This window comes from Ferruginibacter sp. SUN106 (assembly GCF_050611765.1).
Taxonomy (GTDB): Bacteria; Bacteroidota; Bacteroidia; order Chitinophagales; family Chitinophagaceae; genus Ferruginibacter.
In genome coordinates this window covers 461,027-518,697 of the sequence record NZ_JBODJC010000004.1, presented here as the reverse complement: position 1 = coordinate 518,697, position 57,671 = coordinate 461,027, and the positions used below count along the sequence as shown (strand labels likewise).

Genomic DNA, 57,671 nt, shown 5'->3' with positions numbered 1-57,671 from the left:
TATCAACATCGTTGTGTCACTCACTTGTACGGCATACCTTTATTGAACTTTTATTGAAGCGTAGATTATAGCAATTAAAATAGCTATTCCTATCTCTGTAATCCGGAGTTTGTATATTTATACTAATTAACTGCTTTTATGAAAGCTACTAAATTTACACTGTTTCTTATATCAATCGGATTTTTATCTTGCAAATTAAATTCAGCAAAGCATGAAATTGTAGCCGAGGCTGGTAAGTTGCATAACAAAATAATACCCCTGGTTCAATATATTGATAATGCTGACAGTTGCAAAAAAGCGCTTTTATTTCTTGATAGCGCCACTGATATTAACAGCAATTGCTTTACATGCTATTATGACAAACTGATGTTTCTTAACAGTTTGAAACAATACAACAAAGCTATTAATGCTATAAACAACACCATCAGAATAAGCCCAAAGGCACACGATCTTTATTTAACAGGCGGCGTATTTTATGAAAAAATAAAAGACACTATTTCATCAAAAAAATATTTCCAGAAATCATTACAAATTTGCGACGCCGTTCTGGATACTATGCATAGTATAAACAAGGATTATTTAATGCTGGCAAGTAATAAAGCAGTAACGCTGATTATGCTTGGACAACAAACAAAAGCAGATGAATTATTAAAGCAACTCGCCAACACTGAAAACGATGAAGAAATCAAAAAAAATATTTTGTTGATGGTTGGCAAAAAAAAGGAAGATTTAATAGAACAAATGACATCTGCGCCAAGCAATACCAAATAACAAATTGTTTTCTTTAGCAACTACTATAGAATATTTTTTTTCATTTACGCTTCAATAAAAGTTCCCCAATGCTTTACTGTTGAACGGAGTCCCGAAAAATCGGGATAGACTATCGACAATGCAGCCCGATCAATGAACAAATGTCCGTTGCAAAAAAAACATGAACTTTATTAACCATAGTTTGTTATTACATAAACAGCAACTATGACAAACGAAATTAAAAACAACTTTCTCTATCACAGGGCACTTACAGCCGAAGCGATACACAGTTTAGAAGAAAAGGGGTACAAATATTTACAGGTGCAGGGCTTTACACTCGATCATCATCCTGAATATGTAGAGCCGCATTACCTGATGCTGGTACCGGTAAAAGAATTACCAATGGATATTTATGAACCCATCAACAGTGAATTGGTAAATGAATGGATTGCCGATGCGGCTAATAAAGGCAGCATGGAAGTATTTTTAGCAGGTACTAAAGTAAAGAGCAATTAATAAACTACTATTGTAATGCACACCGGGTAAGCCACCCTTTTGGGGTGACTCACCCGAAGAAAATGTTGTAAGGAGTGGGTCACCCCAAAAGGGTGGCTCACTCCGGCTAAAAAATATACCGGCAAAATTATTGCTTCGTCGTAGTGTCCTTCACCTTCTTTTTCAACAAACCATTCATCAATCCTTTTAAAGATTCTTTGGCATTAGGTTTTGTTTTGGTGGAATCGGCAGCAGCATTTTTATCGCCGCCCAATTGTTTAGCCAATTCATCTTTGGCAGCATTCAGTGCCTGGTTCTTTAATGATTTTACGGTATCCTTTACGGCATTGGTAACCGCCAGTTTGGTACTGTCGATTTTTGCTTTGGCAAAATCCGTTACCTGTTGTTTCATCTGGTCGGCAAGATTGGCTGCCCCTTGTTTCAGATCCGTCTTTACAGTGGGTGATTTTATAAAGCCGCCCAGTTTTAAATTCAGGTTTACCGTTTCGCCAACCTGCACAGGAACACCTTTACTATTAATTTGTGTAACTAAATTATTCACCAGCTGATTGCCTTGCGTACCCATTAATGCACGGGGTAGTTTCATGTTCACAATAAAATCCAACGATTGATCAAAACCCTGCAAGCCGCCAATCTCCATATCAATTCCCGAAACTTTAAAAGCAAATGGTTTGATCAGCACTTTACCATTAGAGAATTCAAAATAATTTTTTACATCCTTTAAAGAAATTTGTTCCAGTGCTTTTACGTTTAATGTGCTGGCAATTTTATCCAATGGCGCAAACTTGCTGAGGAAACCTTGTATCAATAATAAATTACCATTGCCGGTAAGGCTATTCATATCGGGCATCATATTATCACCCAGTTTTCCTTTCACGGTCATTTGCGAAGTGAGTTTACCCGCAATAAATTTTCCGATGGGCATTAATTTTTGCACCGTATTAAAAGCGTAAAATGTTTTTTGCACATCCACACCGGTAACTGCATAATCCAAAGCAATATCAGGTTTTGTTTTGCTTTGCAGAGTGGAGTACTGTCCGTTTACACCCAGCGTTCCATCCAATGCATTACCCTTTACATCTTTAATAAAAACAGTTTCGTTGTTTATTAAAAGTGTACCAGCAAGATTATCGATATCAGTTTTATCGTAATGCACTTTATCAACTTTCGTCTGCAGTGTGATATTTAAATTTGCAGGCACAGCAAATGGTGCAGCTGCAGGGCCTGTTGTGGTGGTATCGGCAGATGTACCCATCCAATCGTTAAGATTTAATTTATCGGCATTTACATTTAAACTGGCTTGTAATGGCTTATTCTGAAATAAATAATTCAGCAGGTTATTAATTTGCCCGGTACCGTTAAAGTTGGTGGACATATACTGTCCGTTTAAATTACTGATGTCAATTTGCTTTGGTGTAAAAGAAGTTAACAGCGAATTTATTTTTACACCGGTAGGATAATCTTTAGCGACGTATAAAAAATCATTCAGTGCTACAGTACCAGCCGCACTGAATTTTTCATACTGCTGTTTTTCAATATCACTTACATTTCCTTTTACGCTTACATCAGCATTCAGCAAACCAGCCAGTTTAGTATCTTTTTCCAGTTTTACATACTGTGCTACTTTACTCAGATCAAGTTTTCCTTTTGCAGCAGCATCTACAAACATATTGCTGATTGGATTTTTTACCAGCAACCTGAAATCGAATGGCTCTTTATCCATTTCAATATGCCCATTTTCTATATTCACAACAGTGTTGTCCGTTTGGCCATCCTTATTATCTACCTGGGCTTTAAAATTTATATTTTGTACCGGCTTTGGCAGGTCGGCATATTGAAAGAAACCGTTCTTTACTTCCATATCCACATGATAAGCAGGCATGGTAACATCATTATAAACGCCTTTTACAAAACCGCTGAAGATGGCGTTACCACTGGTTTTAATTTTATCAAAATCGTTTTTATATACCGCAGGAATCAATGACAAAATATTTTTAAAATCAGTAGATGGCGCTTTGAATTTAATATCCATATCATAGCCCTTATCATTCAGGTTTTTGATAACGCCATTGCTGCTGACCTTTAAATCATTCACAGCAATATTATCGGTATTGTAGGTGTAGGTGTTTTGTTTATTGTCAATTTCCACATTTGCATCAACCGTAGTTTTTGCATTGGCTAAAAACGGGATACCACCATAAGTAAAGGTAACGGCATCAGCTTTTGTGACAGTCTTTAAAGTAAATTTATCTGAAGTAAAATCGCCACTGCCGCTGTGGTTCAGGTTCAATATCTCACTGCTCATGGCACCGGGTTCATCTTTATAACTGATGTAAGCATTGCTGATCTCGTAATTATTCAACTGCAATGAAAACGGTTTTTCTTCGCCTTCTTTTGTTGCTGTACTATCCGGCTTCATAATATCCCAATTGGCAGCACCTTCTTTATTTACGATAGCATGTATACGGGGGGACTCTGCAAAAACAGAATAGATGGTCATGTTCTTCCCTTTAATGATGCTCATGATATTTACGGCGGCATCAATTCGCTCTGCAGATAATAAAGTATCTTCTGCAAAACTGCCCGTGCCAATTACCTGTAACTTATCCAAACCCACAGCTACTTTTGGAAAATGGCGGAAGAAAGAAATATCTACATCTTTAAAATCAACTTTTGCAGTCAGGTTATTGTTGATCTCTTTTTTTACAAATGCCACTATCTGGCTTTTAAATAAATAAGGGGCTGCAAATGCAATGGCAATCAGCACTAATAAGCTGATGAAAAATATTTTAAATATCTTTTTTAGCCGTCTCATTGTTTTGTCATTTTACCTGAACAGGTGGTGGTGGTGGCAGAACCAGATGAAAAGATCATATTACAAAATGAAACCTGTATTTTCCCATTTACATGGGTTACATACAATTTCTGATCGGGCCTGCAATGATAAAAGATATTACTGTATAAAAAACTTACTGATACATCATTGTACTCCTGGGTGACATCGAATGTTAAAGTGCTGGTGGTATTATAGGTACCGTCAATAGGTTCTACGTTGCCATTATAAGAATTAAACAAAACCCTGAAAGAAGGATAGCCAAAGGAACCACTGCCATAAACTGCTGTACCATTAAATGTGGGGTCAAATCCTTCAGTAATGGAAGTTAAGGTTACGCTGGGAATATTTGAACAGGAGATATAATTATTGGTGAGCGTGCAGGGTGGTGTTTCCTGCTTTAATTTAACGTCGATAAAAACACTATCGTACACAGTAGTATTACAATTGCTGTTACTCTTGGCGCAATAATACCAACCCCTGTTGGAATATTTTGCAGAGGTAATTTCAATTTTGTTAGAGTAATTGCTGCCGTATTGGCCGGGGCCAGACCAATGGAAAACTGTATTATCAGATTCTTTTGGTGCAGTGATGGTGAAAGGTTCGCCTACTGTTGGTGTAGTATTGGTTACCTCGAGTTTCATAGAGTCGGGGCATTTATCAGCTTTGTTACAAGCACTTAGTAAAATAATACAGCATGCCGGAATAAACAGCCTAGTTTTCATGAGTTATTTTTTGGTTATCCAAATTTAGGAAATTATTGAATACGAATAAATGCTGTGCCGGTGCAGGAATTTTATTTAACAGCAGCCGAATGCCTTTGCTTCAGCACTTCAATTACATCCTGCAATGAAAAATCTTTAGCCTGCAATAAAATCAAATAATGAAATAAAAGATCGGCAGCTTCTCCTAAAAATAAATCCTTATTATCATCTTTAGCTTCAATCACAATTTCCACCGCCTCTTCTCCTACTTTCTGAGCAATTTTATTGATCCCTTTTGCAAATAAAGAACTGGTGTAGGATTTGTCTGATGGATTATTTTTTCTGTCAGCAATAATTTGTTCCAATTGCAGGAGAAAATTATCGCTGTCGTTTTTTTCATTCCAGCAGGTATCGGCACCGGTATGACAAGTAGGTCCTTGCGGCGTTGCTTTAATGAGCAAAGTATCATTATCACAATCAACCCTGATATCTTTCAATAATAAAAAATTACCACTCTCTTCCCCTTTTGTCCATAACCTGTTTTTACTTCTGCTGAAGAAAGTTACTTTTTGAGATTCTTGTGTTTTAGCAACTGCGGCTTCATTCATAAAGCCCAGCATCAGCACTTTACCGGTTGTATCATCTTGTATGATTGCAGGAACAAGACCATCGGTGTATTTTTCAAAATCAATTTTCATCTTCTGTTATATTTTTTTCTTTCAGCATTGCTATTAACTTTTCTCTTTTTTCATCAAGGCGGTTTTGTCTTTCAATCTTCCTGTTATCTTGTCTGTTTTTGAAATAAATAAAGAGCCCCATAGAGAGTAAAGCTAAAATAAATATCATTTCTTTTAATTTAAATCCTTATCTGAACAAATGGTTGTAAATATTTTTTCAGATCGGGTATTTCAATTTCTTTATAATGAAAAATACTTGCCGCCAGTGCTGCGTCTGCATTGGCATTTTCAAATACTTCTTTAAAATGCTCCATTGTTCCTGCGCCACCGCTTGCAATTACCGGTACAGGCAATACATTGGATAAAGTTGCCGTAATATCTAAGGCGAAACCATTTTTAGTGCCATCATTATTCATACTCGTCAATAAAATTTCTCCTGCACCCAAACTCACGGCCTGCTTTGCCCAATCAATAGTTTTGGTGTCAGTTTTTGTTCTGCCACCATTTAAATACACATACCATTCGCCATCTGCTTCTTTTTTTGTGTCGATTGCCAATACCACACATTGGCTACCAAAGGCATTGCTTAATTCTTTTATTAACTGCGGATTTTTATATGCTGCTGTATTCACAGAAATTTTATCTGCACCATTTTGCAATAACAACGCCACATCTTCCACAGTGCTGATGCCTCCACCCACGGTAAAGGGAATATTAATATTCGCTGCAATTCTCTTTACTAATTCCACCAGGGTTTTTCTTTTTTCAACAGTGGCAGTAATGTCTAAAAAAACCAATTCATCTGCTCCCTGTTCAGAATAAATAATAGCCAGTTCAACCGGGTCGCCTGCATCACGAATACTTTCAAAATTGATACCCTTAACGGTTCTGCCATCTTTAATATCCAGGCAGGGGATAATACGCTTAGTTAGCAATAATGAATAATTTAATAATTAATAATGGATAATTCCTCCAGTGTGATCAGTCCTTCGTAAATAGCTTTGCCTATTATTGCACCTTTACATCCGATGGCTTTTAATTCTTTTACGTCATCAATATTACTTACACCACCACTGGCAATTAAATTTATCTCAGGATGTTCTATCATGATTTTTTTATAAAGATCTATTGATGGCCCTTGCATCACACCATCTTTTGAAATATCGGTGCAAAAAATATTGGTGGTACCCAGGCTAATCATCTGCCCGATAAAATTAAAAATATTAATGCCGCCATCTTCCAGCCAGCCGCTGATCTTTATTTTTTCATCCAGCACATCTGCACCTACTAAAAAATGTTCGGCGCTAAATTCCATCAGCCACTCTTCTAATAATTCAGGATGCTTTACTGCAATGCTGCCTACCGTAACCATCGCCGCACCTGCATTAAAAATATTTCCAACGTCGGTAATATTTTTTACCCCTCCCCCAAAATCAATTACCAGGCTTGTTGCCGAAGCAATATTTTCCAATACTTTTAAATTGATGATCTTTCCTGCTTTTGCACCGTCCAGGTCCACGATGTGCAACCGCTGTATTCCTGCGGCTTCAAATTGTTTTGCTACTTCAACAGGATTTTCGTTGTATATTTTCTGCTGTGCATAATCGCCTTTAGTAAGGCGTACACATTTTCCGTCGATGAGGTCAATAGCAGGAATAATAATCATGGCAGATGTATGAAGTTTTGTAAAATAATTTCGCCAACCTTTCCTGATTTTTCAGGATGAAACTGCACTGCATAAAAATTATTTTTTTGCAGTGCTGCACTGTAAGGTAAACTATAATCTGTTTTTGCTACCGTTTCATTACACAATGCCGCATAATAGCTATGTACAGTGTAAGCAAAAGCTTCTTCTTGTAATCCTTTAAATAAAACAGATTGATAATCATAAATAGTATTCCACCCTATCTGTGGTATCTTTAACTCCTTTGATTCAAATAGTTTCACTTCTGTATCAAATATGCCCATACATTGGGTATCACCTTCCTGGGAATGATTGCATAACAGTTGCAAACCCAAACAAATTCCCAATACCGGTTGCTGTAAAGATGTGATCACTTTATCCAACTCCCTTGCTCTTAAATATTCCATTGCAGCATTGGCATGGCCCACACCAGGAAAAATTACTTTTGATGCATTGCGGATAACAGCTTCGTCATCTGTAACAACAGATCCGACTCCTATCCGATGCAAAGCATACTGCACACTTTGTACATTACCGGCGTTATACTTTATAATTGCGATGTCGCTCATTTCTTGTTTATTATGGGCTAAAGCCCGGAAACATTAAACTATTTTATTCCCTGGTATAAATGCCAGGCAAATTATAGCATTCCTTTTGTTGATGGCAGCGCATTGTTATTGATATCTCTTTTCGCTGCCATCTTTATGGCCTTTGCAAATGCTTTAAAAATAGATTCAATTTTATGGTGTTCATTTTCCCCTGCTGCTTTTATGTTCAAATTACTTTTTGATGCATCGCTGAATGATTTGAAAAAATGAAAGAACATTTCTGTGGGCATCTCTCCTATTTTTTCTCTTTTAAATTCAGCATCCCAAACAATCCAGTTCCTTCCACCAAAATCAATCGCTACCTGGGCTAAGCAATCATCCATGGGTAGTAAAAAACCATAACGTTCAATCCCTCTTTTATCACCTAAAGCCTTTGCAATGGCTTCGCCTAAAGCAATGCCCGTATCTTCAATACTATGATGTTCATCAATATGCAAATCCCCTTTGCACTGGATATCCAGGTCAATATTACCATGCCTCGCAATTTGTTCCAGCATGTGGTCAAAGAACGCTAAGCCGGTTTCAATTGTTGATTTACCAGTGCCATCTAAATTTACTGCTACTGTTATTTTAGTTTCGTTGGTATTACGCTGGTGAACAATTTTCCTCGGCGGTAATTTTAAATATTCATAAATGTCCGACCAATCGGGTGTTTCTAAAACGATCACGTCTCTCTTTAATTCAGCGATGGTATCTTTTATTTCCGATGCGCCAAGATTGGTATCTGTATTTAACCAGAATCCTTTGCAGCCCAGATTTTTTGCTAATTCCATGTCTGTAATTCTATCACCGATAACAAATGAATTCGCAATATCATACTCCGTGTTATTCAAATATTTTGTCAGCATACCTGTGGCGGGCTTACGTGTAGGGGCATGCTCTTCAGGAAAAGTTCTGTCTATACAAATCTCACTGAAATGAATAGCTTCATTTGCCAAACTGGTCATTACCAGGTTATGTACCGGCCAGAATGTATCTTCAGGAAAACCAGCAGTACCTAATCCATCCTGGTTGGTCACCATTACCAATTCGTAATTTAATTCTGTTGCAATTTTACGCATGTACAAAAACATATCCGGGTAAAATTCCAGTTTTAAAAATGAGTCCAATTGATAGGTTGGTGGTGCTTCTTTAATCAACGTGCCGTCCCTATCGATAAATAATATTTTTTTCACCCTTGGTATTTTTTTAAAGTAGATAATAGATTTTTATTTTCTTCCGGCGTTCCGACTGTTATTCTAAGACAATTTTCGCATAATACTTCTTTATTCCTGTTACGCACTACAATTTCATTATCGGCCAGGTATTGGTAAAGTGTGTCGGCATCATTTACTTTTACTAAAATAAAATTAGCATCTGTTGGATATACTTTTTTTACAAAAGGCAATCTAACCAATGCCGCAGCCAGTTCTTCTTTCTGATGCACCACCTCCCTGATCCATTTATTTACCATCACCGTTTCCTGCAAAGCATCCAAAGCGATCTGTTGCGATGCTTCATTAATATTATAAGGCGGCTTTACCTTGTTAAAAATATCAATGATATCCATGGATGCAAAACACAACCCTAGTCGTAATGCTGCAAGGCCCCAGGCTTTAGACAAAGTTTGCATAACAATTAAGTTAGGATACTCCGTTAACTCCTGTATAAATGTTTTTTGTTTAGAGAAATTGATATACGCTTCATCAATGATAATAATGCCGGGGAAATTATTCAGCAACACTTCCACATCAGTGCGGTTCATATTATTACCTGTTGGATTATTGGGCGAACAGATGAATAATAATTTAGTGTGATTGTCTGTCGCATTCATAATACCTTCCACATCCAGTTCAAAATCTCTCGTGAGGTTAACTTTTTTTATCGCCACATCATTAATGTTGGCGCTTACCTGGTACATGCCGTAGGTAGGCGGACAAATGATCACATTATCTTTTCGTGGCTCACAAAAAATACGATAGGCCAGGTCAATCACTTCATCGCTGCCATTACCAATAAAAATATTCTCGGCCGGCACGCCTTTTATTCTTGCCAATTGAAATTTTAATTGCCATTGCAGGGGATCGGGATAGCGGTTGTAATTTTCTGCCACCGGCGAGCCGTAGGCATTTTCATTCGCATCTAAAAATACTGATGCTTTACCTGTAAACTCATGCCTTGCCGAAGAGTAAGGTTTGAGCACTTTAATATTATCCCGTATCAGTTTATGTAATTCAAATTGCATTATGATTTGTTTATTTCTTTTAAACGAATGGTCACTGCATTTTTATGTGCATCCAATCCTTCTGCAGCAGCCATTACTTCTACTGCATTGCCAATGTTTTGTATGCCGGCTGCATTCAATTGTTGAAAAGTGATCTTCTTTACAAAACTGTCTAACGATACGCCACTATAAGCTTTTGCATAACCATTGGTAGGCAGCGTATGATTGGTACCTGAAGCATAATCCCCTGCACTTTCAGGAGAATAATGCCCGATGAAAACACTTCCTGCATTGATTACTTTTTCAGATAATTGCAAAGCATTATCCGATGCAATGATCAAATGCTCCGGAGCATATTCATTTAATAATTCAAATGCGGCATCCACATTTTCCATTACAATAAACCTGCTGTTGGCTAAAGCTTTTTCTGCAATAGTATTTCTTGACAGAACAGCTACCTGTTTTTTTAATTCGCTCTCAACAGCAGTAACTATTGAAGCGGTGCTGGCTACTAAAACCACCTGGCTGTCTGCACCATGTTCGGCCTGGCTTAATAAATCGGCTGCAACAAATGTGGCATTGCTGCTTGCATCTGCATATACAGCCACTTCACTCGGCCCCGCAGGCATATCAATGGCAATGCCGCTTGCATTTACCAATTGTTTGGCACAGGTTACATACTGATTACCCGGGCCAAATATCTTATACACTTTCGGAACAACAACTGTACCGTAAGCCATGGCACCAATTGCCTGCACACCACCAATTTTATAAATATTTTTTATGCCGATCAATTGTGCTACATATAAAACCACCGCATTCACTTTTCCGTTTTTATCGGAAGGTGTACACACTACAATTTCTTTACAGCCTGCTATTGTTGCAGGAATACCCAACATCAGTAAAGTAGAAAATAATGGCGCTGTTCCTCCCGGAATATACAACCCTACTTTTTCAATAGCCACCGCTTTTCTCCAGCAAACCACACCGTTTACCGTTTCAATTTTTGTAACCGTTTCTTTTTGTACTTCATGAAATTTGGTGATGTTATTTTTCGCAATCGCTATCGCAGCTTTTAAATTATCATCAACAGATGCAATGGCCTCCTCAATTTCCTTTGCACTAACTTTTAACTCATTCAATTCCACGCCATCAAATTGTGCGGCATATTTTTTTACGGCAGTATCGCCATTCAGTTTTACATCTTGTAAAATAATTTTTACTTTTTCTTCCAATGAAGAAGTATCAAAAACCGGGCGCTGCAACAATTGCTGCCATGTATTCTTTTCTGGATTTATATAAACTTCCATTTTAAAAATGTCGCTCCTACGGAGCTTTGATGAATATTACTTTTTTATTCTTCTACCAAACTTTCGCTCCTATGGAGCTAAAGCTATATCACATAATCTTCTTTTCAATCTTCTCCATTTCCCCCTTTAGAGGATAGGGGCATGTGATTACACAATCATCTTCTCTATCGGTATCACCAAAATTCCTTCCGCTTCAAATTGTTTTAATTTTTCTATCACTTCCCAAAAATCATTTTCATTCACCACACTCTGCACACTGCTCCAGCCCTCCGTAGCCAATGGAGTTACTGTAGGACTTTTCATACCCGGCAAAACATTTTCTATATTTTGTAATTGATGATTAGGCGCATTTAAAATAATGTACTTATTATTCTTGGCGGTTTTTACAGCATTGATACGCAGCAATAATTTTTCTAAAATATTTTTATTTTCTTCAGAAAGATTTTTGTTGGCTGTTAATACTGCTTCTGATTTTAAGATCACTTCTACTTCTTTCAATCCATTGGTAAATAAAGTACTGCCACTGCTCACCAGGTCACAAATAGCATCAGCCAATCCAATACCAGGCGCTATCTCTACCGATCCGCTGATCTCATGTATCTCTGCAGGAATTTTTTTCTCCGCTAAATATTTTTGCAGGATAGTAGAGTAAGTGGTAGCAATCTTTAATCCGTTCAGATCTGTTATGGATCTGTATTGCATGGTTTTAGGTACAGCAATGCTCAACCTGCATTTACCAAAACCTAAACGATAGACTAAATCAATATCCTTATTTTTTTCCAGCAATACATTCTCTCCTACAATGCCAATATCAGCCACGCCATCATACACATACTGCGGAATATCGTCATCCCTTAAAAAATAAACTTCCAGCGGAAAATTTTCGGCTATTGTTTTTAATTGCTTGTTGCCATTGTTTAATTGAATACCACACTCCTTTAAAAGTTTGATGGAATCTTCATACAAACGCCCCGATTTTTGAATTGCGATCTTTAACATTATTTGTTTTTTATTACACGAATTAAATACACTAATTACACGAATTTTTTTGCCCGAATTTACTTTTGTATTCATCCGTGTAAATTCGTGTAATCCGTGGCTAAATAAAAAAGGGCTCACTTTTCAGTAAGCCCTTGATTAAAATTATGTGTAGTTACATACAAATCAGCACGCTTACCCGTTGAGTAATGTATGATGATGGTGTATGTGAACGATTTGTTGCATTGTTAGCACAAAGTAAAGACGGAATGTTTATATCTCCAAATAAAATTTCTACAGGTAGCCCTTATACTGCAGCCATTGCAATATGGGCAGGGTAAATGCAATGATCCATACCAGCAGAAAGGCAATCCTGCTGCCACTGGTAAGGTCATCCTCGTAAGCCGGCACTAATACACTTTCGATATGCTTAATGATCATTTGCTCATCAGCCGATTGTTCTTCTGTTGAAAATTTGCTGCTCAGCACCCTGCTGTTACTGATCACCACGTTCCTGATCTGCCAGTATTCAGCATCAGTAAGGTCATCGTAGGAGCAGGCATAATCAACACCTTCTTCATCTAATTGTTTACGCACTTTGTGTACCTGGTTAACCTGGCCTATGCGGAGTAAAACAAGCACTGCAATCAGCAACAATCCCCAAGCATTATTTAATTTAAAGAAGAGGTACACCAAAGCGCCACAGGATAAATACAAAAAAAGCAATTGTATTATTCTGCTGCCATTGAAGAATAAAGTTTGAAAGAACTGGCCGCCGTCCAATGGAAAAACGGGTAACAGGTTAAATACGTTCAGCAATAAAAAAGGCATCGCCAGTTGAAAATAAAGGTGTTCGTAATTGCCCTGGTGCAGGTATAAAAGAATAATGCCGATCACAATACCGGGCAAAGGCCCAGCCAATAAAACGATCAGTTTATTTTTCCTGGAAAGATTAGAAGCTGTGCCCGAAACATAAGCGCCGACAAAAGGAACAAAAGTCATGTTCACGCCTTTATAGCCAAAAAATTTCATGGCAATAAAATGCCCCAGCTCATGAATAAAAATTACCGTCACCAATAACAATACCGAAAACCAGCTTTTAAAAATCCAGTAATCGATGGCAATAAATAATGCCAGGCTTACCAGTGTTCTGGATAAAGATGTTTTTTTAAATGCTGTTTCTCCGGGCTTTACTACTAATTCTGACGATTCGTTTTCTTCGGTCATGTAAAATTTTTTTAGTACAAACGTACTACATGGTCAGACGGGGGCGTCAGACCATGTAGTACGTTTACAAAATTGTTATACCTAAACCCGGCATTTCGTTATACATAATTTTTCCAAAATCAAATCCCACGCCTGTTGCAATATCTTCACTTAATAACAATGGTCCATCCATATCCACTTTATCTAACAATGGTGCCAGCTGTGCAATGGCAGCTGTACCAATACTGCTTTCATTCATACAGCCTATCATTACTTCCATATTCAGTTCACGGGCCTTTGCGATCATGCGCCTTGCAGGTGTGATGCCACTACACTTGGTAAGTTTGATATTGATACCATGAAAATGCCGGTGACATTTTTCCACATCGCTTTCAAATACACAAGCTTCATCTGCATATAATGGTAAAGAAGATTTTTCATACAGTACTTTCATACCTTCCCAATTATCTTTTGCCAAAGGTTGTTCCACCATCTCTACACCTAATGCTTTTAACAACGGAATTTTTTCCAATGCCTGTTCCAATGTCCAGCCTGCATTGGCATCTACTCTTAAAACAGCATCCGTATGTTTTCGCAATGCTGCCACCATTTCAATATCATTTTCTACCCCTACTTTTATTTTATAAATGGGCCAGGGTTTTTCTTTCATCTTGGCTACCATATTATCGATGCTGTCAATGCCAATGGTAAAATCAGTAACGGGACTTTTGGTAATATCTAAATTCCACAATGCATGTAATGGTTGGCGTTTTAATTTGCCATACAGATCCCAGCCTGCCATATCCAATGCACAAACTAAAAATGAATTAGCAGGAAAAAGATGGTGCAAATAATGCCAGTATCTTTCCGGTTCGTTAAAAGCATATTTCTCTACAAATATTCTCTTGCTCTCCAGGTCTTCCACCATTTTTTCCACCGGAATATTATAATAACTGATGGCGGGTGCTTCGCCATACCCCCTGATGCCCATAAACTCTAATTCCACAATTAATGTGGGTTGGTGTGTTTTGGTTCCTTTAGAAATTGTGAAGGGGTGAGTGAACGGGAGATTGTATGTTTTGTAATTTACTTTCATGAGTTTATTAATACACAGCACTTACAGAAAACTGCGTTATTTAAGAAACAATGAAGATAGAATAAAAAATGAATCTCACTATTGAAATGAATTGGTTACAACCGTGTTGATAACGGAAAGAAACGGCCTCCGGAAAATTTATAGATTGTACCCGCTATTTTAATGGTATCGTTATCGTGCAAATCAGTAAGATTAAAAATATCCTGTTCAATAGTATGTATGCTGCCGCCTGTTCTGTAGGCCAATTCAATATAATCGGTATTTACCCAGCCCATACCTGTACCACAAAGCACTACTCTTACCGGCACTTTAACATCGTATAGCAAGGCCATATCTTTTACCGGACTTAAATTATCGGCTATCAAAATAACAGTAGCATCTGGTGATTTTAATTCTATACTTTTCAATAAAGCCTCAATATCATTTTCGGGAGCATCGCCTCCGCTCCCTTTTTCCATTGCGGTGTACATTGTTTTTATTACAGAGTCAGGCAAGTTTTTTAAACAACTATAAATACCACCTGTTTTTCCAATTACTTTCAGGTTATCAGGTTTATTATCGCCATCATTAAAGAATACATAGTCTGAAGACGACTTATCCATCATTTCCAGCGTATGCCACAAAGCGATCTGCTGCATATATGGATACATACTTCCTGTAACATCTGTTACAATCATACGGGATGGCCATTTGTTCCGGTTTAAAACAGCACATACCACATTCTGTTCTTTTTCAAAAAACTTAGGATCTTTTTTTAATTCTTTTGCTGCAAGTTCCACATCGTAGGTAACTTTTGGTATTAAACTCTCCAATTTCAATTCTTTAATCTTCTCTACTGCTTTATAAATTGAATCTCTCCGGGCTATAAAAGCTGCTTCTTCTTTTTTCTGTTTTTCAAATTCTTTTACACTGGGGTAATTTAAAATAAGATCGTTGGCAAGAATAAGGTGGTTCTCTTTTTCGATATTGATATCATACACATTGGGAAAGTATTTTAATGATATGGTATATTGATCATCAGCAGGCAATATTACTATGGCGCTGCCATTGGCCGAAGTCCTGATCTTATGCTCAGCCATTTTTTTCCCCTTCACCACAATAGTATCCCCCACTACAGGTTTATCATACAGATTTTTATACACTACATTGATCACTGATTTAAAACTATCAATAGCAATCAGTTCTGCATGCGTATCATCACTGAAGTAAAGTATATAATTTAATACGGCGTCTTCGGCGTTCCTGATTTTTATAGTGTTATTTTTTATAGTAACTCCCGAAGATTGAACCAGGTATTGCTCATTTCCATTTACAGAAAAATGCACCGTATCGTTAGTTATCCTGAGTACCTGCGTTGAATTATTGTTTGTTTTGATACTGATATCTTTTAGATCTTTTTTATTAAATAATCTTATAACGCCGGATGGAATAATTTTTTCCTGCAGGTGATATTTAAAAGTAAAGTTCAATGCTTCTCCATCCGCATCAGGAATTGTATATTCATAGGAATCTTCGGAGTTATCAATAGTAATAGCAAAATTTTCGCCAATACGTAGCAAACATGCAGCCACCCCGTTTTGATCCGTTTTAAAATTGATGATTTTATGAGTAGCGGTATTTTCAAAATGCACTTTAGTTATGATCTTCTCACCTTCAAATGTGGTAAAATTCAATTTGAGTAGTGCAGAGTCTTTGCCGGCTGAACCTGTCTGTGCATTAGTAATAACTGAACAGCAAATAATAAGAAAGCTAACCAGGATCGTTTTGGTGATACTCATAACAATGGATAATGTTAGTAAATGATTTTGCAGGGAATGCAGCTACAACGTACCGATATGGTGAATAGTATGCAAATGGAGTGCAACAGGCAACATTAACATTTCTATAAGTATTGTTGGTCGGTGAGGACACCGGCCAGGGGAGATTTTTTTATTGACTGTTTATTACCTGCCACTCGACATCACATAACCCTTCACTTCCTCATTAAATTCATCTTCTTTCAACAGGTCTTCAAGATTAATGTGCATGCGGTATCTCCAGTAATGATTAGGATTAGCGGGAATGTTGATGCGTTCGTCATCCGGGTTTTGCCGCCTTAGTTTTTCGCTGATGCCCAGCCAGTCCTGCAGTTGAAAAATGCTCCACATAGCAGGACAATATAAATGTTCGGTTACAATTTCTTTATTCACCCATGGCTCGCAGAAATACGGTGCTTCGCCATAGCGCCCCATTATGGTATTGTAAAAACGTTGTGTTTTAATCCTGTCTTCCTGCCACCAGCCACGTATGGTACTCATGTCGTGCGTACTTGGCGTAACCACACTCATGTATGGCGCATCATTAGGATGGAAAAATTCACTGGTACTTTTCTTAGGCATCCGCTGAATTTCCAAACTTAAGATCCCAAGTTGTTTCATTACATCGGGTACACAATGCGGCACCATACCAAGGTCTTCGCCACAGATCAACATATTGGTGCTGCGTTTTAACCCAGGTAATTTATGCATAGCTTCCTTCTCCCAAAAATCATCCTGCCTGCGGAAAAAATAATTCACAAATAATTCTTTCAATTCATATTGCGAGTGGCCGTCTAAATCTCTAAAAGATGAAGTTTGCTCCATACCAATACGAAAATGGAATTTTTGCCCCTGCGTTCCTTCTTCTTCAAACAAGATGACATTACTGATCAGGTCGAAAAGGCCCTGCTTTATTTTATTATCACTGTCATTATTGGCAGCAAAATAATGCTCTACTTTTCGTTGTGTATTAAAGGTTTCTTTTAATTCGTAATGATCTAAAAAATGTTCCTTTACATAATTTACTTCTTCGCCAAACAATTCGTACAATACTCCTTCGGTAATATAAGGTTTGCAATAGCGGTGCCATTCGTAGGAAATATTTCTTTCAAACAATTCATTAATGTGAATGGGAATAGCAGGTTCAAATCTGCCCATAATACCTTCCACGGCAGTTAAAGGAATACTCCATATGCGGAAGAAGCCCAAAATATGATCGATACGGAAAGCATCAAAGTAATTACTCATCTGCTCAAAGCGCTGCCGCCACCAGGTAAAATCATCTTCCTGCATGGCCTTCCAGTTGTAGGTAGGAAATCCCCAGTTCTGTCCTTTAATAGCAAAATCGTCCGGAGGTGCACCTGCCTGCGCATCCATATTGTAAAGCTTCGGTGCCATCCATGCATCCACACTATTTCTGTAAATACCAATAGGAATATCGCCTTTTACTGCAATGCCGTTTTTATGTGCGTAAGCAGTAGCTTCTGTTAATTGTAAATGCAAATGATATTGTGTAAAATAATGCACCGCAATATCATCATAGTGTTTTTGTGAAGGGCTCACCAAACGCTGGATCGCATTCTCATCATACACACTATTGGTCTTCCAGCTGCTGAAATCAGAAGTGTTGTATTTATCTCTTAAAAAACAAAATGCAGCATACGGTACCAGCCAATGGCGATTGAGCTCAAAGAATTCAAAGTATGCCGTATCGTCTTTAAAAATATCTTTTTTAGCCGTGTAAATTTCTTTGATGGCAGACAGTTTGAATTTGATCACACTATCATAATCCATCTCCTCCAACGCATTTAATTGCTGTTGTTTTTTCTTCAGCGATTTAATGAATGTGGCTTGTGATGCACCTGCTGTTTTCTCTAAATTTAAAAACAGCGGATGCAACGCAAATGCAGAGATGGCTGCATAAGGATAAGAATCTTTCCAGGTATGCGTAGCTGTGGTGTCATTAAGCGGTAAAACCTGTATGAGTTTTAAGCCTGTTTTCTTTGCCCAATCCACCAATAATTTTATATCGGCAAATTCTCCGGTACCAAAACTGTTTTTGCTACGCAAACTAAAAACAGGAATAGCCACACCGGCACCTTTCCAGGGTGTATAAGCTGCGTTAATAAAACCATCGTGGTTGATAGTGATCTTTTTCTTTGCTGCATCGCCGGATACGGTTCTGTTATTACCATTTTCAAATGCCTTGAACTTTTTGTTTTTTACATTGTAGATGCCGTACTTATAAGCTACCGGAAAAGTTTCCTTACCCAGGTTCAACCTTACTTTCCACCAGGTTTTATTTTTGGTGAGCAGTACAGGTTTTTCGGTAGACCAATTATTTAAAACAGTGGCACCGCCAGTAATACAAATGGCTTCATCCTCACTTAAAATAGGCGCTTTAACCCTGAATTCATGGGTATAGGCTTTAGGAGATTTTGCGGTAATTTTTGCAACGGCAGCAGGCGTTTTTAATAAAACATCCTGGAATGCCTGGGTAAAGTACACATTTTCTATTTCGCCGGAATAGTTCCAGGTATCAAAAAATACCAGTTCCTCAGCCTGTACATTATCGAGTTCTGCAATCCTGTCATCTCCAAATTCTACTGTTTCTTCCTTGCCTTCTTCTCTTAAAATATATTTATACTGAATGGTGTTCAACTCCTTAACCGTATCGATATTGATACTGCCATGCCAGAGTTCGTTATTAAGGTATTGAATGGGAAAAGCTTTGGAAAAATCATTATTGCCCAGCACATCATTATTGCCACTAATGAAAATCGACTGGCCAAAGTGTGTGGAAAACCGTAAGTAAAAATGTATAGTCATTAGCAAACAAGGTCTTAATCAGGGGGCAATATAAAACCTTTATAGCAAAATGTAAAAAATACACATTAAAAAATGAACAAAACGTTACAATAAGTGTATAAACTACCAGTTTTTTTTGTGTAAATGTTACAGCATCTATTCTTCTGCCTTATATTTGCAAAAAATAATTAGAAATGGAAACAACCAAAAAGAATACCGGACTTTACTGGATACTATTTTTACTTTCTGTAGCAGGATTTTTTGCAGTATTGTATTCACCAATAGGTGCTTATTGTTCAATGGTGCTTCCTTTTAATGTTACCTTTTTTGCAAAGGCTTTAGACCTGATGTAATTTCTCCAACTTATTTATACAAAAAACATCTGCCTGGTGGCGGGTGTTTTTTTATGCCCGGTACTATTTTTAATTAACATTTACAAAACCCGGGCGCCTGATAAAAGTGCTGTTATACTTAAAACGGATATTGGTACTCAGCTCCACTTTCCACACCCTCATATCGGCATTAGTACGGGGGAAATAATAGCCTTTCAATTCGATGGTACCAAATACCAGGTTTTCGTTACGGGTGCGGATACCTCCACCTACAGCAGTGTACAGATCACTTTTATTTAAATTTTCTTTTACGGGTTTAAGCAAACTTAGATCGGTGAATACAAATGGCGCCAGCCTGAAGCCCAGTATTTTATTGGTGTTATAATACACCGATTCCAGTTTTATTGTACCACGCAGGTCTGAATTAATATTCTCGGGGTTAAAATAGGGCAACGCATAACTGCTGTTGATAAACAGTGGTGCATTTAACACCGGGTTTACCTGCGCCGTAATACCAGAAGTAATAAACGTACGCTGGTACCATTTGCTGTTCAGTTTTTTTAACCGGGTAAAGTGTTCTATGTTAAATAGAAAAGTCATGTCTTCAAAACGCCGGCGATAAAAAAAGCCGCCACCGCTGAGTGTGAAATTACTGTACAGCCCCCTCTTTTTAAAGTTGGTCAAATTAAAATCAATGCCGCCATAAGGCCTTTTAAGCTGTTGTTTTTTTAACCAGCCACCGGTTAAAGACACGCTGAATCCTTCCGGTACATCTTCATTTCTGCCAAAACCATAGATAAAGTTGGTTTTATAAAAACTCTGTTTAAATACATCGATAGAACCCAGCACGCCAATGAAATTGGTATAGCGGTAATCAAACTCGGTTTTGTACCTGGTAGGCAGGTTAAAAAAATGCTGGTTAAATGCACGTAAGGCGGCAAACTTATGCACCCTTATTTCCTTGTTGGCATATAACCTGCGTTTACTATCCAGGCTATAGCCCAGCCACCCATCTATATTATAGTAGGTGTACCGGAAATCAGATTGGTACAAAGAATCATTAACATAAGCATTGTTAGTGCTGTAATAACCGGCTTCTAATGCGCCGGTACTGGGAATGTAAGGTGTTACCAGTGGCTTTTCCCATCGTGTGAAGAAATTACTTTCCTCCCTTCTGCCACTGCTGAATGAGGGGGCAAAGCTGTTATACCCAAGCGTCCAGTCTATAAAAGATCCGCCAATATTGCGTTTGGTAAGCTCTGCATTAAAAGCCTGGTGCGGACTCCTTGCTTCATCATATAACCCACTTACCAGTATACGTGTAGCACTGCCCCCGATGTTTTCGTCCTGCAATTCCAACCGCCCCCGTGTACGGGTATCTATTTTTACTTTTCCTCCCAAAGAAAAAATGTCTTTTGTCAGCACCACCACATCAACAGAATCTGCAGAACCTTCTGCAAAATCCACCACAATCCTTGCATCCTGTATGTAAGAAAGATCACGTAAATACCTTTCATTATCGGCCACCAGGTAAGGATAAAAACGGCCACCCTGCCTGAAAAATAAATTATGTTCTATTACCTTCTCTCTTGAATTTTTGTGAAATGCATTGGCCATCCTGATGCCAAAATTATTTTTGATATCGCAGGTATCATAAATACTACATTCAAAACCCAGGCGTATCATCTTTACCGAACGGATGATCTTGCCCTTATATCTCAAATATTGGTTTTCTATTTTCTGAGGAGGTTCATCCGGAGTGTAAGTGGATATGCTTTTGCCCAGCCGCCCCAGTAACCCTTTTTTCTTTGCCAGGAAAAAAGTATCCTGGTCATTACCTGGCTCTTGGGCATGGACACGATGATGCATCATAAATACAACAGCTAAAAAAATATACCGCAAGCGCTTGAACATATTTAATCCTTATATCTGTCTCGGTTTTATAAAGATATTGCATTGTAAGTAAATGAGGCCACTGCCTGATAGTAAGACGTGTGAATTATTAAGATGGTTATTGGTTCATAAAAAAATTCCAGGCAAGGAAATTCAGGTTGCCGAAGAGGCCGAAAATAATTTTTAATATGGGTGAAAAATGCTGAGCGATTTGCCCGGCTACAGCAGTTTTCTATTTTGAATCAGATGCTAACTGATGGTACCCGGGAATATCTTCCGGATTAATTTAACGAAAACAAGAATTTACTTCACAAAAAAATTCAGGTAGAAAAGGCTAAAAATACAGTATGTGTAATTTTTTTAAAACAATTTAATCAATTGTTTATTAATTAAATACAATACTTTACTTCAATTAAATTACATTTAATATTTCAATCAAAAGCTGAGTTGATTTACAATGATAAGATTGGCTTGTATAAAGAATGGTAATACCAACTCAAATAAATGAATTAGTGCAACGATTTTTAGCTGACCTCTTAGAGATCCGTAACCGTAGTTGTAACTTTTATCTTACAGTTCTTGAACTCCTGTAACTACTGTTTGCCGCTTGCTGCATAGTTATCGAACGTGAACAAGATACCAGGAAAAGCACAGTTACTAAAAGTAGTAGAAGTTTGTTTTTCATAAAAATGAGTTTGGATTAGAAATAAATTCAATGTAAAATTAAAGCTTATTGCTATAGAAGGGCTGCGTGAAACTAGGTTGTTTTTTTAGTAAAACTACCTGTACATTATACGCCTGATTTTTATAAAAGCTTGTTTATGAATATAGACCTGCTAAAGTGGCTACAGAAAGGGATTTAGCTATTCTTAAAAACTGCAACAATGCAGTTTATTTTTTGATAACCCGCCAGATAGTTTTACCGGCATCATCAGCCACAAGTAAGGCCCCATCGTTTGTAAAGGCAACACCAACCGGCCTGCCATAAACATCATTACTCCCCTGGCTTGTTATAAAGCCGGTTAAAAAATCCTGCACCGGCCCCGAAGGTTTACCATTGCTAAAAGGCACAAATACCACTTTATAACCCGAAAGTAAACTCCTGTTCCAGGAACCGTGTTGCCCCACAAACATACCGCCAAAATAGGGCGTTGTTAAATAATCTTTTTTATTAAATACTAACCCTAAAGATGCTGTGTGTGAACCCATTGACACATCCGGAGTAATGGTAGTATTTACCAAATCCATTCTTTCGCCATTCATTCTTGGGTCGGCATTTTTGCCATAATAAGCATAGGGCCATCCGTAAAATCCATTCTCTTTTACGCTGGTGGCATAATCCGGTACCAGGTCATCTCCAAGGTTATCTCTTTCATTTACGGCCGTCCATAATGTATTAGTTCCCGTTGCCCAATCCATACCAACAGGGTTACGCAAACCGCTGGCATAAATTCTTTCTCCGCTTCCATCGGGATTTATTTCCAGGATATTGGCCCTTCTTTTTTCATTATCAATACCGTGTTCTGCAACATTGCTACCCGAACCCACACTTACATAGAGTTTGGTACCGGCTGCATTAGCAATTACATTTCTTGTCCAGTGATTATTATAACCGCCGGCTGGCAGGTCTAAAATCTTAGTACCTTCCGCAGTCATTTCGGTTTGCCCCTCTTCATAAGGATACATCCATAAACCATTCGTATTGCCAACATAAAATTTACCATTCAGTATCAGCATACCCAGCGGACGGTTCAAGCCCTTTAAAAAGACATTTTTTACTTCGGGTATTCCATCTCCGTCTTTATCCCTTAATAATAAAATAGTGTTACTGCTTTTGCCAGGCTTTTTGTCGCTGGCTGTTTTGGTAAACCCATCGCTGATGGTATTGGCCATTGCAATAAAAATATCTCCATTAGGTGCTACGTATATCCAGCGGGGATTATCCAGTCCTTCGGCAAATTTTGTAACTGCAAAACCCTCCGGTGCAATGGGTGTTTTACCCTGGGGCCAGCCAATGACTTTAGGTACATTTCTTACTGAAGGTGTGGCAAACGGAGCAGGTAACCGAATTGTTTCAGCAGCAACCGGCTCACCCGTAGCAGACCTGCTGATCTTTGTGTTTTTGCAAGCGCCAATGCTTAACACAAACAGCAGGACAATAGAGTGCTGTTTACCTTTCATCGTTGATAGTATTTAAAAGTTACATTACCTGGTTAAGGAACAAAGAAAGCCCGCTCTTCCATTCTCCGTCTATATGCAATTCAAAAGCATAGCGGCCGGCCGCGGCAAACTGCAGCTGGTTAAAATTAACTACTAAATTAATAGCAACAACCTGGCCATTTGCAGGCGGTGGTATGTTGATATTACCCTGGATAGGCTGTATGGTTTCCTTACCTGCAGGATCTGTCATGCGTAGTTTAAAATCGTGGTCGCCCGCTTCTTTAGCCGCAAACCTTAACCTGCAGGCTACTGCACAGGCAGGGTGTTGTACCGGAAACTGCCTGGCGTTGATACTATCGAAAGTGCCAACAATCGTCAGCTTGGAATTATTATCCTGTGCAAAATCACAAAGTGTGAATATTTCTATTTCCATTTTTTATTTTTTGTAGGTGTAAAATTACTGCTTGCCCAATAACTAATACTTATTTTATTTTGGCGGTAAGATCAGCTTATAAAAATGGCTGTCTATCTTTTTAATACCGATACCATTAAGGTGTGAAGTTGTTGTTGCAGATCATTGGCATCAGCATAAATAACATGGAAGTCGCTTATGCCTGCAACTGTAGTGGAGTGTGGGGCATTTTTTTGCCGCATATATATTACAGGCACCTGTTTAGCTTTTGCATACCCCACTTCTACCCCAATGCCAATGGCTTTGTGAGAAGTTTCGGCGATCACTATATCGCTGTTATCTATAGCAGCCATAGCTTGTTGCATCATTTGCGTTTCTTCATCCGGAGCAAAATGATAATGATCTGCAAAAACAAATGACTCTACAGAAAACTGTTTCAGCGCTGTGGTAATAATGTCAATCACATCATTTACACTTTGTCTTTTGTTGAAACTAACAGCAATATATGCTTTCAATATGCAGCTGATTAATGTTTGGGAAGTGTGATATTGTAATCTTTATTAAGCCCTTCATAAAAAGTAGCCAGCCTTATTGAATCTCTCTGCATTAGTCCATGCATTTTCCTTGATACATCCTCCTTTTGTTGTTGCTGAAATACTTCAACAGATTCCGGTGTTTGTTCTGCAGATGAAAAAGTAATCATATCGTCGATCATTTTACCCATGATGGGTTTCATATCCTTTATCTGTTGCTCAACAATATCGATGGTGGAATACACCCGTTGATCTGCATTAGGCTCCTTTTTTATATTTTCCATATTATCTATGGTAATATCTATTTCATGGTAAATATTATTACGCAAAGTTTCTATTTCCATAGTTGTATCTACATGTTCAAATTCTTTAAATACGGAGCTTAATATCCCCCTGTTTTGTACATATGCCGTCCAGGTTTTTATAGTGGCTTCTTTTTTCTTTTTAAAATCAGAACCTTCATTTCGGTTGAATCCCAAAAAATAAATTATAGTTGCCGCAAGTACAGGTGTCACAACACCGATGCCGATATTCCTGGCAATTGAGGCGGGTGAATGGGGTGATGGTTGCTTTTCCATTTCAGGTTTTTAGGTTCGCTAAACTAAAAAAAATAATTGGTTTATAATATACCCATGAACACTGAGTCTGCCAGCTGCACTCAACCATGCTGCAGTACATTGAAAAATATCATTTTTTAATATACTAACGCAATGAAAATATTTTATCTTTCCAAAAAAATAAAGACAATGCACCCTTTAAAAACATTTACTCTTTTTGTTTCCCTTTTTAGTGCCACCATTAGTTTTGCCCAGGATACCCCGCCACCCCCGGCTGATAACGGCGATTCCGATGACAAAATATTTAGCCGTGTAGAGCAGGAAGCTGCATTTCCCGGCGGTTTGGATGGCTGGAAAAAATACCTGATGAAAAACCTGAAAGCTGATGTACCGGAAAAAAATGGTGCCCCGGCAGGTTATTATACAACTGTAGTAAAATTTATTGTAAGTAAAGATGGTACCCTTACCGATATAAAAGCTGAAACAAAATTAGGTTATGGTATAGAAGACGAGGTGATTCGTGTAATAGAAAAATCAGGAAAATGGATTCCTGCTCAGCAAAACGGCAGGGTTGTAAATGCTTACAGAAGGCAACCAATAACTTTTGCAGTAATTGATGAAACTTTTGATATCACCACTAAAGTACCGCACCTGCTTTTTGCAGCAACTGATAATATTATAACCGTGACCGCTGAAAAAGTAAAACCTGAAGACCTGCAATTGACCATATCAAAAGGCACCATTAAACAAATTGCGGAAGGAAAATTTATAGTTCGTGTTAATGACCCGGGCAGAGTGGTCATAGAGTTATTCAATACCAAAAAAAATAAGAAGATTGGTGCTGCAAGCATAGAGGTGGTAAAGCAATAATACAATTTATACACACCAACCGATGCAACCTGTATATTTTTTTTACGTCTATTAAACTGAATCAGATAACTTTATGCCTTCGGCATTTTAACAACCAAAATATACTTTTATGAAAAAAACCGTTTTCGCACTCACAAGTTTGTTTTTTGCTTTTACACTATTTTTTAGTCCTGCTTACGCTGCGGTAGCGCCGGGAGAAATTGCCGGACCAGGCCCAAGGGTAGCATTACCAGATTCTGCTTCTTTAAAATCGGCAATGGCAGACTTTAAAAGTCTTTCCCATAAAGAAAAAAAAGAACGTTTTAAAGATGTAAAAAAAGAATTGAAAGCTTACAAAGCAGCCAAAAAAAGCGGTGGAGAAACCAGTACTAATACCTTGTTATTAGTAATATTAGCCATCATTTTACCACCATTAGCGGTGTACCTTCACCAGGGCGAGATCAACAGTAAATTCTGGATCGATCTGTTACTTACATTACTTTTCTGGTTACCGGGTGTTATCTATGCATTGATAGTAATACTTGGCGCAGATTAATCTGCTACAGATTACAGCAATAAATAAAATAAATCAGCCCGTGATTTTAAAAACTCACGGGCTGATTTATTTTAGAACGTTACCATTGTCCCCAGCCACAATTAATCCCTGTCTTTCCATTTACCATGTCCGTGGCCACGGCCACGATCGTAGCCACCATGTTTATCCTGGTTTCTCCAGCCATAGTGATTGCCATTATCGTGCCTTTCCCATCTGTCACGCAATATTACCTGGTCTCTTCTGCCACGGTACGATGCATACCTTGACCTGTATTCATCACAGCGCAGGTAAGGGCGTGGCTCATTCACCACTACTTTATAACAGCTGTACAGATCATAATCACGGTATTGCGACGGTAAAGAAGCAGAGAACATCCAGTTGCGGCCCTGCAGATAAATAAATTGCCTTTGCGGCACACTATAATACACATCCATATCGGGCATGTAATAATATTCTGCATAATCGTACCCTGCCGGGCCCCATTGAGGCTGCGTATTAATATTAACATTTACCCTTACCTGGGCTTGTGCATTGTAAATAAAACCGGATAAAATGAATGCGAAAAAAACTGAAAGCTTTTTCATAGTTATTACGTTTGATTCGCAACAGGATTGCCAAATAAAATGCCAGAATTTACAAGGCTGTAAATTATTGAGCTGTTTTATTATAAAGGAATGTTAAGAATACCTATAACGCCGCAGCAGGAAAATTGCAACGCTCGTTAATAATTTTGATGAGTTCATCTGTAGAAATATCAAGGGTATTGGTATTGATGCTTAGCGGGGTGCCATGCATTTTATAATTTACCCACATGGATTTGCGGTTAATGGTCTTAGTTTGCCTGTCGATATATTCCTGCGGATTAGTAACATGTATCATCAACATTCGCTGGCCATGCGTTGTAAATACAGAAAGTTTTGTAATGTCTCTCCAGAAAATTTCGGTATTACCTGTTTTATCGGTGATACCCAGTTTATCGATGATAAGCTTAGGGCTTTTATCCCACATTTTATAAACCAATATAATCGCTGCGATAGAAAAGAAACTGATAAAAAAATAGCCTAACTGTTTATAGGTTACAGTAAGATTGAAATCGCTGAAGTACAATGAATCCTGCAAAGTAGTGCAAAAAATTCCTGCTGCAACAAATGCCAGCGCCACACAAAGAATGAGGCGTAACTTTTTTTTACTGAACGGAATCAGAATTTCTTCCATACTAATTATTATTGTGGTTATGGGGAATTACTTTTTATCTTTCATTGCTGCTGCTACCCATTCTTCCAGTTTACCTTCCTTTTCCTGCTCAATTACTTTGGTAAGATTTTTATTATTTTTTACATCGCCTCCCAGGTTAAAGCAATTTATAGCTGCCCTTATGCCGGCAACATTACATTTAAGTTCGTCTTTGCTGTAGTTATTTTCAAGGCAATACCTGCTGTATCCTGCCATAAATAAAATAGTGAGCTCGGAATTTTTATCAAATAGTTTTAAAATTGAAGCCCTGACCTCTACCGTTACTGTCGGGCTATTGATTACCCATGCAGTAACCCAGGCATCCAGTTGTTTTCTTTTGTCTGTATCTGTGCCGATAGCTGTGGTTTCAAGCCATTTTTCGGCAGCGATAAAATCTTTTTCTGAACTTACAAATTCTTCCTTTGTGGTGGGCAATGCAGGCACCTGGGCAGTTACAGTTATAGTAGTTAATAAAAGCAATGCAATGAATAGTTGTTTCATTTTTGTTTTCATTTTATTTTAAAGAAAACGTATTTATTTTTTTGGAATTATGGCAGTGGCTTCAATCTCAATCAACAGATCATCTCTTACTAATTTACTTACCTGTACCAAAGTACTGGCGGGTGGATTTTCAGAATTGATAAATTTATTTCTCACTTCCCTTACTGCCTGTACCTGCGATACATCCAGCATGTAGATCCCGATCTTTACTACATTTTTCATTGTGCCTCCCTGGCTGGCTACAATGTTTTTAATATTCAAAAACACCTGTTCGGTTTGTTTTGCAATATCTGCTTTGCCAATTAAATTACCGGCACTGTCCAGTGCTATCTGCCCCGAAATGATAATCATCTTACTATTACCAAGATCTATCACTGCCGCCTGGGAATACCCTTTTGCTGCTGCAACCGATGAAGGATTCACAAATTGTATTATTGAAGTATCTTTTTGTGCAAAACACTGTAACACCAATAACAATAACGGAAGAGCCATTATTTTCTTCATCATTTGCTATACTGTTTATTTGTCAGTTAATAAAGAACCTATCCTTTCAATAATCAGCCCGTAAAATAAACAATTAATAAAAAGCCCCAACACTAATAAACTACCACTACCGGAAAATATTATCCCAAACAAGGTGTGCGTAGGGAAACGAAAAATATAGAATAGCCTGGCCAGTATCACCCCTATCACATTTCCTCCCAGCGTACCTTCATCTTCAGCAAAAGCGGCAAAAAAACTTATTGCCGTTAAAATGCCGGTAATAAATACAGCAATGATAAATGTTACTGAGTTAAATTTTTTCACATTAATTTTTAAGTTTATCATCAATTGCTAAAATACTAATCCAGGTTATAATAAGTGTACTGCAATTTCATTTTAGCGCCGGGGGCCACTTCTACCTGCCAGTATAATTGAGATATGGTATCATCATCATCTTCTGATTTTATTTTGCGGCTTTTACCGTTATTATCAGCCTTAACAAATATGCCGTCAATTGTTTTATTTATCCTGATGGTTATTTTTTTGTCTTTATAGTTCATAATATTAATAACCCCGTTATGCGTAACTTTTTCATAATACTCTGTAGCATTTTTTTTGACGGTACTTTTTTCACGGCCACTTTCTTCTTCCTCATTTTTTACCTGAACATCTATTGCCTTGGACAATTGCATTTCTGAACTGCCTTTTACCGGTGTGTAATTAAGTTGTGCCTGTGCCAGGGGCTGTCCTGCGGCATTCATCACTAAAACAGCACCGCTGGTTAATGGGGCACTGGTATTATTGTTTACCAAAAAGCTATGATAGGTTTGTATGGAGTTAGCACCTTCCAGCATAGTACTGTGTAAAGGCAGGCTGGCTGTATAAATTTCTGAGTATGAAATTGCAGCAGTCATTACCGGAACAATTACCCGGGCATTTTTCTCCAGATCAATTACACCTAACTGGTAGTAATACAGGTCTTCCAGTTTCTGGCCTGCTTTACCGGGATCATCGGCATCATTGTCATTGCCAGCCCAGTTATAAACATTACCAACGGCTTGTGTACTGATATTAACTGTATTTAATGTATTAGAAAGGCCATTATTATCGTAGCGGCTGCCCAGTAAACTTTCGTTCAGGTATTCTATGCAGGCAGGGTCGAGCCTTTGCCCGTAAAACATTTCGGGATTACCAATAATAATATCAACCGGCATATTGCTGTATTCTGTTTCGCCATTTACAATAGTGGCTTTCATTTCCAGCCTGGCTTCTTTATCATTTACAACTGTAAACAAATAAGAGGGAAACCATTGCACGCCTTTTTCTAAACTGATGGTTGAAACGACTATATTATCAGCCTGCTTATTCAGTTTTACTTTTGCAATGGGAATAATACTATCTCTTAAAATAGTGTTCTGAGGATTGCCTGCTGTTTCCATCCAATCAAAACCTGCAACTCCGGCTATAACTGTTTTACCATTTGCAATTGCTATTTTCATTGTTGCAGAAGCTGCATCGTACTCCAGTAATTTACCGCTCAGTTTACGCAACTCTGTATTTTGTGCATTACCATACAGCGTGATATTTTGTCCTACATTGGCCTCTAAAAATTCCCCGATTGCGTGGGCTGTGTGGCTGGTTTTAAAAGTATCTGTTTTTACCACAATGGATTGAAGCGTCGCCTCTTTACCTACAAATACCCAGTAAGTGCCCATCAATACTTTATCAGGTGCTTTGATATAAAAACTTTTTTCGGTAACATTTACCAACCCTTCTCTTTTTACAAAGCAGGTGCCGTTTTTAAAAATGCCCAGCCGGGTGGGGTTTAAGGCTTGTAGTTTTTTTTGAGCGGAGAGTTGGAGTATGCCAATGCCTGCAATAATAAAAAGGAGTATTTTTTTCATGGTATAGTGACTGGTTTAGTGGAATAATTAATTAAAAAACAAGGATGCACTTTTACCTTTTTTTACATATCCCAATTTTTATAAGGACGAATAGTTAAATTAGAATTATAATATTTTTCGTCACCAGTAACCTCACCTGTTACCCATTCAGGAATATCAAAGGATCCGTCTTCACTGGTTAATTCTATTTCTGCAACAATAAGCCCTGCATTGCTACCTGCAAACTCATCAACTTCCCAGGTTTTATGCCGGTGGATTATTTTATACCTTGTTTTTGATAATTCTGTAACGGCAAACTTATCTAATAATTCTTTAGCATCCTCTTGTGGAATTTCATATTCGTATTCGGGTCTTGTTGCTCCAACTGAAAGCCCTTTAATAGTAAGGTAAGCATGATTTGCTGTCAGTCTTATCCGTATAGTTTTTTGGGGATCCGTTAATAAATAACCTTGCCGGTATACATCTCCGGCAGGTTTTTCAAGTTTCCCCCACTTTGTGTGATCTACTAAATACTTTCTTTCAATTTCCTGTGCCATAAATAAATACCTTAATTATGTTTATACCAAAATCCATACTAAAGGGCAGTATTCTTATCCAAAAAATAATACCTGCCTTTTTCATTGCTATACCCTTTAAATTTAAAATGGTCATCGTATAAACCAATTAATTTATAGCCTTTATAATTATAGTAATCGGGATAATAAAAACAAGGTGTAAATAAAAATACCGGCGTAATGATTTGCTGAAATTCATTCGTTTTAAGATTACGGTTATAACTAAAATCGCCAATTCCGTAGCGGCCATTTTTTTTGAGTATAATAAATTCATCTTCCCTTGGATGACTACTTTGTATATTATTACGGGCTACCATTTCATATTCTATCGGAATAAGCGTTTGACCTAACATGCTTATCACACCACATTTACCGTTTTGATACACGGTAAGCATGGCATCGTGCTGGCGGCTGTAAGGGTACGGTTTATTATAATTGTATTTTGAATCAGCTTCCCTGAAAACAAAACGATAATCATCAGTTGTTGTGGTCATGCTCATATTTTTGGTATCCAAAAAACGTATGCCTGCACAGATGGAATCATATATCAATGGAATAAACACTTTGCCATCGGGTTCTATCACACCAGATTGTGATTTACCATTGACCGTTTGCCAGGCAATAAATTTCTGGCCGAAATAAATCAATGAATCATAGATAGCCGGGCCAAATTCCCCATCTTTTATCAATCCAAATTTTTCCTGCTTAAACATTAACGGACCGTACTGGATATTGCTATGCTGATTTTGAAAAAAAACTTTTGCATCTGCCGGCAATACCATAACCTTACTCTTAGTACTTTCAACAAAATAATAAACGGAGTCTTTTATCAATTGGTGACGTGTGACAACAGGAAATGTTCTTTCTTTTACAGGCAAAGGAGGATCAATGTCCGGTACTTTTGTTTCATCACCATTGAAAGTAGAATAAGACTCTATAACCCGTTCAGGAACCACATCGCTTTCGTTACCATTTCCATATCGCTTATGCTTACCTGAAGAATTACCAACATCCGGAGCTGAGATAATAAATTTGCCGGAACTGTGACTTATCAGTTTGGTACTAACAACAGCATTCCTGTCGGTAATTTCAAAGGCAATACCATTTTGTGCATTGTCAGGCAGGAATGGTTTTATTGTATACGCATCCTTCACCAGCCAATCACTGATAATCTGTTTATCCATATCGAATACAAACACAGTTTTTGTTTTTTCAAAATGATTGGCCATAAACAGGATATAACGAGCCCTGTTTTTACGGAGGCTGCTTTTACCGGTTGTATCCATTTTTTCTATACGGGTAAAATCAGCCGGGAACACATTATTTCCATTGATATCAAACAAGCTGTAAAATCTTTCCTTTGTTTGCAGGCGCTTAAATTGTTCTTTGGTATAGCTCCTGCTTCTTTCATCCGATTTTGCTACAATACATCTGTCCAGTATGATTTCATAATTCCGGTAAGGCTCATCTTTAAGTATCACTTTGCCCTGGTGTATCAGCCCGGTTACTGTAATGGTTTCGTTACGGATAAAAAAATGTTTAGGAGAGGTTTCAATAGTATCATTCAGCACTACTTTTTTACCGGTTCTAAACCATCCCTCCTGCAGCCATTCCAGGTAATCATATTCCGGTGCTACAATCATTTTACCATCTTCATTACTTAATCCATATAAATTACCCACCCGATATGGAATAAGTATTTGCTGAGCCATGGCTGAAGAGCCGGCACCCAGTAACATGAAGAACAGTATATATTTCATAGTTTAAAGTTATACAAATAGAAAAATCATTTATTGAAAGAGAATTGCGCATTATTATTTACCATACTTATCCCACCAGCGTAAAAATATTTCCCGGGCCTGCAGAAAAATTTTTCTATCTGTCATATCGGGAAATAATGATACAAAATACTCAGGTGCATAAGACCGGATCATCCTGCGTTTATTTTTAAAAACAATATCAAACCTGTAATTCATATCATCAATAACGCCGGCATTGATATAAGCTGTATCGCCGTTATAAATTCTCCTGATAATTTTTCTTATCTGATTAAGTGAATCATTATGTAAAGACCAGAAGTGAATAGCTGTTAAGCTATCAAATAATTGTTGCACCTCCCGGTGATGCAATTTAAATTTTGCCTTGTACCATGTTCCGGTGCGGACAGTATCAGTTACCACTACCTTTGTTTTTTTATTAAAAGTGCCCCGGATGCTATAATTACTGAAAGTGCAGGAAGACCATTGCCTGTTATTGTAAGAAATTATTTTGTAACTATACGTAGGGCAATCGTGACAAAATCCTCCTTCCTCTTTATACGCTAAAACACAGGTTTGTTTTTTTATAAAGGAATCAATGGGCTGCAGGTCTGCAGCATCAACTGCTGTATAATTGGGAATGACAGCAGGAAACTGGCAAAGTGCACAAAAATGAGCTGCCAGGCTAAGCGTTATTAGTGCAATTGTTTTCATCGTTACTGATATATAAATATAGCCCATAAACCGATATAATATGGCAGGCCGATCGGCTTACGCCTGTTCAATTATTACAACCGCATCACCAGGCTGGTTATTGAAGCTACCTGATGTTATAAAAAGCATCTCATGGTTAAAAAAGAACCTATATCGGCGCAATATCAAGCCAGGCAAGGGATTGCGTAGTATTTTTTTTTCGATAATAAGTATCTACAAATCAGCGATATAGGTAGTTTTACTTTTGAAACCGTAAAATTACTGCCTCAAAAGCTTGCGTTTTCCGAAAACGCATATTATGTTTGTGTTGAATTTGATGATGACCATTACCTCGGTTATATCAACATTCAAGATCCGTCCAACCTCCTGATACAGCACCCGGTTTTGACTGAAACCAAAACTGCCCTACTGTAGAATTACCAATTATTAACGTACCAAACCCACAAGAAAATGAAAACTAATTCTACATTCTTATGCATAGTATTTTTTACTATTGCCACTTTTTCTTCTCTTTTTAATACAGCCAGTGCCCAGTGTGTTGCACCAGGAATGAAGTTTAAAAACCCCGTATTAATTTCAGGGTTACCCAACCAGGTTGGTTCTATTTACAAATTCCCTTCGGTAATAAGCGGCGTAGATGCCATTGTAAAAGTAACCGGCAAAGCTGGTGGTGCCACACTTACCAGTATTGATGATAATACTTATGGCTACAGCGATGCATGGCAACCGGTAGTAAAAACACCTTTAACCCAGGGAGCTATAGAATCCTACGTTAGTTTTGCAATAGATTTTGTTAAAACAACTGATGGTTCGTCTCATGTTTTTATTTGTTTTACCTTATCAGCCATTGATGTTGATGGTGATGCTGTACATGTAAGAGAGATGGTTGCAGCTAATGATTTTTCAACTTACGGGGTATCCAATGCCACCACGCTTACCTTAGCTAATCAGAGTGGTTTACTAAAAGCTACCAGCACTATTGTAAATTTTCCTGGTATTGATACTTCGGCCTACGTATCTAACATCAATTACAAATATGTAAACAAAAGTAAAATAGGCGAAGTAAGAATAGGCAGTGTAACTGATCCAAGCTTCACGGTACAAGACAGGTATAGCTGTATTTATTTCAAACCGATTGTTATACCTAATGTAGTAGTACTGCCGGTACAATACTTATCACTAAGTGCAACCGGTACTAATAATAACATTGTATTGAACTGGCAAACCAATGAAAAGACAGATGATAATTCTTTTACCATAGAACGTTCGTTTGATGGTAGCAGTTTTGTACCTGTGAATACAGTAATAGAAAAATCAGCACAAGAAAACCTGAGTGCCTACCAGGCCACTGATATAGCACCGGAATTTACCAATCAACAATACCTGTATTACCGGATCAAACAAACGGATGCTTCAGGAAAAGTAAGCTACAGTAATTTAACCTATGTTCATTTGCAAACAACGCCGGTTGAAAAAATGAGGACTACTCCTAATCCTTTTACAGAAAAAATTACTGTACAGTTTAACAGTGATAATAAAGGAACAGCAGAAATACACATTGCCAATATTGCAGGCAAGGCTGTAATAAGTAAACAATTCGCCATTAATAAGGGAATCAATATTTTAAATGTAGATGGCCTTGTTACACTTACACCAGGCATATACATTGCCCGCCTGGTAGTAAACGGCGTAACTGTTGAAAGCAAGAAAATTATCAAATAGCACATACATTTTAATACCATAAAACTTTAGACCAATCACCAGGCAGCCGTTTTAAAAGTAAAATTTTAGAGCGGCTTTTTTATGCCTGAAAGTTAATAACTATCCCTGTTCAGGTACTTCAGTAATACTAAAAAAACATTAACTTCATTTTCAGCTAATGCATACTCCTTATGCCTATTTACATGGATGTACATATTATACCGGGTGTAAAAGCCAGGGATGTGGCCCAGGCTCATACAATGGACCTGGCGCACCAGGAAGAGCACCAATGCAAATGCATGACCTACTGGATAGATGAAGAACGTGAAAGTGTTTTCTGCCTTATTGATGCTCCCAATAAAGAAGCGGTGGAAGAACTGCATTCCCAGGCACATGGCCTTATTCCCAGCAAGATCATTGAAGTAAAAAGTACATTGGTAGAATCTTTTTTAGGAAGAATATATGACCCTGTAAATGCCGAGACTACTAATGAAGGATTAAAAGTTTTTAGTGACCCTTCTTTCCGCATCTTGCTGGTTACAAAAACAGCCGACCCTCTTTTATTAAAATATAAATCAGGGGCTGCAAAAACTGAAGAACTACTACACAACCACAATAAAATAATACGGCAAAAACTACAACATTTTGGTGGCAGCGAAGCAGAGCATGGAGGCGCAGGATTTATTATTTCCTTTACTTCTGCCAGTGCAGCTGTTTCCTGTGCGTTGGCAATACTGGATGCTGTAAAAGCCGCAGGTGCCAATGAACTGGATTTGAGAATTGGTATTAATGCAGGTGAACCTGTTGAAAAAAGCAACCAGCTATTTGGTGATACCTTACAGTTTGCACAAAACCTTTGTGCTATTGCCGGCACTATGCAGGTGGCGCTCAGCAGCACTGTAAAGCAACTGGTTTTAAAAGATCATTTTCAAAAAGGGAGTAATAATTTTTTCACTTTATCAACACAAGACGAAAATTTACTGCAGTCATTACATAACATACTGGAAAAAAACTGGTGTGATACCGGGTTTGATATCAGCAACTATTGCCAATCTATGGCCATGAGTAATTCTCAATTATACAGGAAAACGATCTCCCTTACCGGCCTGTCGCCTAATTTATTTTTAAAAGACTACCGGCTTGAAAAAGCAAAAGAACTGATGAATAAAAAACATTACAGTATTTCACAAATAACATTCGAATCCGGATTTTCGAGCCCCTCCTATTTTACCAAATGTTTTAAAAAGAAATACGGCCTGCTACCCATGGCTTACCTTGAGCTGTTGCATTAATACTATTATAGCTGGTTGAATTTTACCATTGATTGAACGATTTGTTGCAGGTGCTGTACCATTTATTGAATGATTTGTTACAGCCTTTGGCCTGTTGGTGAAAGTATCTTTGAGCATCTTCTCACCTAAAACAAATTGTATGAAACTGAACACTAAAAAATTTGCCTTACTATTAAGCATTATGTTTTTTACTGCCTATGCCGCAGTGGCGCAAAACAATCCTGTAACAAATTCATCAACCACTAAAAACACAACAACAATGAAAACCTATCTCATTGAAAGGGACATCCCTGATGCTGGTAAATTAACGCCTGAACAATTAAAAGGCATTTCACAAAAGTCATGTTCGGTACTGAAGGATATGGGGCCAAAAATTGAATGGCTGCAAAGCTATGTTACCGGCAACAAAATATTTTGTGTGTACAGGGCCGAAAGTGAAGAGCTGATAAGAGAGCATGCTAAAAAAGGTGGCTTTCCTGCCAATGTTATTACAGAGATAGCAACTGTTATAAGCCCTGCTACTGCTACACAATAAAAATTTTAAATAGTTTTTGTAAACGCCTGTTATGATAACAGGCGTTTGTTTTTTACATACCACCATAATCATTTACCGCCAGTAATAAATTGCTTAGTGCAAGGATTGCAGAGATTGAAAAGAAGCATTACATTTATGCTACCTTAAACCAACACAAATGAAAAAGTTGTTCAGCTACCTTGGCTATGCTTTGTTACTGGCCGTTATAATTGCACTATTTACTGCTACCGGAAAAGAACAATGCAAACAATATGTAAGTGATAAATTACCTGCCGGTAGTTTTACCGGCCTCACTGTTTCTGAAGCGCCTTTTAAATTTCTGGGCGCCCAATTATTCGGCATCTATACCGTTACTTATTTTAAACCTTCCCATTTAAGTTTGCAGCAACAGTCTGCTACTACTAAATCTCCTGCTGTGGCCGCATTAATGGCTACAAGCGGTATGCAATCGGAAACTTATATTGGTATGTTTAATACTTTTTTTAAATGGTAGACTGATTGTTGTAAGATAAATATGTTATACCCTGTCAAAACCTGATTGAGTTTTGGTAAGGCTTCCACCAGGAATAACAGTGACTTACTTTCTAAATACTGTCGGTTATCCTTATGCAGGGCCAGGATCAGTCCATTTCGATACCGGCTGCCCCTAATACAGCAGCACTGGTATAAATAGGCGCCTTTGCAATGAGAGCAAGAGTTAATGCGTCTGAAGGGCGGGCATCTAATATAAATTGTTGCACCCCATTGCCAATTACAATTTTTGCATGAAACACATCATGCAGCAGTTTATTAATATGTACTTCCTCCACATGATATTGAGTAGCTGTAATAGTTGAATATAATATATTATGCACTTTGGGTCTGTCTAAAACTATTTTCTCCACCACTTCATAAAAATGTTGCAATTCTTTACGTAACGCCACAATGGGTAATTTGCGTTTATCGGTTAAAGTACCTAAAATAATAGCTACAGTATGTTGTTGAGTAGCAGATTCACTTACAGACTTGAATTCAAGTTGTATTTTATCGTATTGTAATGCCCCAAAATCATTTTCTTTCTCTTTAGGCACTTCACTCTCCTTTAGTTCGCCTATCGCGGAATAATAAGCCATCATTTTCATATCGCAATAAGGCACTCCGGCAAAATACTTAGCTATTTCACTTTCATTATCCTGTATAGCTGCTAAAAAAATATGTGCAGGACGGATTGCATTTGCTCCATAATGTAAATAAAGACTAAGTGATCTCCTTATCGCCTTTGCTAATTCGGCACTTAATGGAACCACATCCTGCTTTTTTCCGGAACCCCATATTTTTTTTACCCTGTAACTTTCTTTTAATTTTTTCAAAACAGATTGATCATCAAAAAAGTTATTAAAGGAGCCGGTTAAACCGGCTGCACAATCTGCTAACATAAAATGAATGGAGGAAATATAATCAAAACCTGTTTGCAACGCTATTTCCCTGGATGCGCCAATGAGTTGCCGGGTTTCATCCGAGAAATGTTTTTCTATGTCTTCCATATTTAAGGTTCAGTTAAAATAAAAATATTTTTTTGAGACTACTCCAATCCGGCTAAAACAGCAATCATCAAAAGTACAAATGATGCTATCCCTGCATAAATAAATATGCGGAGTGTTTTCCATGAAAAGCCGTTTAGTTTTTTATCCGGCTGTTCTGCTATTTTCTTTTTAAGTGCAAAGAAGGCCCATGTTAAAAGTACAATTGCAATGGTGTAATTGAGCATTGCTGCTGCTTTATGTGTCATTGTTTTTATTTATCATTACAATAATAGCGGAATCAAAGCTACAGGCAAAACAAAAAGTATTACACTGTAAAACAATACCCGGTACCTGTAGTAATAGGTTGTAGTAACTTTTCAAATATACATTACTCCTTTTGTTTTTTACACCATTGGCTAAAAACCACCTGGTGGCAAAGCCGGGAGCAGAAAATCTGCGTCATCAAAAAAGAACAGCTTTTTGGTAAAAAATCAACCCTTATCACCGCTATATCCCAACCCTGCGACGAAAGCCCTATATCCTGCGACGTAATAGCAGTACTCATTTTAAACATGGGGCTCCATAAACCATCTTATATACATTGAATCACTTTTAAAAATTACAATTATGAAAAAGATTATTACAATGCTGTTAGTTGCAGCCGGTACCATCAGTTTCGCTTCGGCACAATCGCACAACCAAAAAGATATTCCCTGGAATGACAATAAAAAAATGAACAACGATCGTGATGATCACGATGCATTTGAGAAAGGCAAAAACGTTGACTACAACGACAGCTATTTTTCCTACAAAGAAAAAATGGCAAAACTGGAAAAGATCGACAGGGAATTTGACAGAAAAATTGATGCGGTAAAATTCAACAGGCGTTTAAGCGGCAGAGAAAAAGGAAAGCAAATTCAGTTTTTACAAATGCAAAAGCAAAAAGAGATCAACCAGGTGGAATATGATTATGCAAAAAGCAAACAGCAAGGCAGAGATAAAGTATACGGACATGGTTCGCATTAATAACACCTCGCCTGTAAACCAATTTTTAAACCATTAAAATTTAAACCATGAAAAAGTTACTGGTAATAATAATAGCATCACTATCCCTTTCTGCCGCATCGGCACAAAGCAGGAATGACAACTATAACAAACGGGATGATGGCGATAACAGGTATAACGATCAGCATCAATGGCATGATAACGACTATAATAAAAACTATGGCCGTAATGATGACCGCAACCGGCAGGCTGAATTTGACCGGATGAATCATCAATATGATCAACGGATAAATGAATACAGGAATGACCGTTCACTTAACCGGTATGAAAGAGACCGCAGAATAAGAGAAGTTGAACAGGGCAGACAACAACAATCAAAAGCATTTGGTAAGGGTATGGTAGTGGGAGGAATAGTGGGTATCGTGTTAGGTGCAATAATTGCACATTAAAAAAGCGATGCCCGCCAATTAATAAAGGCCGTTATGTAACGGCCTTTATTTTTGTTTGTTTATTATTTTAGTGAAGAGATATGGTATTGGTTGAAACAATGATGAAGGTGAAGGTTCCGGCCGGCGAAAACACCGACCAGGAAAGAGAAATACCCAAAGCCGGGTATTTTATTACAGCATACTCTTTATAACTTTCTCCATTAATTTTTCAAGATGAAAAAAATTATTGGCCTGTTATTCGTCCCGCTGTTATGCCACTACTATTCGTTTTCTCAAAACATTATACAGGGCGACCGTTTACTGGATCTCATTGGCAAACCCCTCTCCGACCAGTTTTGCCAGCAGTTTCGCCAACAGGAAGGTTTTACCACCGAATACTGGAATAATGATTTTACTGTTTACTTAGATTATGATTACAGCAGTGATAAAAAAATAGCGCAGGTACAATTACTCAACGGACAAAAAAGATTTCAATCGGAACAACGGTATGGTTATTACCGTAAACTATTACCGTTGCAGTTAAACTGGGCTATGAGCAGGAACGCATGCGAAACAAAACTTGGTGCACCGGTAAAAATATGGCCCTCATCACCTAATACACTTGATTATGCCTATGGCGGATGGAAGATCAGGATTGAATATGACAATAATTTTCCGGTGATGATGAACTTTCAGAAAGACCCGGATTATGTACCCAAGCCTGCTGTTGTTATGAACAGCCAGACACCGATAAAAGCAGATACCGCTACGGGCACAATAACCTTAAACTGGCCCGTATTAAAAAAGCTCATCACTTCCTGCAGCCAACTGCAATTATTTACAGGTAAAGATTCTGTTGATTATATGTCGCAGGTATATTATGCCACCCCCTATAAAGTGGATGGCTTTTTAAGAACTGCTATTAAACGTACCAAAAAAACAAACGAATGGTTTTATGAAGCTTATGTAAAAGCAGGCAGCGATAGTGAGAAAGTGCGTACACTTTTTGTCTCGCTGTACAGCCAGCTTAAGCAGGTATTTAAAGACAGTACCGGCAATGATTTTTTAGCCGTTGGTGTTGCAAAAGATCCCATCAGCAAAAACCCGGTAAACTGGCTTATCACCTGGAGCTTATCTCCCGTTTACAAAACACTGCCGCCCGGCCTTGGCAAAATACATGTGACTTTATTGCTGAGCGGCATGCAGGATGCTTTTAAGAACAATGCCATGGACTATACCATTAAAATTTATATTGCTGACCATGATGTGAAGTTTGATTTTTGGGGTTGGGACACGCCGAAGTAATATTGGCACAATGATTTTTTGGACAGGTTGTTGATTAAAGGTGAAGAGTTCCGGTCGGTGAAGACACCGACCAGGGAGGAGAACTTCTTACTTTGAATTGTTACTTATTTTATCCTGTATAGTCAGGTATTTCCAACAACGTTATTGCCTCGCCCAGACCGATCTGTAATTCTTTGACAGTAAGCATTAATATTTCCATATAACCCAATCCCCTGTTTTGAAGCTCAACGGCTACAAGCTTCAAGTTAGCCTGATCATTATTGTAAATTGAATAAAAAAGATCTTTTATCTCTCCGGGAAATTTATTGTCATTCATTATTTGTCAAATTTATGATCGCATTAATAAAAATATTTTCCCTTTGTCGGTCTTACTATAGTGGGTTTCGGGCTGAGTTGGCTTACGCACTTGACTGCACGACATACCAATAATGGCAAATGAAAAATTCAAATAATTTGTCGTTCCAAAAAGTATATTGGATAATTTTTGCAATAAAATTCAATTGCATTTGTAATATCTTTTTCAGACTTATTCAAAGTATTTATTTGTAAACTGATTTCAGTTTCAGTATTTCTTAAAAATATTTTAAAAAAAACTGACGTGTACCTGCCCTTTCTTTCCTGATAGAAAATGGCACGAATATTTTCCCATTCAATTTGTCCTGCTTTAAATATCCAAACACCTTTTTTATTTATTATTAATTTGATTCTTTTATCAAAATATTTAAACCCAAAGAACAGGCTCAGGGAGATCACGATTAAGATGATCAGTAAAACCCCGGATTTTTTTTTAACTCTACCAATTCGTGACCAGGATTTCTGATTAACGAATAGATCATTCCAACTATTGGAATCAAGGAAATTAAAAAAATAAATAAAAATGATTTGCTGTCATTTTTAGCTGTAAGCGTTTTCTCCATATTCATTTTCTTTTACCTTTTACCCGCCTCCATTATACCACTAAACGCCATCGTGAAGCAAGTATAAGGCTGTAACAAATATAAGGTTTCACTTACTTTGTTGTAGTGGGTACGGGCTGTGTTGTTGGCATATTATTTTCTCAAAGTGTATGCTGCGGTTGCAAACCGCTAAGACTAGCAGACACCAGTGAGCTTCCTGCGGAAGAACACTGGCGCCAGTGGGTTGAAACAATGATGAAGGTGAGGGTTCCGGTGGGTGAAGACACCGACCAGGGAGGAAAGACTAGTACCCACCGGTAAGCTTTCTTCAGAAGAATACTGACTAAAGCATGGGGTTGCACAGGCTTTACGTAGGCTCTGGGCAGGCTTTGCAGCGAAGGATGAGCGATAGATGATTACAATGAACCGGGTAGTATTTTGGTGAGTAAGACAGTATTGTGTAGATAAAATTTCATAGCGATTTTAAGACGCAGCGCCAGCAAAAAGGTTGCATAGATACACACACTTTTAACGGCGGGAAGGGGAATATTTTACCTGAAAAAATGGTGTTTTATACGACAGGGTTTCCTTTATTATCTTTCAATAAGAGAGAAAATATCTGTTGCCTGTTCAACAGGCTCAGTGGCGATAGTCATGTACAGTTCGTCCGTTTTGTGCAGCCGGTGTCCAGGTTTTAGTTTTTTTCATAACCCTGATCACTTCCTGGCACAGGCCATATCCCGGGTCGTTATCACATGTGATATCAGATATGGAACCATCCTTAGAAATAATATACTTTACTACTACAATATATTTTCCTTTTTTAACGCCTTTACCCATAACCTTAGCAGCATCAATATTTCGCTGCAGGGAAGACAGTAATGCAGAGTCATTTGCAGAAGTGCCGTTAACCTGCACCGTTACAATAGCGTTGCTTCTTTTTTTGGGTTTGTTAAATTCTACCACTACCTGCCCATGCACATAAATGATACCCCCAAGGCATAATAGCATTAACAGCAAAGGTTTCATAAGCCAATGTTTTAATAAAGAAATTATATGGGATTAAAATTTGTTTCCCTGCAATGCCAGGGTTACACATTACAGTACTGTTACAAATATAAGGCTTCAACTGGTTGGGTTTGCAGTGGGCTTCGGGCTACGTTGTTGGCAGGCATGCGCACATTGGCTAAGCGACATACCATCAACGGCGAGGTATACGCCGTTGGTTGAAAATCAGGCGGTGGCGGAGATTCCGGTCGGTGAAGACACCGACCGGGGAGAAAAATAAATTTGCAGCAATTACGTTATGTTGTATTAACTGCCCTGTATGGCTGAGCCAGTGGGTGGTTACGAAGACAGAAAAATGGATTATCTGTACTGTATCTCAATAACTTAAATCGATTTACCAACTATGAAAAAATTATTGCTATTTATTAGCGTTGCTATAATCGCAACAAAAATATCTGCCCAGGAAAAAACAGTATTTAATGCCAATATGAAATATACTATACCTGCCGGTTGGTATGTAAGAGATTCTTCCTTGAAAAAGATTACGCTGCGTAAAACCGGGGATATCTACAGCCGGATAGAAATTACCCTGAACCAATACCCCGATAAAGACCTTACTAAATTTATGGCGCTGGATAAACAAAAATTTTCACCAGACCCACATGTACGTACTATACTACCCGATGTAAAATCGGGCGACCATATTTACAAAAAAATAAAATACTTTACCAATAATAAAATAGTAATAACAAATACAGAATTAAACTATGCCACTTTAACCCAGCTTAAAAATCCGTTACCTGATGTTACCAATGGACTTATACAGCTTACAGTTATTTGCAACAAAGCCCAGGAAACAGAAATGAGTAAAGTAGCGGATGCACTGGCAACATCCCTGGCTTATTGATAGGGCTATGTTATTTTCTTAAAGTGTATGCTGCGGTTGCCCTTCGACTTCGCTCAGGAACGCTAAGACTAATAGACACCAGTGAGCTTCCTTCGGAAGAACGCTGGTGCCAGTGAAGGGGACCAGTGAAGTGTTCCGGCCGGTGAAGACACCGTCCAGGGAGAAAAAAATCTTATTCTACCGTTTTTGTCTTTTTAGTTTTTGTCTTTCCCAATACAATTTCCAGTGTATCAGCCATTCTTTATGCTCCCAGTTAATATCAAACTTATTTTTTTTATCACTCACCCAGGCAGGTATTGTTACTTTACAGTGTAACATTGGTTTGTTATTCGCTACCTGCTGCCTGTATTCCAGCTCGAGTGAAGATTTGGGATAGTAACGAATATCAATAATAGTGAGATTTTTTGTTACCCTGTAGATGTAAAGATTGATGTCGTAAAAATTTTCATACAACTGCTGAAGTGCTGGCATTAGTTCCTGAAGTGTAAGAGGAATTTTTAAATCGTTCTCTTTTTTTCTCTTCCTTCTTTGTTCATGAAAGTTACCCTCGCTGTTCTTTATTTCTGATACAATAAATTTGCAATGGCCTGAAATTTTATTCCAGGTTACTTCTCTTGCTAACTCAAGCAAGCCAGGAATTGCTTCCTCTATTTCATTTTGTAATGTTGATGAGATCATGTTCACCTGCGCTTTGTTGGTTTTGCCGAAGTGGACTTCGGGCTGAGTTAGTTGTTGGTATATTATTTTCTCAAAGTGTATGCTGCGGTTGCCCTTCGACTTCGCCCAGGAACGCTAAGACTAATAGCCACCAGTGAGCTTCCTTCGGAAAAACACCGGCGCCAGTAGAAGTGCATTATTTAAAATATTCTACTATTTCCTTATCGTCTCTTACCATATGGTCTGTTACATGAAACACATCTTTAATCCAGGGATGAATTAGAGCTTCTTTTCTGTCAAGAATTTTTCCAAGATATTCTTCATTACTCCATGGCGATTCTTCTTTATTAGTTAGGCCTACCTGGTAGTTGTCCGCATTAACCCAGATTTTAAAGGGAAATGCCGTCCTGTTTTCAGGCAATGAGCCTTCCCCCCACTCACCTAAACTAATTAACCCATACAATACTCTGTCATCATGATTCCTTGTAAATTTTGCGAAGTACACTGCAAATGCATCTCCATCCTGACTAACAAACCTTGTTAATCTCACCATATCTTTTCCGCAACATTCGCATTTATCGATGATTGGATCTTCAAATTCAATTTCAATCATTTTTCGAAGGTCTTAATTTGTAATTTAATGTCAAAACAAATATAAGGCTTTGCCGGGCTTGGTTGCAGTGGGCTTCGGGCAACTTGCTGGTACACTTTTGCACTTAGCTTAGCGCCATACCAACAAAGGCAAAGAGCCTAACACCAGGTCATTTCATTGAAATACCTGCGGCTCCCGGAGTTCTCTTGCCATTACAATACAATTACCTATTTTTAATTTTCAATACTAATATATGAGATTACAACAACTGTTTTTATTTGCTTTAACCAAGTTGATTTTTACTACTACAGCTTTTGCACAACCTGCGCAGGGTTATTTTACATCTGAGGCTAAAACAGTTTACAACAACGATAATATCATTGTTTCCATTAAAAAATATAACCCAACCGAAGAAGAAATTAAAAAAGCCACCACGCCGGAAAAGAATGCGGCCATGACTTATTTACAAGTTCCTTTTGCTGTTACCAATGCCAGTTTATTTGCTAATAGTTTTGAATCTACCCTGTATTGCCTTGACAGATCAGGCAATGTAAAATGGAGCAAACTATTGGGCTTTTCTAAAAATTCTACCGCCAGCCCGGTAGCTGTGGATAAGGATTTTATTTATGCCGGCGAGGGCCTTAAAGAAGCTGGTAAGGTACAGTTACAAAAAATTGACCGCAATGGAACTGTTATCTGGAGCAAAAATTTCGATAGCCTTGACAATGTAAATGACATTTTAATTGCAGGTAATAAAGTAAATGCTTTAGTATCTTTTGAGGTTTCTAAAAAAGTAATACATGCAGATAAAACATTTTCGTATAATTCTTACCCCATTTATTTTTTCCTGCAACTGGATATTGCAACCGGTGCTGTGATTAAAAAAGAATACCAAATGATGGGTAATTATTTATCCTCTTTAGGTTTTATTAATCCTTACATCAGTTCTTATCAATCCTATTACCTTAGCAAAAAAGATTCTGCCATGTACCTGAGTACATTAAATCAGCAGAGCGCTACAACCGTTTCGGAAAATATGCCTAAAGGAATCAGCATCTTAAATCTTATTGCCGGCCCTTCAGAAAATCATTACCTGACATTCTCAAAAGACAATAACTATATTTTATTTACTGACTTCTATGGCAAAGAAAAAAAGTATACCAGCAACCTGCCTGTAAAAATCAGTAACACCCCATTTAACCGCACGGCTCTGTTACAAACAGACAGTGATAGTATGATCAGTATTATTAATGCCGGTGCAGATATCAGTGTGTGCTACACAGATACTACAGGAAAATCGGATTGCAGTACCAAAAAAAATATTTTAAAATCGCTGATGGCCGGCGCCGGACTAATGGGCAACAAACCTTATTTTATAACTGTAACGGGCAGGGATAAGCCAGGCATGCCAGGTAAAATTGAGTTGGTGTATTATTGATAACGGGGATAAGAAAGTTGTAACCAATATTGCGCTTTGTTGGTTTTGCCGGAGTGGGCTTCGGGCTAAGTTAGTTGTTGATATATTATTTTCTCAAAGTGTATGCTGCGGTTGCCCTTCGACTTCGCTCAGGAACGCTAAGACTAATAGACACCAGTAAGCTTCCTTCGGGAGAACACTGGCGCCAGTGGGGTTATTTTAGATTCTCAAGTTTAGATACCCATTCATCAAAATGTTTACATTCAATTCGCATTTTATCAAGCCCTATCTCCTTAAGTAATAATATTCCATCGTTTACTTTATCATAGGTATCACATAAGCTAAGAATTCTTTTTGATGGTGCAGTCTCAGGGCTTTCATTAATTAATTCAGGATTATTTTCCGGTGCAGAATTACGAATTTGTGTAAAGCATTTTGGAGGCAAGTTGTTATAAAGAGACAGCCAGTCTTCCATTACATCAGTATCTGAATACATAAGAGCTTCAAATTCATGAAGCTGTATATATGGAATAAATTTACGAAAAGCCAAATCATGAACCATTAATGTTTCCATTTGGTCAATTCTTGTATAAGGCTGTAAATGCTTTGTAGTATTATAACCAGGGAAATCTGGCTTCAATCCATATAAGTCGATTAAGGTTGTATGAAATACATTGGGGCATTCTTTAAACCATTGGGTAACGTCCTTCTTAAATTTATCGTAAGGAACTATTCCTCCTCTTTTTCTTAATTTTCTATTTGTAAGCACTTTACGTACTTCTGTATATATATTAAAATTCAGAAGGTGAGGTCTTAACATATCAGTTACAAATCGTTCCTCAGAAAATCCCTCGGCAGTTATATTAAGTCTTATCATGGCTTTCCCCCTATTATATTTTTGTCCCACAATTCACCTAAAGAATAATCATTAAGCCAACTCTCTAAAATTTCAGGGTCAAGCCTTTTAAACACAGTTTTTGCCTCATCTTTTTCAACAACAATAATGTCATTAGAATCAAATTCATTAACAAGGCTCACTGATTGTGTCGATACAATTACTTGTGAACGTTTCGAAGCTTTCTTTAGAAGACCTGCAAGAATTGTAATTGCAGACGGATGTAAACCCAGTTCAGGTTCATCCAATAGTATTACTGCAGGTAATTTCTTTTGAAGTAAAAGCGTAGCCATACAAATAAATCTAAGTGACCCATCTGAAAATTCATTAGCAGTAAATGTCTTATCTGAATAAATATCATTCCACTCAATGCGTATATTTTCTTTATTTAAGGGATTAGGTTCTAAAATAAAATCTTTGAAAAATGGGATTACTAATTGTATGGTTTTTACAATTCTATCGTAATAATCTTGCTCCGTATTTTTTAAAATGAATAAGAAGGATGCAAGGTTTGATGCATCTTCAAATAAAAATTTACTATCACTAATTGAAGCATATTTTTTTACTCCGGCACTTTCACTTGTATCATGAAAATGATAAACCCGCCAATTTTTTAATTCATCATAAACATATTGAGATATTCTATGTGATTTCGCACTTTCTGACAATTTGCTTTCTGTTTCCGAAACAGCAACTGTTTCCCAGTATGGACTTGGATACCTTTTATTCCAGAAACCACAATGTTCTAATTTAATAAAAAGACTATCGTTATTCGTAGGTTGCAACTCAATTTCATATACATTTGGTTCAAAATCGAGACTAATTGTTATAGTTTCAGTTGTTTTACCTCCGTAATACAATATATTTTCAGCACCTATTTTTGTTGAAACATTTTTTAGTCTTCCTTCAATAATATTTCTTAGAAATTTGAATAAGGAAATAAAATTAGTTTTTCCAGCTCCATTTTGACCGATAAGAACATTCATTTTTTTTAATGAAATAGACTCTTTCTTAATCGACTTATATCCTTTTATAGTTACCGCTTGAAGGCTCATACATCCGAAATTTAATTTTCAATCTTTCCTTTCCTAATTTATACCCATCATCTACCAACACAAATAAGTAGTTTCTAACACAGCTTAAAATTAATAGTTTTACCTTGCTTTTTTAGTTCTTTTATTTCTTTTTTAAAATCCATAGATTCAAAATTATCTTTCTTTATCCAACCTATTGATTCTTTTATTTGTTTCTCAGTGTATTGTTGCTTTCTGCGCTCCTATTATAAAAATATTTGATAATTATTTTCAGGAAAGTTTTTTAAGTATAATCAGTCTATTACTTACTCCATATACCGTTAAAAAATTTCCGTTTGTGGGTAAAGGGATAAATAAATAAGCCGTTCATCCCTGAACGGCCTATTTATATTATTATTCTAAAGTTTACTTCACTTCCTCAAAAGGCACATCTTCCACTTTGCTTTCACTACTCTGCTGTTGCGGTTCACCGCCTGCATCCGGACCAGGTTGTGCGCCAGGGTTAGCGCCTGCGCCATCCTGTGTGGCCTTGTACATGTCTTCGCTTGCGGCTGTCCATGCAGTATTCATTTCTGCAGTGGCGGCATCAATCTGTGCAAGGTCGGCAGTTTTGTGGGCCGTCTTTAATTTTTCCAGTGCGGCTTCAATTGGCGCTTTTTTATCAGCAGGTATTTTATCACCGTATTCTTTCAGTTGTTTTTCTGTCTGGAAGATTAAGCTGTCGGCACCGTTTATCTTTTCTACTTTTTCTTTTTCTGCTTTATCAGATGCTTCGTTGGCTTTAGCTTCATTCTTCATTTTTTCTACTTCTTCTTTGCTTAAGCCGCTACCACCTTGTATAGTGATGCGTTGTTCTTTACCAGTGCCTTTATCTTTTGCCGTTACGTGTAAGATACCGTTGGCATCAATATCAAATATCACTTCAATCTGCGGTACACCACGTGGTGCCGGTGGCAGATCGGCCAGGTTAAACTTACCTAAACTTTTGTTTTGGTTAGCCATTGGCCTTTCACCCTGCAAAACATGTATTTCCACACCAGGCTGGTTATCGCTGGCAGTACTGAATGTTTCTGATTTTTTGGTTGGAATAGTGGTATTGCTATCAATCAACCTTGTCATTACACCACCCATGGTTTCGATACCAAGACTTAAAGGTGTAACATCTAATAACAATACATCTTTTACTTCGCCGGTCATTACACCACCTTGTATAGCAGCTCCAATAGCAACTACTTCATCAGGGTTAACACCACGGTTAGGTTTTTTACCAAAGAATTTTTCAACTATCTCTAATACTTTAGGGATACGGCTGCTACCACCTACCATTATCACTTCGTCAATTTCGCTGGTATTCATGCCGGCATCTTTTAAAGCCGCTTCGCATGGTTTTAAGCAACGTTCAAATAATTTATCGGCCAGTGCTTCAAATTTTGCACGGGTTAATTTTTTCACTAAGTGCTTTGGCACACCATCCACTGCGGTTACATAAGGCAGGTTGATCTCTGTTTCTGTTGAAGAAGACAATTCTACTTTAGCTTTTTCAGACGCTTCTTTTAAACGTTGCAAAGCCATCGGGTCTTTACGCAGGTCAATCGCTTCATCAGCTTTAAATTCATCTGCTAACCAATCCATGATCACTTTATCAAAATCATCACCACCTAAGTGGGTATCACCGTTGGTAGATTTTACTTCAAATACACCATCGCCTAATTCCAATACACTGATATCGAATGTACCACCACCAAGGTCAAATACCGCTATCTTCTGATCTTTACCACCTTTATCTAAACCGTAAGCTAATGCAGCTGCGGTAGGTTCGTTTACGATACGTTTTACAGTAAGGCCTGCAATTTCTCCGGCTTCTTTGGTAGCCTGGCGCTGTGCATCGTTAAAATAAGCAGGCACGGTAATTACCGCTTCTGTTACTTCGTGGCCCAGGTAATCTTCGGCAGTTTTTTTCATTTTCTGCAATACCATGGCACTTATTTCCTGTGGCGTATATAACCTGCCATCTATGTCGATACGAACTGTATTATTGTCGCCTTTTACTACTTTGTAGCTCCAGTGGCTGATCTCTTCAGTTACTTCATCAAAACGACGGCCCATAAAGCGCTTAACGCTGCTGATGGTGTTTTGTGAGTTGGTAATGGCCTGGCGTTTGGCAGGATCACCTACTTTACGTTCGCCATTTTTAAGGAAAGCCACTACTGACGGGGTGGTGCGGCGCCCTTCTTCGTTGGCAATCACCACGGGTTCGTTACCTTCCATTACGGATACGCAACTGTTGGTGGTTCCTAAGTCAATTCCTATAATCTTTCCCATGTTGTAAAAATTTATTGAGTTTACAAGGAATAGTCAATGATTGTGCCATTAGAGATTTTATGCAAAATTGGCAGAAAATGGAGGGATTAGCCCGCAGAATACGCAGAAACCGCAGAAGAGAACATCATTTAAGGCAGCATTTGCAGTTAGTTATCCGCTGCATTTTATGGCATCAATAAGGTGACACTGGGAGTTGGCCCGCAGCATACGCAGAAACCGCAGAAGAGAACATCATTTAAGGCAGCATTTGCAGTTAATTATCCGCTGCATTTTATGGCATCAATAAGGTGACACTGGGAGTTGACCCGCAGCATACGCAGAAACCGCAGAAGAGAACATCATTTAAGGCAGCATTTGCAGTTAATTATCCGCTGCATTTTATGGCATCAATAAGGTGACACTGGGAGTTGGCTCGCAGCATACGCAGAAACCGCAGAAGAGAACATCATTTAAGGCAGCATTTGCAGTTAGTTATCCGCTTCATTTTATGGCATCAATAAGGTGACACTGGGAGTTGGCCCGCAGCATACGCAGAAGAGAACATCATTTAAGGCAGCATTTGCAGTTAATTATCCGCTGCATTTTATGGCATAGACAAAGCAATTAAAGACCCAATTAACGCAGATTATCTCAAGAAATACGCCCTTTTCTGCGACTTCTGCGTATTCTGCGGGCTACCTCTACTCAGCTGTTTTGATGTCTCTTAAAAAGATGGAACTATCTGCCAGGTAAGGCAGCTTCTGGTTGAATTCGCAGTTGAGCAGGTAGCGGAAAAAATTAACGTTACTCCATGCTGCTTTCATGGGCAGGTAATTGCTGTCGGGGAAATGCACGGCACAGATATTATTAAAATGTAAGGGCTCTATACGGTCGCCGATATTGAAATCCCTGTAGCCATGGTCGCTCATTACAATTACGATAGCACCTGGATCATTTTTGCCAATGCTTTCGATGATGCCCTGCATTTTTTTATTGGCGTATTTTAAATAAGATAAATACAGGGGTCTGTTGGCTGCCAGCTGCGGATCAAAGATCTGCTCCGTGGGCAGGTAATTGCCCATGCTATCGCAGAATAAGGGCGGGTGTGGCAGCAACAAATGTGCATACACAAATTTTGGTGTGGCTTTACTGCCAGGATCATTTGTAGTGAGCTTTTCTTCAATGAATTTATTATTCCTGTCATCACCCATATAAATATTTTTGATGAAGGGAATACTGTATTTGCCGGATATAAAATGCCAGCCGATATCTTTTAATATTTTATTGAAGAAGATCTTGTGGGTAAGCAGGGTTGCCTGCGATACCACAAAGGAATTGCCTTTTACTGAAGGCTGATCGGCAATATCAAAAATGGAATAATTGGTAAAGCGGTAACCAATGTTTTTTAGTTGCCGGATGAGTTCAGCATTTTTAATTTCTTTGATGCGTTGCTGATCGTTGGCTGCTGTATTTGCCAATGGCACAAATGGTTTATCAATGTACTGCATGTTCAACATAGAAGACATGGAATAGTACGTCATGTTGTAATTGGAAAATGTAGGCAATACCTTAAAACCTTTGACTTCAAAAAAATGATACAAGCTATCGTTGGCAAATGCAAAACTATCCTGCAGACTTTTATAGCCGGGGTAACCATCAAAAAGCAAAAAGTAAATATTGGGTTTTGAATGTATGGCAGCGGCATCGATGGTGATATTATTTTTTGCTGTTGCTTTATTGGTACTGATTGCTTTAAATCCCAATGTTACAAGGTCGAAAATGCAATAGATTAACAGCAATACATTAAGGTAGAAACACAGTTTATTCCGTAATGATTCTTTTTTGCGGATAAGCAATATAAAGGCAATAAAAGTACAACACATGAAAGGCACAAAAATGCTGTAGCTGTGCAGCCAGTGTAAAAAACTAACGCTTCTTACCCAATCGAATACGGCACCAAAAAATAATAGCCAGGCACTGATAAAAAAAACGATGAGTGCAGCGTGAATAATATTCTTTACAAAAAACCTGGTAAGTAAAAAGAAGATGGCAATACAACCTACAATAGTTAGCCCGATCTTTATTACTTCACTGAAATAAATAAACCCGAAATTTTCAACGGCACCATGTGCCACAAAAAAAAGCACCAGCAAAAAAAGAAACCAGGGTATCGTTTTTAATAGTTTCATTTATAATTTTTGCATCAGGTAAAGGGTGCGTTCGGTGCCGGTAATTTTTTCCTGCAACAGTATGGTGTATTTTTTGGAGAATACTTTTTCAAAATCAGTTATGGTGTATGCATCAAAAATATCTTCACGGTTTTGCAAGAGCAGTTGTACTTTTTCATCCGACTTCGGTACAAATTCTATCAATAAATAATTACCCATTGGCGCTAACCAATCAGCAATAAAATGCAGCGGCACATTACAACCAATGGCCAAATGATGCACCAATGCCAATGCAAAAACGATATCGCCTTTTATCCTTTCATTAAAAGAAGTGCGCTCTGCATTGTTCCAGCCAATTGACGGCGAAGGCGTATTTAAAGTATTGATCAGTGGTAAAATATTATTGATCTTGTCTTTCTTTATTTTTTTGTACAGGTCATCAATACAATTCACATCGCCATCAACTGATATAATTTGCTTACCGGAATTTTTAAATAATAAACTGAAATGCCCGTCATTAGCACCAAGGTCAACAATGGAAGAAAAAGAAACCGTATTTACAAATGATTCTACCAGTTTTGTTTTTGCATTAAGATAAGCTTCGCTTAAAATAGTGCTATCATAATAATCATCCCAGGTGGTCTTGCTTTTTTTAGGGTGCAGTTTGGTTACATAGCCAATAAGTCCGTTCAACAGCAACAACATTTTTTGCTGAGAAAATCCTTTAGCAGCAGTATCATTTTTTATTTTACCCGGCTTTACCGAAGCCTGCAAATACACATGCAGGTAATTATGCAAATTCCATTTTGCTTTGCCGGGTAATAATGATTTTAATATTGGCAAAGGAATACCATTGGGATAAATCGTAAATAGCTTCCCCATTTCCACATGGCAATATTGTTGCAATAAAAGTGGTGCTAAAAAACATTCGCAAAACTGCCGGTACGCCACCCATGGTTTTGTGGCATCGTATTTTTCAAAAGACAATGTATCAATAAAAACGGGGCGGCCATGTACAAACTGAATATTAAATGGTGTGGCATCTTTCAATAACATGCCTTTACCGATGGCTTCCTTTGCAATATTGAGCGTAAGTAATGCAGCATCCTGCCACATGGCAAAACTCCATTCGTATGGATAACTGATATAATTAATCTGCTGCGGTAAAATAACAATAGTGCCGGGGAAATTTAACTCAGCATCGTTGGTAATTTCTTCATGACTAACCAGCCATTTTTTTTTAGTGAGTTGTGCGTAGAGTCCGCTTTGCATTAACTGGCTGTACGCTTCGTGATAGCTGGCATTTATACAACGGTAATAATTTTCACCGTGCTTAAATATAAAGCCATCCCTGTCTCTGTAAGAAGCAGCATGTTGTAAAATATCCGGGGCCAATAATTATTTTTTTAGCGTGTACTGTAATTTTATTCTTCTCCCTCCTGCTCTTTTGCTTCTGCTTCCTCATCTTTTTGTTTGGGCTTAATAAAAAATGATTTCACTTTGATCCAGAAATTTTTAAAGAACATTAAGCCACCCAGGATAGCTGCTATAATCACCTGCAGTATATAACTGCCGCTTCCGGGATCGAGGTATAAAAAAACATTTTTCATGAAGTCGCTTACTAATTAAATGCCAAGTTAAACAAATTTGAACAGATGGCTTTGATGCGGAGGTTACGGCAGTTTCTATTTGTAGATCCGCTTGCGGCTTTCTTTATATTTTTCCTGCAAAATTTCAGCCATCGATTTTCTGTATACCTTTCCTTCCACCCAGGAGATGATATCTAAATAGGCAAATGCCCTTGTTTCAAAACGGTTCTTTTCCAACCCCTTAATTTTTTCTAAAAAGTTTTCCAGCTCCTGCTGCAGTTTAGCCCTGGAGATATGGAATGACTTTCTTAAAAATTTAAACATTTCTTCTTCCACCACCGTAAGATTTTCTTTTTTACTCATAAAACGGTACACCGATTTGGTAAGGTATTCCATCAGTTCAAAATTACCCAATTCGTAATGCGCCATCAGGTGCATCAGGCGGGAATAGCTTTGCAAGTCGTTTCTTACCTCGGTATTTTCGTTGATGATCTTCTGCAGGTAATCAATACAGGTAGCAAAATCGCCACTGCCAAAATACATGCTGGCAATTTTATAATTGAATACCATGATACGGTGTTCGTCGATAAACAATTCGTTTTCTTTTAATTGCTCCAGCAGGTGCGGCACCAGTTTAACGCCTTCCTTAAAAGTACCCAACATATTGTGCTGGTTAATCTTTGCACTGTAGATATACACAAATGCCTGGGTGCGAAAGTTATCGTGTAACCGTACACGGTCAGTTTGAGCAAATTTTTCAAATTTCTTCAGGGTATCATCAAACTTCTGGTAGTTACGCAGATCGAAATGCGCATTGAGCAAAGTATGCAGCCCTTTAATATAGTGGCCTGTCTCCACCCGTATCATCAAAGGTTTTTCATCAAAAATATCCACCCATTTCTGAGCGTAGCGGTAGTACATTAAAAAATCCTGGCGGATAAATGCATACCAGGTATAACTTTGATAGAGGTATAATTTTTCGTAAAAGCCATCCTGCTCCAGTGCATCTTTAGGAAGATGTTCTTTTAAATAGGCTTTTACACCTTCTTCGTCTTTTTCGTTACGGGCATGGCCATTTTTTATAAACCAGCTGTACAATAACATCGCCAGGTTAGACAGCCTTGCCAGGATATCGATCTGGTGGTTGACTTCATTGATCTCTGCAGATAATTGCTCTGCACGGGTTTGCATAGCACGGCTGATATGCAATGTTTCAATCCTTTTTTCCAATGCAATAGCCTGCAATAAAAAGTTAACCTTATGATTGGCTTTAGCTGTTTCCTTTGCCTTATCTAAAATTTTAAGGCTTTGAGAGAACAATCCTTTTTTATAGAGAATATGGGCATAGTCAAATTGCTCGTTCAATTGCAGATCGATACTATCGGTACTTTTCAGTAATCGTAAACTTGCCAGTAATTGTTTGTATAAATGAACTTTTACGTTGGATAACTGGGGCTTCTTTATTGACTTTAATTTCTTTAATAATACAGTCTCATCATACTCTTCTAATTTATCCAGCGCATCAAATAACTCTACAATTTTAAGGTCTTCGTTGCCGGAACTTCGTTTGATATAAAGCTTAAAATGCCTTTTTTCCGCCTTTTCCAGGGAACGGACCAGTTGAAATAAGGTATCTGTAAAACGGTTGGGCATAAATACTAATTTTTTATAAAAACCAATACCGGTACGGTTTTTATGGTGCAAAAATATGGTTTACCATAATAAAACCGGTATTAAGTTGATTTTATTAAAATAACAACTCATCCTACTTTTACTAAAGAGGATGAGTTGATGGTGATAGCAGGCAATCGTTAAAGGGACAATCAATCGTTATAACTGCACACAATATGCAGGAAGAATGAAAAACTTTTAGCAAAGCATATCAAGAACTACTTTAAGAATTTTCATATAGCAAGCAATCGTTAAAGCCGCTCTATTTCTATAGAGGGGCTATTTTTTTGTAATGCAATTTAACCTTTTTGGTTAAAAAAGTATAATAGCCCTGGTGGCAATTTTTCCACCGGTGTTTATATCTCTGTAACAGAAGGGTTTTCTGCTTCCTTCTTTGTTCTGAAAGTAAAATACTTCTGGCTTACATAACTTACAATAATTACAATTACTGTAATGAGACATTGACTGAAAAAAGCTTCCCAGTGAAATATCTTCACAAATAATTTGAGCAGCACATAATTGAGCCCGAGCATAGAAGCGAAAGATAGAAAATACCTGAAGAACTGGATACGACCTTTAAGATTAGAATCAACAAACACCACGTACTTCATCAATAAAAAGCCGGTAATAATATTAACAGCCGATCCTACGGCCAATGAAGCCACATACGGTTCCAGGCTCACAAAACCAAGGTGAAGCACTTCTTTATAAAATACAAACTTGTAAAAAACATAGTTAACTGCAAGGCCTAATAAAGTATTGGCACCACCACAAGCTGCATAACGAAAGGTTTGTTCCGGCATTAATTTGCGAAACGGCGGATAAAAAAAATCTATGAATGCTATGATCTTGTCTTTCGGCATTAAAAAATTACAGGTTGTGAGTTACGGGTTACGGGTTGGTTTTGTTTTTTTTGTTTGCTCATAATAAAATCGCAAACGATCAATTAACTTTAAACCCGTAACCCGAAACTCGTCATTTATAATTAGCTGTACATCTCTTCCCTGCTCGCCTTCACTCTTTCATCATCCAGGTATTCATCATAGGTCATCAGTTTATCAATGATACCTTTTGGTGTTAATTCAATAATACGGTTAGCTACAGTTTGCATAAACTGGTGATCATGCGTAGTCAATAACACAATTCCGGTATAGGCAATCA

The 57,671-nt window shown here is 37.8% G+C and carries 58 protein-coding genes (1 of these 58 cut by a window edge); 14 read left to right on the top strand and 44 right to left on the bottom strand.

Translation table 11 applies throughout. The features are described 5' to 3' along the window. Window positions 1-381: 381 nt before the first annotated feature. Together ACQ334_RS18305 and ACQ334_RS18300 are read left to right on the top strand one after the other, a co-directional pair. Window positions 382-771, top strand: coding sequence for a tetratricopeptide repeat protein (locus ACQ334_RS18305; protein WP_430989703.1), 390 nt, complete (start codon window positions 382-384; stop codon window positions 769-771). Between the two features lie 204 nt (window positions 772-975). Then, a complete protein-coding gene (locus ACQ334_RS18300) occupies window positions 976-1,266 on the top strand; it encodes a hypothetical protein (protein ID WP_430989702.1) in 291 nt (96 codons plus the stop codon). Between the two features lie 127 nt (window positions 1,267-1,393). Here ACQ334_RS18300 and ACQ334_RS18295 read toward each other — a convergent pair whose 3' ends face one another. From ACQ334_RS18295 to ACQ334_RS18225, 15 genes are all read right to left on the bottom strand, one after another. Next, complete coding sequence (locus ACQ334_RS18295) at window positions 1,394-4,081, bottom strand: AsmA-like C-terminal region-containing protein (RefSeq protein WP_430989701.1); 2,688 nt, start codon at window positions 4,079-4,081, stop codon at window positions 1,394-1,396. Then, complete coding sequence (locus ACQ334_RS18290) at window positions 4,078-4,824, bottom strand: hypothetical protein (RefSeq protein WP_430989700.1); 747 nt, start codon at window positions 4,822-4,824, stop codon at window positions 4,078-4,080. Before ACQ334_RS18290 ends, ACQ334_RS18295 begins: the two co-directional genes overlap by 4 nt. 71 nt (window positions 4,825-4,895) lie before the next feature. Next, the gene (gene hisIE, locus ACQ334_RS18285) at window positions 4,896-5,501 is read right to left on the bottom strand and encodes a bifunctional phosphoribosyl-AMP cyclohydrolase/phosphoribosyl-ATP diphosphatase HisIE (protein ID WP_430989699.1); all 606 of its coding nucleotides are present in this window, start codon (window positions 5,499-5,501) and stop codon (window positions 4,896-4,898) included. Continuing rightward, the gene (locus ACQ334_RS18280) at window positions 5,491-5,649 is read right to left on the bottom strand and encodes a hypothetical protein (protein ID WP_430989698.1); all 159 of its coding nucleotides are present in this window, start codon (window positions 5,647-5,649) and stop codon (window positions 5,491-5,493) included. Before ACQ334_RS18280 ends, hisIE begins: the two co-directional genes overlap by 11 nt. A 10-nt stretch (window positions 5,650-5,659) precedes the next feature. Next, complete coding sequence (hisF, locus tag ACQ334_RS18275) at window positions 5,660-6,415, bottom strand: imidazole glycerol phosphate synthase subunit HisF (RefSeq protein ID WP_430989697.1); 756 nt, start codon at window positions 6,413-6,415, stop codon at window positions 5,660-5,662. 11 nt (window positions 6,416-6,426) lie between these two features. After that, window positions 6,427-7,146 carry a 1-(5-phosphoribosyl)-5-[(5-phosphoribosylamino)methylideneamino]imidazole-4-carboxamide isomerase gene (gene hisA / locus ACQ334_RS18270; protein ID WP_430989696.1) on the bottom strand — a complete coding sequence of 240 codons (720 nt, stop codon included), beginning with the start codon at window positions 7,144-7,146 and terminating at the stop codon, window positions 6,427-6,429. Then, window positions 7,143-7,733: an imidazole glycerol phosphate synthase subunit HisH gene (gene hisH, locus ACQ334_RS18265; protein ID WP_430989695.1), complete on the bottom strand. Its 591-nt coding sequence runs from the start codon at window positions 7,731-7,733 to the stop codon at window positions 7,143-7,145. Before hisH ends, hisA begins: the two co-directional genes overlap by 4 nt. A 71-nt stretch (window positions 7,734-7,804) precedes the next feature. Beyond that, a complete protein-coding gene (gene hisB, locus ACQ334_RS18260) occupies window positions 7,805-8,947 on the bottom strand; it encodes a bifunctional histidinol-phosphatase/imidazoleglycerol-phosphate dehydratase HisB (protein ID WP_430989694.1) in 1,143 nt (380 codons plus the stop codon). After that, entirely contained in the window at window positions 8,944-9,996 is a 1,053-nt protein-coding gene (gene hisC, locus ACQ334_RS18255; protein ID WP_430989693.1) for a histidinol-phosphate transaminase, read from the bottom strand. The genes hisB and hisC overlap by 4 nt, the downstream gene beginning before the upstream one ends. Next, window positions 9,996-11,285, bottom strand: coding sequence for a histidinol dehydrogenase (gene hisD, locus ACQ334_RS18250; RefSeq protein ID WP_430989692.1), 1,290 nt, complete (start codon window positions 11,283-11,285; stop codon window positions 9,996-9,998). The genes hisC and hisD overlap by 1 nt, the downstream gene beginning before the upstream one ends. A gap of 147 nt (window positions 11,286-11,432) precedes the next feature. Beyond that, window positions 11,433-12,284 (bottom strand): ATP phosphoribosyltransferase, encoded by an 852-nt coding sequence (hisG, locus tag ACQ334_RS18245; RefSeq protein WP_430989691.1) that lies wholly within the window; start codon window positions 12,282-12,284, stop codon window positions 11,433-11,435. A gap of 273 nt (window positions 12,285-12,557) precedes the next feature. Beyond that, complete coding sequence (locus ACQ334_RS18240; protein ID WP_430989690.1) at window positions 12,558-13,490, bottom strand: site-2 protease family protein; 933 nt, start codon at window positions 13,488-13,490, stop codon at window positions 12,558-12,560. 64 nt (window positions 13,491-13,554) lie between these two features. Next, entirely contained in the window at window positions 13,555-14,565 is a 1,011-nt protein-coding gene (locus tag ACQ334_RS18235; RefSeq protein WP_430989689.1) for a dipeptide epimerase, read from the bottom strand. A gap of 95 nt (window positions 14,566-14,660) precedes the next feature. Next, complete coding sequence (locus tag ACQ334_RS18230) at window positions 14,661-16,343, bottom strand: hypothetical protein (RefSeq protein ID WP_430989688.1); 1,683 nt, start codon at window positions 16,341-16,343, stop codon at window positions 14,661-14,663. A gap of 165 nt (window positions 16,344-16,508) precedes the next feature. Further along, on the bottom strand, window positions 16,509-19,190 hold the full coding sequence (locus ACQ334_RS18225) for a 4-alpha-glucanotransferase (RefSeq protein WP_430989687.1): 2,682 nt from the start codon (window positions 19,188-19,190) through the stop codon (window positions 16,509-16,511). A 173-nt stretch (window positions 19,191-19,363) separates the two neighbouring features. Between ACQ334_RS18225 and ACQ334_RS18220 the strand changes: the two genes are divergently transcribed. After that, window positions 19,364-19,522: a hypothetical protein gene (locus ACQ334_RS18220; RefSeq protein ID WP_430989686.1), complete on the top strand. Its 159-nt coding sequence runs from the start codon at window positions 19,364-19,366 to the stop codon at window positions 19,520-19,522. Between the two features lie 69 nt (window positions 19,523-19,591). Here the strand turns inward: ACQ334_RS18220 and ACQ334_RS18215 are convergent, their stop codons facing one another. The 5 genes from ACQ334_RS18215 to ACQ334_RS18195 form a co-directional block, all read right to left on the bottom strand. After that, the gene (locus ACQ334_RS18215) at window positions 19,592-21,403 is read right to left on the bottom strand and encodes a hypothetical protein (RefSeq protein WP_430989685.1); all 1,812 of its coding nucleotides are present in this window, start codon (window positions 21,401-21,403) and stop codon (window positions 19,592-19,594) included. 882 nt (window positions 21,404-22,285) lie between these two features. Further along, entirely contained in the window at window positions 22,286-23,575 is a 1,290-nt protein-coding gene (locus ACQ334_RS18210; protein WP_430989684.1) for a PQQ-dependent sugar dehydrogenase, read from the bottom strand. A 19-nt stretch (window positions 23,576-23,594) separates the two neighbouring features. After that, window positions 23,595-23,987: a DUF6941 family protein gene (locus ACQ334_RS18205; protein WP_430989683.1), complete on the bottom strand. Its 393-nt coding sequence runs from the start codon at window positions 23,985-23,987 to the stop codon at window positions 23,595-23,597. A gap of 92 nt (window positions 23,988-24,079) precedes the next feature. Further along, window positions 24,080-24,481: a nucleoside 2-deoxyribosyltransferase gene (locus ACQ334_RS18200; protein WP_430989682.1), complete on the bottom strand. Its 402-nt coding sequence runs from the start codon at window positions 24,479-24,481 to the stop codon at window positions 24,080-24,082. An 11-nt stretch (window positions 24,482-24,492) separates the two neighbouring features. After that, window positions 24,493-25,077 (bottom strand): hypothetical protein, encoded by a 585-nt coding sequence (locus tag ACQ334_RS18195; protein ID WP_430989681.1) that lies wholly within the window; start codon window positions 25,075-25,077, stop codon window positions 24,493-24,495. A 168-nt stretch (window positions 25,078-25,245) separates the two neighbouring features. On the opposite strand from ACQ334_RS18195, the gene ACQ334_RS18190 reads away from it, so the two are divergent. Together ACQ334_RS18190 and ACQ334_RS18185 are read left to right on the top strand one after the other, a co-directional pair. Beyond that, on the top strand, window positions 25,246-25,926 hold the full coding sequence (locus ACQ334_RS18190; protein ID WP_430989680.1) for an energy transducer TonB: 681 nt from the start codon (window positions 25,246-25,248) through the stop codon (window positions 25,924-25,926). A 109-nt stretch (window positions 25,927-26,035) separates the two neighbouring features. Further along, complete coding sequence (locus ACQ334_RS18185) at window positions 26,036-26,461, top strand: YqaE/Pmp3 family membrane protein (protein ID WP_430989679.1); 426 nt, start codon at window positions 26,036-26,038, stop codon at window positions 26,459-26,461. Between the two features lie 101 nt (window positions 26,462-26,562). Here ACQ334_RS18185 and ACQ334_RS18180 read toward each other — a convergent pair whose 3' ends face one another. The 9 genes from ACQ334_RS18180 to ACQ334_RS18140 form a co-directional block, all read right to left on the bottom strand. Then, window positions 26,563-27,045 carry a hypothetical protein gene (locus tag ACQ334_RS18180; protein ID WP_430989678.1) on the bottom strand — a complete coding sequence of 161 codons (483 nt, stop codon included), beginning with the start codon at window positions 27,043-27,045 and terminating at the stop codon, window positions 26,563-26,565. Between the two features lie 103 nt (window positions 27,046-27,148). Beyond that, window positions 27,149-27,676: an STM3941 family protein gene (locus ACQ334_RS18175; RefSeq protein WP_430989677.1), complete on the bottom strand. Its 528-nt coding sequence runs from the start codon at window positions 27,674-27,676 to the stop codon at window positions 27,149-27,151. A 27-nt stretch (window positions 27,677-27,703) separates the two neighbouring features. Next, window positions 27,704-28,195, bottom strand: a complete 492-nt coding sequence (locus ACQ334_RS18170; protein WP_430989676.1) for a hypothetical protein — start codon at window positions 28,193-28,195, stop codon at window positions 27,704-27,706. Between the two features lie 33 nt (window positions 28,196-28,228). Beyond that, window positions 28,229-28,702, bottom strand: coding sequence for a RidA family protein (locus ACQ334_RS18165; RefSeq protein WP_430989675.1), 474 nt, complete (start codon window positions 28,700-28,702; stop codon window positions 28,229-28,231). 12 nt (window positions 28,703-28,714) lie between these two features. Beyond that, entirely contained in the window at window positions 28,715-29,002 is a 288-nt protein-coding gene (locus ACQ334_RS18160) for a hypothetical protein (protein WP_430989674.1), read from the bottom strand. Window positions 29,003-29,037: 35 nt separating this feature from the next. Further along, on the bottom strand, window positions 29,038-30,582 hold the full coding sequence (locus ACQ334_RS18155; protein WP_430989673.1) for a hypothetical protein: 1,545 nt from the start codon (window positions 30,580-30,582) through the stop codon (window positions 29,038-29,040). Between the two features lie 62 nt (window positions 30,583-30,644). Continuing rightward, window positions 30,645-31,118, bottom strand: a complete 474-nt coding sequence (locus tag ACQ334_RS18150) for a CYTH domain-containing protein (RefSeq protein WP_430989672.1) — start codon at window positions 31,116-31,118, stop codon at window positions 30,645-30,647. Between the two features lie 38 nt (window positions 31,119-31,156). After that, on the bottom strand, window positions 31,157-32,896 hold the full coding sequence (locus tag ACQ334_RS18145; RefSeq protein ID WP_430989671.1) for a WG repeat-containing protein: 1,740 nt from the start codon (window positions 32,894-32,896) through the stop codon (window positions 31,157-31,159). 54 nt (window positions 32,897-32,950) lie between these two features. Then, on the bottom strand, window positions 32,951-33,607 hold the full coding sequence (locus ACQ334_RS18140) for a hypothetical protein (RefSeq protein WP_430989670.1): 657 nt from the start codon (window positions 33,605-33,607) through the stop codon (window positions 32,951-32,953). Window positions 33,608-34,057: 450 nt separating this feature from the next. Here ACQ334_RS18140 and ACQ334_RS18135 point away from each other — a divergent pair, with 450 nt between their 5' ends. From ACQ334_RS18135 to ACQ334_RS18120, 4 genes are all read left to right on the top strand, one after another. Then, window positions 34,058-35,329, top strand: a complete 1,272-nt coding sequence (locus ACQ334_RS18135; RefSeq protein WP_430989669.1) for a T9SS type A sorting domain-containing protein — start codon at window positions 34,058-34,060, stop codon at window positions 35,327-35,329. Window positions 35,330-35,511: 182 nt separating this feature from the next. Continuing rightward, window positions 35,512-36,600, top strand: a complete 1,089-nt coding sequence (locus ACQ334_RS18130) for a nickel-binding protein (RefSeq protein ID WP_430989668.1) — start codon at window positions 35,512-35,514, stop codon at window positions 36,598-36,600. Between the two features lie 139 nt (window positions 36,601-36,739). Continuing rightward, a complete protein-coding gene (locus ACQ334_RS18125; RefSeq protein WP_430989667.1) occupies window positions 36,740-37,135 on the top strand; it encodes a DUF4242 domain-containing protein in 396 nt (131 codons plus the stop codon). A 157-nt stretch (window positions 37,136-37,292) separates the two neighbouring features. After that, on the top strand, window positions 37,293-37,628 hold the full coding sequence (locus ACQ334_RS18120) for a hypothetical protein (protein WP_430989666.1): 336 nt from the start codon (window positions 37,293-37,295) through the stop codon (window positions 37,626-37,628). Window positions 37,629-37,755: 127 nt separating this feature from the next. Here the strand turns inward: ACQ334_RS18120 and ACQ334_RS18115 are convergent, their stop codons facing one another. Both ACQ334_RS18115 and ACQ334_RS18110 read right to left on the bottom strand, forming a co-directional pair. Continuing rightward, complete coding sequence (locus ACQ334_RS18115) at window positions 37,756-38,658, bottom strand: bifunctional nuclease domain-containing protein (protein WP_430989665.1); 903 nt, start codon at window positions 38,656-38,658, stop codon at window positions 37,756-37,758. A 38-nt stretch (window positions 38,659-38,696) separates the two neighbouring features. Further along, entirely contained in the window at window positions 38,697-38,903 is a 207-nt protein-coding gene (locus tag ACQ334_RS18110) for a hypothetical protein (protein ID WP_430989664.1), read from the bottom strand. Window positions 38,904-39,264: 361 nt separating this feature from the next. Here ACQ334_RS18110 and ACQ334_RS18105 point away from each other — a divergent pair, with 361 nt between their 5' ends. The 3 genes from ACQ334_RS18105 (at window position 39,265) to ACQ334_RS18095 (ending at window position 41,375) form a co-directional block, all read left to right on the top strand. After that, window positions 39,265-39,663 carry a hypothetical protein gene (locus ACQ334_RS18105; RefSeq protein ID WP_430989663.1) on the top strand — a complete coding sequence of 133 codons (399 nt, stop codon included), beginning with the start codon at window positions 39,265-39,267 and terminating at the stop codon, window positions 39,661-39,663. A 47-nt stretch (window positions 39,664-39,710) separates the two neighbouring features. After that, a complete protein-coding gene (locus ACQ334_RS18100) occupies window positions 39,711-40,091 on the top strand; it encodes a hypothetical protein (protein ID WP_430989662.1) in 381 nt (126 codons plus the stop codon). A 213-nt stretch (window positions 40,092-40,304) separates the two neighbouring features. Beyond that, window positions 40,305-41,375, top strand: a complete 1,071-nt coding sequence (locus ACQ334_RS18095) for a hypothetical protein (protein ID WP_430989661.1) — start codon at window positions 40,305-40,307, stop codon at window positions 41,373-41,375. 109 nt (window positions 41,376-41,484) lie between these two features. On the opposite strand, the gene ACQ334_RS18090 is transcribed toward ACQ334_RS18095, so the two are convergent. Together ACQ334_RS18090 and ACQ334_RS18085 are read right to left on the bottom strand one after the other, a co-directional pair. After that, window positions 41,485-41,691, bottom strand: coding sequence for a hypothetical protein (locus ACQ334_RS18090; protein ID WP_430989660.1), 207 nt, complete (start codon window positions 41,689-41,691; stop codon window positions 41,485-41,487). A gap of 1,219 nt (window positions 41,692-42,910) precedes the next feature. Further along, on the bottom strand, window positions 42,911-43,300 hold the full coding sequence (locus ACQ334_RS18085; RefSeq protein WP_430989659.1) for an energy transducer TonB: 390 nt from the start codon (window positions 43,298-43,300) through the stop codon (window positions 42,911-42,913). A 382-nt stretch (window positions 43,301-43,682) separates the two neighbouring features. On the opposite strand from ACQ334_RS18085, the gene ACQ334_RS18080 reads away from it, so the two are divergent. Beyond that, window positions 43,683-44,186, top strand: coding sequence for a hypothetical protein (locus ACQ334_RS18080; RefSeq protein ID WP_430989658.1), 504 nt, complete (start codon window positions 43,683-43,685; stop codon window positions 44,184-44,186). A gap of 177 nt (window positions 44,187-44,363) precedes the next feature. Here the strand turns inward: ACQ334_RS18080 and ACQ334_RS18075 are convergent, their stop codons facing one another. Then, window positions 44,364-44,864 carry a hypothetical protein gene (locus tag ACQ334_RS18075; protein WP_430989657.1) on the bottom strand — a complete coding sequence of 167 codons (501 nt, stop codon included), beginning with the start codon at window positions 44,862-44,864 and terminating at the stop codon, window positions 44,364-44,366. A gap of 175 nt (window positions 44,865-45,039) precedes the next feature. Continuing rightward, window positions 45,040-45,456, bottom strand: coding sequence for a hypothetical protein (locus tag ACQ334_RS18070; protein WP_430989656.1), 417 nt, complete (start codon window positions 45,454-45,456; stop codon window positions 45,040-45,042). 232 nt (window positions 45,457-45,688) lie between these two features. Between ACQ334_RS18070 and ACQ334_RS18065 the strand changes: the two genes are divergently transcribed. Beyond that, window positions 45,689-46,873 (top strand): hypothetical protein, encoded by a 1,185-nt coding sequence (locus ACQ334_RS18065; protein WP_430989655.1) that lies wholly within the window; start codon window positions 45,689-45,691, stop codon window positions 46,871-46,873. Between the two features lie 193 nt (window positions 46,874-47,066). On the opposite strand, the gene ACQ334_RS18060 is transcribed toward ACQ334_RS18065, so the two are convergent. From ACQ334_RS18060 to ACQ334_RS18020, 9 genes are all read right to left on the bottom strand, one after another. Next, window positions 47,067-47,729 (bottom strand): DUF4276 family protein, encoded by a 663-nt coding sequence (locus ACQ334_RS18060; protein WP_430989654.1) that lies wholly within the window; start codon window positions 47,727-47,729, stop codon window positions 47,067-47,069. Then, complete coding sequence (locus tag ACQ334_RS18055) at window positions 47,726-48,802, bottom strand: AAA family ATPase (RefSeq protein ID WP_430989653.1); 1,077 nt, start codon at window positions 48,800-48,802, stop codon at window positions 47,726-47,728. The genes ACQ334_RS18060 and ACQ334_RS18055 overlap by 4 nt, the downstream gene beginning before the upstream one ends. 384 nt (window positions 48,803-49,186) lie before the next feature. Beyond that, window positions 49,187-51,103 (bottom strand): molecular chaperone DnaK, encoded by a 1,917-nt coding sequence (gene dnaK, locus ACQ334_RS18050; RefSeq protein WP_430989652.1) that lies wholly within the window; start codon window positions 51,101-51,103, stop codon window positions 49,187-49,189. Window positions 51,104-51,783: 680 nt separating this feature from the next. Then, on the bottom strand, window positions 51,784-53,271 hold the full coding sequence (locus ACQ334_RS18045; protein ID WP_430989651.1) for a sulfatase-like hydrolase/transferase: 1,488 nt from the start codon (window positions 53,269-53,271) through the stop codon (window positions 51,784-51,786). After that, window positions 53,272-54,645, bottom strand: coding sequence for a hypothetical protein (locus ACQ334_RS18040; RefSeq protein ID WP_430989650.1), 1,374 nt, complete (start codon window positions 54,643-54,645; stop codon window positions 53,272-53,274). A gap of 29 nt (window positions 54,646-54,674) precedes the next feature. Further along, entirely contained in the window at window positions 54,675-54,860 is a 186-nt protein-coding gene (locus ACQ334_RS18035; protein ID WP_430989649.1) for a hypothetical protein, read from the bottom strand. Window positions 54,861-54,935: 75 nt separating this feature from the next. Then, entirely contained in the window at window positions 54,936-56,543 is a 1,608-nt protein-coding gene (locus ACQ334_RS18030; RefSeq protein WP_430989648.1) for a hypothetical protein, read from the bottom strand. Between the two features lie 323 nt (window positions 56,544-56,866). Next, window positions 56,867-57,313 carry a GtrA family protein gene (locus ACQ334_RS18025; protein WP_430989647.1) on the bottom strand — a complete coding sequence of 149 codons (447 nt, stop codon included), beginning with the start codon at window positions 57,311-57,313 and terminating at the stop codon, window positions 56,867-56,869. Between the two features lie 182 nt (window positions 57,314-57,495). Beyond that, window positions 57,496-57,671: the 3' end of an ABC-F family ATP-binding cassette domain-containing protein gene (locus ACQ334_RS18020; protein ID WP_430989646.1), read on the bottom strand. Its footprint extends 1,453 nt past the window's final position; only the last 176 of its 1,629 coding nucleotides appear in the window; the start codon falls outside the window, past its right edge; it ends in the stop codon at window positions 57,496-57,498.

Coding starts and splice junctions, on each gene's coding strand:
- ACQ334_RS18135 (WP_430989669.1), top strand. CDS start 34,058: ATGAAAACTAATTCTACATTCTTATGCATAGTATTTTTTACTATTGCC.
- ACQ334_RS18295 (WP_430989701.1), bottom strand. CDS start 4,081: ATGAGACGGCTAAAAAAGATATTTAAAATATTTTTCATCAGCTTATTA.
- ACQ334_RS18080 (WP_430989658.1), top strand. CDS start 43,683: ATGAAAAAATTATTGCTATTTATTAGCGTTGCTATAATCGCAACAAAA.
- ACQ334_RS18195 (WP_430989681.1), bottom strand. CDS start 25,077: ATGGAAAAGCAACCATCACCCCATTCACCCGCCTCAATTGCCAGGAAT.
- ACQ334_RS18205 (WP_430989683.1), bottom strand. CDS start 23,987: ATGGAAATAGAAATATTCACACTTTGTGATTTTGCACAGGATAATAAT.
- ACQ334_RS18130 (WP_430989668.1), top strand. CDS start 35,512: ATGGATGTACATATTATACCGGGTGTAAAAGCCAGGGATGTGGCCCAG.
- ACQ334_RS18075 (WP_430989657.1), bottom strand. CDS start 44,864: ATGATCTCATCAACATTACAAAATGAAATAGAGGAAGCAATTCCTGGC.
- ACQ334_RS18055 (WP_430989653.1), bottom strand. CDS start 48,802: ATGAGCCTTCAAGCGGTAACTATAAAAGGATATAAGTCGATTAAGAAA.
- ACQ334_RS18155 (WP_430989673.1), bottom strand. CDS start 30,582: ATGAAAAAAATACTCCTTTTTATTATTGCAGGCATTGGCATACTCCAA.
- ACQ334_RS18185 (WP_430989679.1), top strand. CDS start 26,036: ATGAAAAAAACCGTTTTCGCACTCACAAGTTTGTTTTTTGCTTTTACA.
- ACQ334_RS18170 (WP_430989676.1), bottom strand. CDS start 28,195: ATGAAACAACTATTCATTGCATTGCTTTTATTAACTACTATAACTGTA.
- ACQ334_RS18035 (WP_430989649.1), bottom strand. CDS start 54,860: ATGAAAAATGTTTTTTTATACCTCGATCCCGGAAGCGGCAGTTATATA.
- ACQ334_RS18165 (WP_430989675.1), bottom strand. CDS start 28,702: ATGATGAAGAAAATAATGGCTCTTCCGTTATTGTTATTGGTGTTACAG.
- ACQ334_RS18180 (WP_430989678.1), bottom strand. CDS start 27,045: ATGAAAAAGCTTTCAGTTTTTTTCGCATTCATTTTATCCGGTTTTATT.
- ACQ334_RS18300 (WP_430989702.1), top strand. CDS start 976: ATGACAAACGAAATTAAAAACAACTTTCTCTATCACAGGGCACTTACA.
- hisC (WP_430989693.1), bottom strand. CDS start 9,996: ATGCAATTTGAATTACATAAACTGATACGGGATAATATTAAAGTGCTC.
- ACQ334_RS18150 (WP_430989672.1), bottom strand. CDS start 31,118: ATGGCACAGGAAATTGAAAGAAAGTATTTAGTAGATCACACAAAGTGG.
- ACQ334_RS18060 (WP_430989654.1), bottom strand. CDS start 47,729: ATGATAAGACTTAATATAACTGCCGAGGGATTTTCTGAGGAACGATTT.
- ACQ334_RS18230 (WP_430989688.1), bottom strand. CDS start 16,343: ATGAGTATCACCAAAACGATCCTGGTTAGCTTTCTTATTATTTGCTGT.
- hisA (WP_430989696.1), bottom strand. CDS start 7,146: ATGATTATTATTCCTGCTATTGACCTCATCGACGGAAAATGTGTACGC.
- ACQ334_RS18280 (WP_430989698.1), bottom strand. CDS start 5,649: ATGATATTTATTTTAGCTTTACTCTCTATGGGGCTCTTTATTTATTTC.
- ACQ334_RS18235 (WP_430989689.1), bottom strand. CDS start 14,565: ATGAAAGTAAATTACAAAACATACAATCTCCCGTTCACTCACCCCTTC.
- ACQ334_RS18175 (WP_430989677.1), bottom strand. CDS start 27,676: ATGGAAGAAATTCTGATTCCGTTCAGTAAAAAAAAGTTACGCCTCATT.
- ACQ334_RS18090 (WP_430989660.1), bottom strand. CDS start 41,691: ATGAATGACAATAAATTTCCCGGAGAGATAAAAGATCTTTTTTATTCA.
- ACQ334_RS18070 (WP_430989656.1), bottom strand. CDS start 45,456: ATGATTGAAATTGAATTTGAAGATCCAATCATCGATAAATGCGAATGT.
- ACQ334_RS18115 (WP_430989665.1), bottom strand. CDS start 38,658: ATGGAAGACATAGAAAAACATTTCTCGGATGAAACCCGGCAACTCATT.
- ACQ334_RS18085 (WP_430989659.1), bottom strand. CDS start 43,300: ATGAAACCTTTGCTGTTAATGCTATTATGCCTTGGGGGTATCATTTAT.
- ACQ334_RS18240 (WP_430989690.1), bottom strand. CDS start 13,490: ATGACCGAAGAAAACGAATCGTCAGAATTAGTAGTAAAGCCCGGAGAA.
- ACQ334_RS18190 (WP_430989680.1), top strand. CDS start 25,246: ATGCACCCTTTAAAAACATTTACTCTTTTTGTTTCCCTTTTTAGTGCC.
- ACQ334_RS18225 (WP_430989687.1), bottom strand. CDS start 19,190: ATGACTATACATTTTTACTTACGGTTTTCCACACACTTTGGCCAGTCG.
- ACQ334_RS18145 (WP_430989671.1), bottom strand. CDS start 32,896: ATGAAATATATACTGTTCTTCATGTTACTGGGTGCCGGCTCTTCAGCC.
- dnaK (WP_430989652.1), bottom strand. CDS start 51,103: ATGGGAAAGATTATAGGAATTGACTTAGGAACCACCAACAGTTGCGTA.
- ACQ334_RS18110 (WP_430989664.1), bottom strand. CDS start 38,903: ATGACACATAAAGCAGCAGCAATGCTCAATTACACCATTGCAATTGTA.
- ACQ334_RS18120 (WP_430989666.1), top strand. CDS start 37,293: ATGAAAAAGTTGTTCAGCTACCTTGGCTATGCTTTGTTACTGGCCGTT.
- hisG (WP_430989691.1), bottom strand. CDS start 12,284: ATGTTAAAGATCGCAATTCAAAAATCGGGGCGTTTGTATGAAGATTCC.
- ACQ334_RS18095 (WP_430989661.1), top strand. CDS start 40,305: ATGAAAAAAATTATTGGCCTGTTATTCGTCCCGCTGTTATGCCACTAC.
- ACQ334_RS18065 (WP_430989655.1), top strand. CDS start 45,689: ATGAGATTACAACAACTGTTTTTATTTGCTTTAACCAAGTTGATTTTT.
- ACQ334_RS18105 (WP_430989663.1), top strand. CDS start 39,265: ATGAAAAAGATTATTACAATGCTGTTAGTTGCAGCCGGTACCATCAGT.
- ACQ334_RS18025 (WP_430989647.1), bottom strand. CDS start 57,313: ATGCCGGAACAAACCTTTCGTTATGCAGCTTGTGGTGGTGCCAATACT.
- hisH (WP_430989695.1), bottom strand. CDS start 7,733: ATGAGCGACATCGCAATTATAAAGTATAACGCCGGTAATGTACAAAGT.
- ACQ334_RS18290 (WP_430989700.1), bottom strand. CDS start 4,824: ATGAAAACTAGGCTGTTTATTCCGGCATGCTGTATTATTTTACTAAGT.
- ACQ334_RS18045 (WP_430989651.1), bottom strand. CDS start 53,271: ATGAAACTATTAAAAACGATACCCTGGTTTCTTTTTTTGCTGGTGCTT.
- ACQ334_RS18100 (WP_430989662.1), top strand. CDS start 39,711: ATGAAAAAGTTACTGGTAATAATAATAGCATCACTATCCCTTTCTGCC.
- ACQ334_RS18210 (WP_430989684.1), bottom strand. CDS start 23,575: ATGAAAGGTAAACAGCACTCTATTGTCCTGCTGTTTGTGTTAAGCATT.
- hisIE (WP_430989699.1), bottom strand. CDS start 5,501: ATGAAAATTGATTTTGAAAAATACACCGATGGTCTTGTTCCTGCAATC.
- hisD (WP_430989692.1), bottom strand. CDS start 11,285: ATGGAAGTTTATATAAATCCAGAAAAGAATACATGGCAGCAATTGTTG.
- ACQ334_RS18140 (WP_430989670.1), bottom strand. CDS start 33,607: ATGAAAACAATTGCACTAATAACGCTTAGCCTGGCAGCTCATTTTTGT.
- ACQ334_RS18125 (WP_430989667.1), top strand. CDS start 36,740: ATGAAACTGAACACTAAAAAATTTGCCTTACTATTAAGCATTATGTTT.
- ACQ334_RS18220 (WP_430989686.1), top strand. CDS start 19,364: ATGGAAACAACCAAAAAGAATACCGGACTTTACTGGATACTATTTTTA.